Annotated in this window: 40 protein-coding genes (1 of these 40 running past the window's edge); 16 read left to right on the top strand and 24 right to left on the bottom strand. The window is 53.3% G+C overall.

Annotated elements, in window-relative coordinates:
- Positions 1 to 350 carry the 3' portion of an efflux RND transporter permease subunit gene (locus KOR42_RS14210; protein WP_197441190.1) on the top strand. 2,389 nt of this gene lie to the left of the window's left edge, so only the last 350 of its 2,739 coding nucleotides appear in the window; the start codon falls outside the window, past its left edge; it ends in the stop codon at positions 348 to 350.
- 140 nt (positions 351 to 490) lie between these two features.
- Here KOR42_RS14210 and KOR42_RS14205 read toward each other — a convergent pair whose 3' ends face one another.
- A complete protein-coding gene (locus KOR42_RS14205; protein WP_197441189.1) occupies positions 491 to 916 on the bottom strand; it encodes a secondary thiamine-phosphate synthase enzyme YjbQ in 426 nt (141 codons plus the stop codon).
- Positions 917 to 1,142: 226 nt separating this feature from the next.
- Between KOR42_RS14205 and KOR42_RS14200 the strand changes: the two genes are divergently transcribed.
- A complete protein-coding gene (locus KOR42_RS14200) occupies positions 1,143 to 3,569 on the top strand; it encodes a VIT domain-containing protein (RefSeq protein WP_146510495.1) in 2,427 nt (808 codons plus the stop codon).
- Between the two features lie 181 nt (positions 3,570 to 3,750).
- Here KOR42_RS14200 and KOR42_RS14195 read toward each other — a convergent pair whose 3' ends face one another.
- Both KOR42_RS14195 and KOR42_RS14190 read right to left on the bottom strand, forming a co-directional pair.
- Complete coding sequence (locus tag KOR42_RS14195; protein WP_146510494.1) at positions 3,751 to 4,482, bottom strand: hypothetical protein; 732 nt, start codon at positions 4,480 to 4,482, stop codon at positions 3,751 to 3,753.
- 197 nt (positions 4,483 to 4,679) lie between these two features.
- Complete coding sequence (locus KOR42_RS14190) at positions 4,680 to 5,225, bottom strand: type 1 glutamine amidotransferase domain-containing protein (RefSeq protein ID WP_197441188.1); 546 nt, start codon at positions 5,223 to 5,225, stop codon at positions 4,680 to 4,682.
- A 188-nt stretch (positions 5,226 to 5,413) separates the two neighbouring features.
- Between KOR42_RS14190 and thiS the strand changes: the two genes are divergently transcribed.
- Entirely contained in the window at positions 5,414 to 5,614 is a 201-nt protein-coding gene (gene thiS, locus KOR42_RS14185) for a sulfur carrier protein ThiS (protein WP_146510492.1), read from the top strand.
- 141 nt (positions 5,615 to 5,755) lie between these two features.
- On the opposite strand, the gene KOR42_RS14180 is transcribed toward thiS, so the two are convergent.
- The gene (locus KOR42_RS14180; RefSeq protein ID WP_146510533.1) at positions 5,756 to 6,088 is read right to left on the bottom strand and encodes an FmdB family zinc ribbon protein; all 333 of its coding nucleotides are present in this window, start codon (positions 6,086 to 6,088) and stop codon (positions 5,756 to 5,758) included.
- Positions 6,089 to 6,780: 692 nt separating this feature from the next.
- Here KOR42_RS14180 and KOR42_RS14175 point away from each other — a divergent pair.
- A complete protein-coding gene (locus tag KOR42_RS14175; RefSeq protein ID WP_146510491.1) occupies positions 6,781 to 9,003 on the top strand; it encodes an NfeD family protein in 2,223 nt (740 codons plus the stop codon).
- A 54-nt stretch (positions 9,004 to 9,057) separates the two neighbouring features.
- On the opposite strand, the gene queA is transcribed toward KOR42_RS14175, so the two are convergent.
- Positions 9,058 to 10,116 carry a tRNA preQ1(34) S-adenosylmethionine ribosyltransferase-isomerase QueA gene (gene queA / locus KOR42_RS14170; RefSeq protein WP_146510490.1) on the bottom strand — a complete coding sequence of 353 codons (1,059 nt, stop codon included), beginning with the start codon at positions 10,114 to 10,116 and terminating at the stop codon, positions 9,058 to 9,060.
- A gap of 221 nt (positions 10,117 to 10,337) precedes the next feature.
- On the opposite strand from queA, the gene KOR42_RS14165 reads away from it, so the two are divergent.
- The 7 genes from KOR42_RS14165 to coaD all read left to right on the top strand — a co-directional run bounded on the left by KOR42_RS14165 (position 10,338) and on the right by coaD (position 17,943).
- Positions 10,338 to 11,183 carry a leucine-rich repeat domain-containing protein gene (locus tag KOR42_RS14165; protein WP_146510489.1) on the top strand — a complete coding sequence of 282 codons (846 nt, stop codon included), beginning with the start codon at positions 10,338 to 10,340 and terminating at the stop codon, positions 11,181 to 11,183.
- Positions 11,184 to 11,298: 115 nt separating this feature from the next.
- On the top strand, positions 11,299 to 12,342 hold the full coding sequence (locus tag KOR42_RS14160; protein ID WP_197441187.1) for an endonuclease V: 1,044 nt from the start codon (positions 11,299 to 11,301) through the stop codon (positions 12,340 to 12,342).
- Positions 12,339 to 12,722 (top strand): YraN family protein, encoded by a 384-nt coding sequence (locus KOR42_RS14155; protein WP_146510487.1) that lies wholly within the window; start codon positions 12,339 to 12,341, stop codon positions 12,720 to 12,722. Before KOR42_RS14160 ends, KOR42_RS14155 begins: the two co-directional genes overlap by 4 nt.
- A gap of 524 nt (positions 12,723 to 13,246) precedes the next feature.
- A complete protein-coding gene (locus KOR42_RS14150; protein ID WP_146510486.1) occupies positions 13,247 to 14,830 on the top strand; it encodes a Gfo/Idh/MocA family protein in 1,584 nt (527 codons plus the stop codon).
- Positions 14,831 to 15,214: 384 nt separating this feature from the next.
- On the top strand, positions 15,215 to 16,261 hold the full coding sequence (locus KOR42_RS14145; RefSeq protein WP_146510485.1) for a M42 family metallopeptidase: 1,047 nt from the start codon (positions 15,215 to 15,217) through the stop codon (positions 16,259 to 16,261).
- A gap of 183 nt (positions 16,262 to 16,444) precedes the next feature.
- Positions 16,445 to 17,335 (top strand): ThuA domain-containing protein, encoded by an 891-nt coding sequence (locus tag KOR42_RS14140; protein ID WP_197441186.1) that lies wholly within the window; start codon positions 16,445 to 16,447, stop codon positions 17,333 to 17,335.
- A 95-nt stretch (positions 17,336 to 17,430) separates the two neighbouring features.
- The gene (gene coaD / locus KOR42_RS14135; protein WP_146510483.1) at positions 17,431 to 17,943 is read left to right on the top strand and encodes a pantetheine-phosphate adenylyltransferase; all 513 of its coding nucleotides are present in this window, start codon (positions 17,431 to 17,433) and stop codon (positions 17,941 to 17,943) included.
- Positions 17,944 to 18,054: 111 nt separating this feature from the next.
- On the opposite strand, the gene KOR42_RS14130 is transcribed toward coaD, so the two are convergent.
- Entirely contained in the window at positions 18,055 to 18,489 is a 435-nt protein-coding gene (locus tag KOR42_RS14130) for a hypothetical protein (RefSeq protein WP_231740929.1), read from the bottom strand.
- A gap of 55 nt (positions 18,490 to 18,544) precedes the next feature.
- Between KOR42_RS14130 and KOR42_RS14125 the strand changes: the two genes are divergently transcribed.
- Positions 18,545 to 19,039 (top strand): DUF420 domain-containing protein, encoded by a 495-nt coding sequence (locus KOR42_RS14125; RefSeq protein ID WP_146510481.1) that lies wholly within the window; start codon positions 18,545 to 18,547, stop codon positions 19,037 to 19,039.
- 67 nt (positions 19,040 to 19,106) lie between these two features.
- Here KOR42_RS14125 and KOR42_RS14120 read toward each other — a convergent pair whose 3' ends face one another.
- From KOR42_RS14120 to xylB, 6 genes are all read right to left on the bottom strand, one after another.
- Positions 19,107 to 19,766: an RNA polymerase sigma factor gene (locus KOR42_RS14120; protein ID WP_146510480.1), complete on the bottom strand. Its 660-nt coding sequence runs from the start codon at positions 19,764 to 19,766 to the stop codon at positions 19,107 to 19,109.
- A gap of 146 nt (positions 19,767 to 19,912) precedes the next feature.
- Positions 19,913 to 20,989, bottom strand: a complete 1,077-nt coding sequence (locus tag KOR42_RS14115) for an AAA family ATPase (protein ID WP_390620883.1) — start codon at positions 20,987 to 20,989, stop codon at positions 19,913 to 19,915.
- An 88-nt stretch (positions 20,990 to 21,077) separates the two neighbouring features.
- Positions 21,078 to 22,463: a phytoene desaturase family protein gene (locus KOR42_RS14110; protein ID WP_146510479.1), complete on the bottom strand. Its 1,386-nt coding sequence runs from the start codon at positions 22,461 to 22,463 to the stop codon at positions 21,078 to 21,080.
- A gap of 82 nt (positions 22,464 to 22,545) precedes the next feature.
- Positions 22,546 to 23,982 (bottom strand): beta-ketoacyl-[acyl-carrier-protein] synthase family protein, encoded by a 1,437-nt coding sequence (locus KOR42_RS14105; protein WP_146510478.1) that lies wholly within the window; start codon positions 23,980 to 23,982, stop codon positions 22,546 to 22,548.
- A 463-nt stretch (positions 23,983 to 24,445) separates the two neighbouring features.
- Positions 24,446 to 24,943 (bottom strand): HYExAFE family protein, encoded by a 498-nt coding sequence (locus tag KOR42_RS14095; RefSeq protein WP_146510476.1) that lies wholly within the window; start codon positions 24,941 to 24,943, stop codon positions 24,446 to 24,448.
- Positions 24,927 to 26,486 (bottom strand): xylulokinase, encoded by a 1,560-nt coding sequence (gene xylB / locus KOR42_RS14090; protein WP_146510475.1) that lies wholly within the window; start codon positions 26,484 to 26,486, stop codon positions 24,927 to 24,929. The genes KOR42_RS14095 and xylB overlap by 17 nt, the downstream gene beginning before the upstream one ends.
- 159 nt (positions 26,487 to 26,645) lie before the next feature.
- Between xylB and KOR42_RS14085 the strand changes: the two genes are divergently transcribed.
- Entirely contained in the window at positions 26,646 to 27,692 is a 1,047-nt protein-coding gene (locus KOR42_RS14085; RefSeq protein WP_197441185.1) for a S1C family serine protease, read from the top strand.
- Between the two features lie 38 nt (positions 27,693 to 27,730).
- Here the strand turns inward: KOR42_RS14085 and lpxB are convergent, their stop codons facing one another.
- The 6 genes from lpxB to mfd form a co-directional block, all read right to left on the bottom strand.
- Complete coding sequence (gene lpxB / locus KOR42_RS14080) at positions 27,731 to 28,906, bottom strand: lipid-A-disaccharide synthase (protein ID WP_146510473.1); 1,176 nt, start codon at positions 28,904 to 28,906, stop codon at positions 27,731 to 27,733.
- 335 nt (positions 28,907 to 29,241) lie between these two features.
- On the bottom strand, positions 29,242 to 30,273 hold the full coding sequence (locus tag KOR42_RS14075; protein WP_146510472.1) for a sugar phosphate isomerase/epimerase family protein: 1,032 nt from the start codon (positions 30,271 to 30,273) through the stop codon (positions 29,242 to 29,244).
- 249 nt (positions 30,274 to 30,522) lie between these two features.
- A complete protein-coding gene (locus tag KOR42_RS14070) occupies positions 30,523 to 32,805 on the bottom strand; it encodes a glutamine amidotransferase (RefSeq protein WP_146510471.1) in 2,283 nt (760 codons plus the stop codon).
- Positions 32,806 to 33,640: 835 nt separating this feature from the next.
- Positions 33,641 to 38,173 carry a hypothetical protein gene (locus KOR42_RS26675; RefSeq protein ID WP_197441184.1) on the bottom strand — a complete coding sequence of 1,511 codons (4,533 nt, stop codon included), beginning with the start codon at positions 38,171 to 38,173 and terminating at the stop codon, positions 33,641 to 33,643.
- Positions 38,174 to 38,539: 366 nt separating this feature from the next.
- Positions 38,540 to 39,682, bottom strand: a complete 1,143-nt coding sequence (locus tag KOR42_RS14055; protein WP_197441183.1) for a peptidylprolyl isomerase — start codon at positions 39,680 to 39,682, stop codon at positions 38,540 to 38,542.
- Between the two features lie 204 nt (positions 39,683 to 39,886).
- Positions 39,887 to 43,141 carry a transcription-repair coupling factor gene (mfd, locus tag KOR42_RS14050; RefSeq protein ID WP_146510469.1) on the bottom strand — a complete coding sequence of 1,085 codons (3,255 nt, stop codon included), beginning with the start codon at positions 43,139 to 43,141 and terminating at the stop codon, positions 39,887 to 39,889.
- A 396-nt stretch (positions 43,142 to 43,537) separates the two neighbouring features.
- On the opposite strand from mfd, the gene KOR42_RS14045 reads away from it, so the two are divergent.
- Positions 43,538 to 44,443: an NAD-dependent epimerase/dehydratase family protein gene (locus tag KOR42_RS14045; protein WP_146510468.1), complete on the top strand. Its 906-nt coding sequence runs from the start codon at positions 43,538 to 43,540 to the stop codon at positions 44,441 to 44,443.
- Positions 44,444 to 44,477: 34 nt separating this feature from the next.
- Here KOR42_RS14045 and KOR42_RS14040 read toward each other — a convergent pair whose 3' ends face one another.
- Both KOR42_RS14040 and murJ read right to left on the bottom strand, forming a co-directional pair.
- On the bottom strand, positions 44,478 to 45,533 hold the full coding sequence (locus KOR42_RS14040; protein ID WP_197441182.1) for a beta/alpha barrel domain-containing protein: 1,056 nt from the start codon (positions 45,531 to 45,533) through the stop codon (positions 44,478 to 44,480).
- Positions 45,520 to 47,178, bottom strand: coding sequence for a murein biosynthesis integral membrane protein MurJ (gene murJ / locus KOR42_RS14035; protein ID WP_146510466.1), 1,659 nt, complete (start codon positions 47,176 to 47,178; stop codon positions 45,520 to 45,522). The genes KOR42_RS14040 and murJ overlap by 14 nt, the downstream gene beginning before the upstream one ends.
- A gap of 209 nt (positions 47,179 to 47,387) precedes the next feature.
- Here murJ and KOR42_RS14030 point away from each other — a divergent pair, with 209 nt between their 5' ends.
- Positions 47,388 to 48,068 carry a TIGR04282 family arsenosugar biosynthesis glycosyltransferase gene (locus KOR42_RS14030; protein ID WP_146510465.1) on the top strand — a complete coding sequence of 227 codons (681 nt, stop codon included), beginning with the start codon at positions 47,388 to 47,390 and terminating at the stop codon, positions 48,066 to 48,068.
- A 62-nt stretch (positions 48,069 to 48,130) separates the two neighbouring features.
- On the opposite strand, the gene KOR42_RS14025 is transcribed toward KOR42_RS14030, so the two are convergent.
- The gene (locus tag KOR42_RS14025) at positions 48,131 to 48,832 is read right to left on the bottom strand and encodes a CatB-related O-acetyltransferase (RefSeq protein ID WP_146510464.1); all 702 of its coding nucleotides are present in this window, start codon (positions 48,830 to 48,832) and stop codon (positions 48,131 to 48,133) included.
- 269 nt (positions 48,833 to 49,101) lie between these two features.
- On the opposite strand from KOR42_RS14025, the gene KOR42_RS14020 reads away from it, so the two are divergent.
- Complete coding sequence (locus KOR42_RS14020) at positions 49,102 to 51,207, top strand: FAD-dependent oxidoreductase (protein ID WP_231740928.1); 2,106 nt, start codon at positions 49,102 to 49,104, stop codon at positions 51,205 to 51,207.
- Between the two features lie 217 nt (positions 51,208 to 51,424).
- On the opposite strand, the gene KOR42_RS14015 is transcribed toward KOR42_RS14020, so the two are convergent.
- The 3 genes from KOR42_RS14015 to KOR42_RS26665 form a co-directional block, all read right to left on the bottom strand.
- Complete coding sequence (locus tag KOR42_RS14015) at positions 51,425 to 53,464, bottom strand: acyltransferase family protein (protein ID WP_146510463.1); 2,040 nt, start codon at positions 53,462 to 53,464, stop codon at positions 51,425 to 51,427.
- A gap of 580 nt (positions 53,465 to 54,044) precedes the next feature.
- On the bottom strand, positions 54,045 to 54,818 hold the full coding sequence (locus KOR42_RS26670; protein ID WP_197441181.1) for an ATP-binding protein: 774 nt from the start codon (positions 54,816 to 54,818) through the stop codon (positions 54,045 to 54,047).
- Positions 54,788 to 57,565 carry a PAS domain-containing protein gene (locus KOR42_RS26665; protein ID WP_390620884.1) on the bottom strand — a complete coding sequence of 926 codons (2,778 nt, stop codon included), beginning with the start codon at positions 57,563 to 57,565 and terminating at the stop codon, positions 54,788 to 54,790. Before KOR42_RS26665 ends, KOR42_RS26670 begins: the two co-directional genes overlap by 31 nt.
- Positions 57,566 to 57,671: the final 106 nt, after the last annotated feature.

The raw sequence follows: 57,671 nt of genomic DNA, 5'->3' as shown, positions 1-57,671 counted from the left end.
GTCAAGGGTGTTCGCGCGAGGATTCGATTGTGTTGGCACTGCAACATTCCGGGCCAGCGATGTGGCAAACCAGCGCGTCAATCGCATTGGGAATCGTGATGCTCTCCGGTGCGGAATTGCTGCTGATTTCACGTTTCGGACTGCTCATGGCAGGACTTGTCGGGATGGCTTTGATTGCCGATGTCATCCTTCTCCCTGCTCTGCTCGGAGGAATGATGGGCAAGATCATCGAGAAACACACCAAACCGGTCGACAAGAAATCGACCGACAGTCCTGCCACTATCGAATTTCCGACCGGAGCGAATTCAAAGACAACAAGCCCCACCGAGCATCGTCACGCCTCACTCTAAGAACAAGTTGCTTTCCTGTGCACTCGCTTGAACTTCTTCATCAGTTCAAAGGCTCAGTTCCCTCGTGTGAGTGAGTGCAAACCAAAGCGGAAAATGCTTTCAGAGTGACCACCTTCAAAAAGTCGCTGGGCCTTGAAACGCTATTCCTGTTCGCCTTGAAGCGTGATGACAAGTCGCCGCGATGATGCACGGTCGCGATGCTCACACAGATAAATCCCTTGCCAGGTTCCGAGTGCCAGACGACCGGAAGAAATCGGAATCGTCAAGCTGCTCCCCATCAACGACGCTTTGACATGTGCCGGCATGTCGTCCGGTCCTTCACAAGTGTGCCGATACGGAAAGTCTTCCGGAGCGATCGCGTTGAGTGACGATTCCATATCGAGCGGAACGTCCGGGTCAGCATTCTCGTTGATCGTCAACGAAGCAGATGTGTGTTTCAGAAACAGATTCAGCAGACCAATTTTCGTCTCGCGAATTGCGGGGACAGCCTCAAGAACATGTCGCGTAATCAAGTGAAACCCGCGCGACGCACGAGGCAATTGAATCTCTGTTTGAAACCAGGCCATCAGAACTCTCTCATTAAAAACGGGCTGAAAATCCGTTCTATCGTAACACCTCGAAGCGGTCAATTGGCTGAGTCCCGTACCTCAACTTGACCTAAGCTTACAAATGTACGAAACTGAAATTGGAAACTCAGTGGAACTATTGATCGAGGCAACCGTCCAATAGTTTCAGTCGTCAAAAACGTCGGCCACTCTCTTCTGTTCACTGGCCTGTCAGGGAGTTCATCCTATGAGAACGCTCGCTTTCTTCGTGGCTGTTGCGGTCATCGCTCCGGTTTCAGCATTCGCCCAGGGGATTCTTGTCATCAACAACGATGGAATCCGGCTCCCGCGTGTCACTGTCCCACCGACGGCAATGCGTTACGAGATTCAACAGATTCTGATCGAAGGACAAATCGACAATCAGCTGGCAGACATTCAGGTGTCGCAGAAGTTTCACAACTCAGGGTCCGGCACCATTGAAGCTCAGTTCATTTTCCCGCTTCCTTACGACGGGGCCATCGACTCCTTGACCCTCATGGTCAACGGAGAGGAACTGACTGCCAAGCTTCTGCCCGCCGATGAAGCAAGAACCCGCTATCAAGACATTGTTCGATCGAAGAAAGACCCCGCACTGTTGGAATGGATCGGGACGGGAATGTTTCAAACAAGCGTCTTCCCCATTCCGGCCGGGGAAACTCGAACCGTGACGATTACTTATCAGCAGTTGCTGCGAAATCAGGATCAGCTCACCGAATTCATGTTCCCGTTGAGCACAGCCCAATTTACATCGCAGCCAGTCCAGCAAGTGCGTTTTCGATTAAACATCAACAGCGATTCCCCACTCCAGAACATTTACAGCCCCACGCATTCACTGAAGATTGACCGACCGACTGAGAAACGGGCGACCGTCAGCTTCGAGAAGAACAATGTCGTTCCAAGCGAAGACTTCCGACTCTTCTTCAACTCGAGCGACGACTCCATCAGTGCGACTCTCTTAACGCACCGCCCGACAGGTGACGAGGACGGCTACTTCCTGCTTCTCGCCTCTCCAAAAATCCCCACAGACGGCGAGAAACACCAGGCAAAAACAGTGGTCTTTGTCGTCGACAAGTCAGGCAGCATGTCGGGACAAAAGATCGAGCAAGCCAAAGAAGCAGCGAAGTTCATCCTCAACAACCTTCGCAAAGGAGACCAGTTCAACATCATCAGCTACGACAGCAAAGTGGAATCGTTTTCTCGTCAACTTCAGGAATTCAATTCGAAGACACGAGCCGAAGCGCTCGCGTATGTTGACGGGCTGTTTGCTGGCGGAGGAACGAACATTCACGACTCACTGACTTCCGCACTCAGCGGACTCAGTGATTCAAAGCTCCCGAACTACATCCTGTTCATGACGGACGGTCGTCCCACATCCGGGGAACAGAACGAAGGCAAAATCGCCGCAGCTGTCAAAGCGGCCAACTCAGTGAATGCTCGCCTGCTGACGTTTGGGGTTGGGTACGATGTCAACAGCCGTCTTCTCGATCGACTCTCGCGAGACAATCACGGGTTGGGAGAATACGTCCGCCCCGATGAAGATATCGAAGAGTATGTTTCGAAAGTCTTTCAACGGATCAGTTCCCCTGTTCTCACCAACGCGGAACTCACCTTCGATTTCGATGACAGTTCTCCCGGACAAGGAGTGAATCGAGTCACTCCATCAGGGTCTCTCGACCTCTTTTCCGGAGAACAACTGGTCGTTGTCGGACGGTTCAAAAAGTTTGGGGCTGCGAAAATCAGACTCACGGGATCGATTCGCGGTGAAAAACAGGAATTCACGTTCTCAGGAAAGTTTCGAAAGAAAATCCGGAGCGACTCCAATCCCTTTATCGCGAAGCTGTGGGCAACGCGGCGGATTGGCGAATTAATCGACGAACTGGACCTCAACGGAAAGAACGAAGAGCTCATCAATGAACTCGTCATGTTGTCGACGAAGTTCGGAATCTTGACTCCCTACACTTCGTTTCTCGCCGACGAAACAGTGCGTCCAGAACTTGCATCGGACAGTAATCGCCGACTGTCGACTCTCAGTCTTTCGACTCTGGAAGAAGCAGAAGGCCGTCGTGGATTCGCTCAGCGAGGTTTGAAACAGAGATTCAAAGTTGCTGACGGAGCACGGGTCGCCGAAGACAGCTACGTTGAACTTCTCGCCGAATCCGGTTCTGACAGTTTTGGACTCGGTGCCCCAAGCGACTCCCTGTCCATTCAACCGGCCGCGGAACGCCCGAAACCCTCCCCCAGTTCATTCCGATCACGACTCAGCCGCAGTTCTGGCTACGGGGGATTACCTGGTCCTTCGGACAACGCTCGTCCTGCATACGGAGGAGGTCTTGACCTCAATCAGAGTCAGGTTGTCGAGTCCAAAGAAGCAGCCGTTCAGAAGCTGAGAACACTGATTCGCAGAACCGGATCACAGACGCTTTACCAGCGGGGAAATCTTCTCGTGACACCGGAAACGGCGAACATCGACCCAGACAATTCAGAAGCGAAGATCGTCAAGATCAAGAGGTTCTCCGACGAGTACTTCAAATTGTCGCAACAAAACACCGATGACGAGAATGAACTCCTCGCCCTTCAGAAGGATGACGAACGGTTACTGATTCGGCTGCGAGGCAAGGTTTATTTGATCGAGTAGAAAGAACGCACAGGATCGATCAGCAAACATGAACAGGCAGCCGGGAGCGCTCACGAACGGATGTGAATGAACTCGACAGACGCCCTGTTCTCAGTTTCAGATCAATCAAGACAAAAAGGACGACGAATCGCCTGATGTGATTCGTCGTCCTTTTGAGTTATTACAGACTTCGACGAAACACTTACGACTGCTGCTCTGGTTCCGGTTCCGGCCCGTCGCCTTCGGCATCACTGTCATCCGGTTCGGCGGCAGCAACTTTTTCCTCGTCGTTGTTCAATCCGTTTCCGGTCGAGTATGCGGTCAAACCAGCCAGCCCGAACCAGAGCAGATCGTACGGAGTGAAGCTCTGCTTGAAGATTTCCTGTTTCAGCTCATCCTGAAACTCAGCGAGGAACAGTTTCTCTTCTTCCTGTTTCTTTTCGATGAACTCCGCTTGCGCTGCTTCGTCGAGTGCTTCCCATCGCTCTTGAGCGGCTGTCCAGATTTCTTCCGAGTAATCGTTCGAAACGATGTCGTCTTCGTAGACTGAGTCGTCTTCCGGCCACACGACTTCTTCTTCGCGAGCGACCGCTTCTGCAACGACATCGTCCGCCATATATGCGATCCCCTGATCCGCCCCGCCTGGCACGGAGAAATCGAATTCGTCACCGCCGAATGCTTGAGCGATCACGATCGAGACGAGCACATATTTGGCGATCAGCATTGCAAAGGCTGCAGCCCCGACAGCTGCGATCCCCGGTCCGATGCCGACTTCGTCCCCGGCAACCGTGCGGACTCCAATACCCGCAAGGAATCCAACAAGAAGTGCGATATAGCCGACTTCATAGTTCGCGAAGTGAACGACAGCGATCCAGACTGCTGCTCCAATTGCTGCGCCGATCAGCCCACCGATGAGCCATTTGAAGAAATCCATCGTTTGTTCCCATCTTGGGCAAAACCGCTGCCGATAAAATGAACGGGTTCTTTACGCTCGATCCTTGCCGACTCTCAGCAAGCTCGGGCCAAAACATGCGAGCACCAACCGATCTCTACGATTTCGGTGCTCATCGTGCTCTCTCACTTCAACTTTAAGATTGTCTTGGGGCAGCCACTTGAAACAAGACGGATCAATCAAAGCGTCTTGGCCTGCAGCTCAAGAAACTGAATCATTGCGCGACAAAATTCTGGAAGATCATCGGGCTTGCGGCTGCTAATGAAGTGTTCGTCAACAACGACGGCAGCATCTTCCCAAACCGCCCCGGCGTTCACGAGATCATCTTTGATTCCGGGAGACCCTGTCACTCGTACGCCATCGTAGATGCCTGCGGAAATCGGCATCCATCCACCATGACAAATCGCAGCGACGAGTTTTTCCTGTGCGTCAAACTGCTGAAGCAGTTCGAGAACTTTCGGGTCCCGCCGCAGCTTGTCCGGCATGAATCCTCCCGGGCAAATCACGCCATGAAAGTCCTCAGCTTCCATATCTGCTATCGCAGCATCGGACTTTCCGGGGTATCCATGTTTCCCGCTATAGACCACTCCCGCCTCAGGCCCGGCGACAGTGACATGCGCTCCTTCTTCCTGGAGCCGAAGTTTCGGATACCAGAGTTCCAGATCTTCGTAAATCTCTCCAGTAAAACAGAGAACGCGGATGCCATCCAAACGATCACCGTTCATTTGTCGCATTCCCTCTAAGAGTGGAGGTGTTTGATCCGTTGCAGGGTGACTATAATCAATCTTTTCTCAGAGAAACAAACCACTCGACAACTTTCTCGCCATCCAGTTCACTCATTCAATTCATCGTGGGGAGTGTGACTCGGTGCCAGAAAGCACTGGCTGTCGATATGGAACGATAAGGACCTGCTGTGCGGATTTCAGTCAACGGGGAAACTCACGACGTCAAAGAACAGACGACGATCGCGCAACTTCTTTCGGAGCTTGGAAAGAATCCGAAGTTTCTCGCGGTGGAACGAAATCGTGAACTCATTCCGCGAGCGAAGCACTCGGACTGCGCACTGGAAGAAGGAGACGAACTCGAAATCGTCACCCTCGTCGGAGGCGGTTAAAACAGACTTCTCGCGTCAGTCAATCGCACGCTTCAACTGGCGCCCACGCGTATCGGAACGGGACGTCGTCCCGCTCTCGCTGAGTGATTGAACACGGGACAGCGAGATTTCCCGGAATGCGAAGTCTACTCGACCGAAGATCTACTCAAGGTGCTTGAAGTCGGTCGACTTGGCCGGAGAATCGCCGGAAATCGTGCGAGGTCCTTTTCCGGCGGTCTTCTCGTAGACTCCATCACCGGCTTTGACGTACTTCGTAAAACCGAGCTTTTCGAGCTTTTTATTGTCGTTCGTGCTCTTGTGCATCGCCGATTCCGACCACTGACCGCCGATAAACGGGGGCTGGATGACCCGGCGCACCGGAAGACCTGATTCGGGGTGTGTTTCCAACGGTGCCGCACTGATCGGTTGAATCAGCTCGAAAGTTTCACCTCCCGAACCATCCGGATTCACTACTTCGTAGACATAAGTCGGCATACTCCGCAATCTCCCGGAAACCTTCTGCCACAAACAATATTGCATGATGCACGCAGCCAACCCCAATTGATCCCTCGACACAGTGGCCGCGATGGGAATTGGTGGAAGTACAACTCCTCTATTCTTCCAAAGACTATGTGATCGTCAAGAGATTGACGCCCGCCACTGTCAGGAAACCGCACGATCTCAATACCTGACTGATACAAGCAACAAAACTCCGGGACCTATCGCGGCTGTGCTGATCGCCTGCCCGGATGTGCTGTTCGCCTGATTATGACGATCGCCCGATCTCTGATGAACGATTCGACGATTTTCGCTTCTTTGGCAAGTCTTCTGATCCACTCCCCTGCTCTTCGCGTTGTGGCTAGAGTTTGACCCTCGTTTTCAGAACGGAGTATAATTGTCGCACATAGAAAGAGTGGCTTCACCGAACTTTTCTCGAAGCTCAAGAATCTCACAGAACAAAATCAACGAAACGCGATCGGGACCCCAAGCTGGAATGATGTATTGTCCCGATGGACCGAACACGCGACGGCATCGCTTTGTCTGAAGTCACAGTTTCCGGAGATCTCACTGCCGGACATTGCAGAGTTTAACATTGCCGACTCCACGCACTGCAGATTCAAAACATTGTCCACTCCTTTGACCGAGAAAAATCAAAGAGGCTGACCAGAAAGACCAAGTGACAGACCATGTCTCAAACGAAGCCACTTTCTTCGACCTGCTGCCGAGGCTGGACCGCTGCGATCGTTTTGATGGGCATCGTTTCGGCGAGTTGTTCCCTTGCTCAGGCACAGGATCGACCAGCGAAACCGATCGGTCGACTTGTGACCATCGAGAGTCCTCTCACCGATGAAACTTTGGGGCTGGTTCGACGAACCGGCCTCGAACTTCAGGATCTGGCCATTGAAGAACAGCGTCCAGCTTCTCTGATTCTGGAAATCAAGCCGGGAATTTCGCAGTTCCACCACGCTTACGCACTTGCCGAATTCCTGACCAGTCCGGCCATTTCGGGAGTGTCGACAATTGCATGGGTTCCAGAAACCATTTCCGGAAATAACGTGCTCGTCGCACTTTCGTGTAACGATATCGTTCTTCACCCCGAAGCTTCCATCGGGGACATGGGCCGCGGAAAGTCGTTGCCCGACGATCAACAGACGATTGTCAAAACCATTGTGGCCAAACGCAGGAATATCAACGTCAACGAGCCGTTGGCCATTGCCCTGATGGACCCCTCAGCCTCGCTCGTCCAATTGACGATCGACACCGGCAACGGAGAGCGGGAAACTCGACTGGTCAGTGAAGCGACCGCATCGCAACTGCTTGACGACGGCGTCATTATCACAGAACGAAAAACGCTCAAAGAACCGGGAGTTCCATACTCCATTTCGGGCCGCGACGCTCAGCGACAAAAGATTCTCGCGTCGCGGACTGCAGACGATCGACGGGAACTCATCGACAACTACGGTCTTCCCATCGAATCACTTCGTGAACTGGCTCCGGCTGAGGAAGTGGAAAACGTCGCGTATATCGAATTGCACGATATGATCGATGACGTGTTTTTCGCATTCGCCATGCGGCAGATCAATCAGGCTGTCAGCAGTGGCGCGAAGCTCATCATTTTCGAGATCGATTCCCCCGGCGGCTATTTATGGGCCTCGCAAGACCTCTCGAAAGCGATTGCGGATTTGTCCAAACGAGACATACGAACCATCGCTTACATCCCGGAAGAAGCTTTCAGCGGGGGAGCGATGCTTGCGGTCGGTTGCGATGAAATCTACATGAAACCTGACGCAACGATCGGGAACGCGATTCCCGTTTTGATGATGCCGGGTGTTCTGGTCGAAGCAGAAGCGAAGCTCCTCAGCGGAGAAGTGAAGCATTTGCGAGAACTCGCAGAGATGAAAAATCGTCCCGCAGCGGTCATCGAAGCATTCGCAGACCAGAATCTCGAAGTCTTCGAAGTCACGCACAAGGAAACGGGACGGAAATGGTACATGTCCGATGACGAAATCCACAAAGCCAACGGCGAATGGATTAAAGGCCCCCGAATCACGGAATCTCGCCCGGGAATCGCTGTCATCGTCAATGGAAATCGAGCCCACGAACTGAAGATCGCGGAGACTCCGATTTCTGGTCCCGACGAACTCAAAGAACGACTCGGAATTCCGTTGGACACCAAATTTCGCGTGGTCGAACGCTCCTGGGTCGACACTCTGGTGTTTTACCTGAACAGTTCCTGGGTCACCGGGATGCTCTTCTTCCTCGCGATCGTTTGCATTTACATCGAAATGGCAACGATGACCGGGTTCTTTGGAATCATCGCCGCTGCCGCGTTTGGTGTTTTCTTCTGGAGCCGCATGCTGGGAGGCACCGCCACCGGGCTTGAGATCGGAACGTTTGTTCTGGGCTTGTGTTGCCTGGGACTTGAGGTCTTTGTCATCCCGGGATTCGGCGTGTTTGGCGTTTCCGGAATTTTGATGGTCGTCGGTTCACTGGTGATGGCGAGCAACACATTGACCGGAATGGGCATCGAATACGACGTCGAACGAGCAGTGATTTCATTCGCTCCGTTCGCTGCGTCTCTTGTCGGTGTGATCATATTTGCGATGCTGATAAGCCGCTATTTACCGTCAATTCCATTCCTCAAAGAGATGGTTCTCGCTCCCCCGGCCGCAGAAGTCTTTGACCCTCACGAACCCCGCCTCCGCCCGGAGCATTCCCGCCCTCACGCAGAGTTAGTCGGAGAAGTCGGCAAAGCGGTTTCGGTACTTCGCCCTGCCGGGAAAGCACAAATCGCCGGCCGACTCTACGATGTCGTCAGCGATGGCCCGTTCATCGAAGATGGCTCGCAAGTCTCAGTCGTCGAAGTCCACGGAAACCGAATCGTCGTCCGCCTGACAAATGACGCATAGACTTTTTTGCGAAATGATTCGAGAAACAACGCCTGACGCGATGGGTGTTTCACCTCACAGAATGAGCATCGCGTCGCCATAGCTGAAGAAGCGATAGCGTTCCCGGATCGCTTCTTCGTAGGCTCGCTGAATCAGTTCTCGACCGGCGAACGTTGAGACGAGTACAAGCAGCGTCGACTTCGGAAGATGGAAGTTCGTGAGGAGAGCGTCGACGACCTGAAACTCGTATGGAGGACGGATGAAGAGGTTTGTCTCTCCCACAAATGGCTGCAGCTCTTGTTCTTTTGCAGCTGATTCCAGTGTTCTGACGCTTGTCGTTCCGATCGCGACGACACGCTTCTGGGCTGCTTTGGTTTGCTCGATGCGACCGATCGTTTCCGCTCCGATTTCACACCACTCCGCGTGCATCTCGTGTTCGGACAGCTGATCGACTTTAACAGGGCGGAACGTGCCAAGGCCGACGTGCAGCGTCACGTGTGCTTTCGAAACTCCCAGCTTCGTGAGTGACTCCATCACCTCTTGAGTGAAATGCAGACCGGCAGTCGGGGCAGCGACTGCTCCGGGAATCTCTGCGTAGAGAGTCTGATAGCGTTCGTAGTCGGTTTCTTCTGCCTCACGTTGCATGTAGTGGGGAAGCGGAATCGTTCCAAACCGGGAGAGAAGATCAATCGTCGACTCATCGCTTTGTGGTGCGGCGATCCATTCTCCCCCGTCGCATTTGCTCACAAGCTGAAGAACCAGTTCTCCCGATTCGGATGGGTTCAGCGGCGAGAGCGTCAGCGTTTCTCCCGGTTTAAGATGCCCGCGCGTCTGCCCAATCAATCGCCAATGCCCCTCTGCCGTTTCGCGGAGAAACAAACCTTCCCACTTCCCGCCGGTCGACGTTCTGACCCCGGCAATTCGAGCGGGGACAACACGCGTGTTGTTGAGAACCAACAAGTCGCCGGGATCAAGAAGCTTAGGGAGATCAACAAACTCTCGATGAGAAATCGACTGCGTCGCCCGGTCAACGACGAGCAGACGCGACGCATCGCGGCGATCGGCAGGGACGCTTGCAATCAGCTCTTCGGGAAGTTGATAGTCGTAAGCATGGATGGAATTGAGGTCGGTCATTGTGCGAACAGAATGTCGAGTTCCCATCCGAGGAGCAAGTGAGTTCCTCAACCAAAAATCAGGATTCAAGAACGGGTCTCATTTCGGAGAGTTCCATGTCTTGAGAAGACAACGCCCGACAGAATATCCTCTGTGTGATTGTTGTGCGATCGCGTGGCATCTCCCCCCTGTGCCCCATCGCAGTCTCGAGTCCGATTTCCACCCGAAAAGATTCAACAACAATGAAGACTTATTTTCTGACTGCACTCCTCCTTGGTTTCCTCACCAGCTTTCCCCAGTCTGCCCTCGCCGAAGATGTTTCAATCAGCGATCCGAACCTCGAGCGAGTGATTCGCGAATTGCTCAAGAAAAAACAGATTGAAAAGGAAAAGATCGACAGTGCCGACTTGAAGACGATCTACATCATGGATGCTCGCGGAGAAGGAATCGAGTCGCTTCAAGGGCTCGAGTTCTGCACGAATCTTTCGGAACTGATGCTTTCAGAAAATCGAATCTCTGATTTGTCGCCAATCGCAAACTTGATCAACATCCAGTCTCTTTCGTTGTCGAAGAATCAGATCAAGAGCGTGAAGCCACTTTCTCAACTCGTCAAACTGCAGTACATCGAAATCGAAGACAATCAGCTCGAATCCCTCGAATCCCTCGAAGGTCTTGAACCGCTGACGAACTTGCGAGCCTTCTACGCAAAAGGAAATCACATCTCTGATCTGTCACCACTCGCAGCCGCTGAGAAGCTGGTTTCGTTGAACCTCAATGACAACAATGTTCAGGACCTCAGCCCGATCGCAGGTCTCAAGCGAATTTCCACACTCGGGTTGAACAACAATCAGGTCTCGGACTTCTCGCCTATTGCCGACTGGAAGAACCTTCATCTCACGATGATCGAAGGTAACCCGATCGAGGACTTGTCGGTGTTTGTGAAGATGGCACGAAAGGACGTCAAAGGCGAGCGGCGATTCGCTCCGTACTGGAATCTGTATCTCGACGTCGACTCACTCTCCGAACCGGCGAAAAAACAGCTCGAGAGACTGAAGAAGCTGGGCGTCCGAATCAAAACTCCTTCTTGATCACGGCAATCGGTAGGCAGCCGACGTTGGTCTGAGCACTTCTGCCAGACGTTGAAAGTAGCTCGCTGCTTCCTGCGACGGCAAGTTTGTGAAGCACATTGGGAAGACAGCTTTCGTGACGTACACTCAGCGACTTCCGACACTTCCAAACTTGCACCGGACCGTTCTGCAACTCGTTCGACAAATTCCCTCCGGCCGAACCACAACATATGGAGACATCTCGCGTGCACTCGGCGACCAGCAAACCCGAAGTGCTCGATGGATTGGAGAACTCCTCAAAAACCATCCTCACAGCAGCGATTGTCCATGCCATCGCGTGGTTCGGGCCAATGGGGAATTGGGTCACTATGTCACTGGAAGCCCCGAAGAGAAACGGAACCGCCTGCAAAGTGAAGGCGTCGAAGTTTCGGAAAGCGGAGTTGTGGACCTCGACTTCCGATTCCAGGAGTTCGAATCGAAATCGCCCCTGCGTGAACTTCAGAAGCTTCAGCTTGAGTTCGCAGATTCGGCACGGCTGTCGATGTCGCCAGAGATGGCAAAGACAATCCCTGCGGATGCCATTGTCGCTGGCGTCGACGTTGCCTACCCCGAACCCGGTTGGGGAGTTGGTGCCTATGTCGAAGTCGATCCGATCGATCAGTCCGTTCTGTATCGGAAGACGATCCGTGTTCCTGTGTCGTTTCCATATCTGCCGGGCTATCTCACCTTCCGCGAGCTTCCCGTTCTCTTGCCGCTTCTGGATGAAGTGAGCGCGAGTCGGCCATTGGCGAAAATCATCTTCGTCGACGGCAACGGAATATTGCATCCTCTCTCAGCAGGGATCGCGACGGCACTTGGCTCGCTCACGGATCTTCCAACGATTGGTGTGGCGAAGAGCCTCCTTTGCGGAGGTTTTCAACGTGAAGAGATGCGAAAGGGTGAAACGCGACCGGTGCTCGTGGGAGATGAGACGCGTGGTTTCGCCTTCCAGTCGACAGACCGCAGCCCGCCGATTTTCATCTCTCCGGGTTACGGGATCAGTTCTCAAGACGCAATTGCCTGGACGCGCAAACTGATGGGAAAAACACGGCTTCCGGTGCCGATCCATCTCGCAGATCGCTTGACCAAAAATCCCGCTGTTGCTGACCCTATTCTTCAGCAAACAAGAGAAACACGATGAAAAGAGGTTGGCTCAACCGTCTGTTCGGAAATCACGGGGAGCGCATCGCTGCGCGCTTTCTGAAGCAAAAGGGCTACCGCATCCTGCGCCGTCAGGCACGCGGTCCATTCGGGGAAATCGACCTGATCGCCAAAGATGCAGATACGATCATCTTTGTTGAAGTGAAGACACGAAAGTCGTCCGTGCGTGGGCATCCCAGCGAAGCGGTCACCTATCAAAAACAGCGTCAGATTTCCCGGGCAGCTCTTGCATGGTTGAAGAAAAACAATCTGCTCGAGCACCGTTGTCGATTTGACGTCATCGCAATCCTGCACGCGCCGGGAGAGCAACCACAGATCAAACACATCATTCATGCGTTCGAAGGAACCGAACGAGGGTAGACCACTTCCCAAAGGAATTTTGCCCAATTCTCATGAGGCACTCGGTCGAATCCAGTCCCAATCTGCTCGATCAAAGTCCCCGAAAAGTGCAACTTCCTCTTATCTGTCAACAAATTCCCCCCCGGAGGACGGTTTTGGCGCAGGAACTTGGCGTTCAACTCTTCAAATTTCCCTGATCTGTGTAACAATAGATGGGTGAAAAGTGAGCGGATCACGGAAAACATCCAAAGTCATCCACAAAATTTTCTGGATGAAGCGTGTGAGCGGCAACTGTAGTTTACGGTTCTTGTTTCGCGTTCACAGAGAGCAATGAAAGAGCTGTTGAGCTGTGACATTCAGTTCAAACGATTTCAACCCGCCAGACCTCACGCCTCAGTCCAACCTCACGTACGTCGTCAGAGATTTCATCTGAATTCGATCCTGCTCCTCGCAGCAAGATTGAGATTCTGATTTGACAACACAAAATTCCACATCAACCTGAACAAGTGGCTGATGTTTCGTTCAGCCCCCATGAGGACAAATCGATGCCAGTGCTGACCCCCGAACAGGAACAGATCGGTAAGGATAACTTTTCCGGAGCTGTCCATGCGATGAACTCGGCGAATGTCAATCGTCGAGAAATGATCAAAGCGGCCGCAGCTGGCGGTCTTGGACTGGGAGCTGCATTCGCCGGATATCGGGAACTGAAAGGCGAACCGGTCCGCGTCGGTTTTATCGGAACTGGTGACGAAGGAAACATTCTCCTTTCGGAACACCCGCCAGAATACATGGATGTCGTCGCGATTGCGGACTTGCGTCCTTCGAATCGCGAACGTGCCATGATCGGTGATGGCAATGAGCATCGCGTCGGGCTGATCAACAAGCTTGGAGCGGACAAAGCCGGTAAAATTGAGGTATTCGACAGCCACAAGGCCATGTTGGACAAAGCTCAGGATCTGAAGCTCGAAGCCGTTGTCATTGCGACACCGTTGATGACACACGCTCCGATTGCACTCGACTGCATGAGTGCCGGCCTTCACGTTCTGACCGAAAAACTGATGGCCCGCACCATTCCTCAGTGTAAGGAAATGATCCGCACCGCCCGCGACAATAATCTGCTTCTCGCAGTCGGGCACCAACGTCACTACAGCGTGCTCTATGACAACGCCAACAACCTTGTCCAGAACGGACTCCTTGGCGATCTGAAGCACATCCGCGCTCAATGGCACCGAAACAACAGCTTCCCAGCTGGGGACTCCTGGCGAAAAGGAACTCCCGGAGCAGACCGCGGACTCAAGGCGGACAACCTCAAAAACTTCGGATTCGAAGACGTCAACCAGCTCGTCAACTGGAGACTCTACAACAAGACCGGTGGCGGTTTGATGGCCGAACTCGGTTCCCATCAAATGGACGCCTGCAGCATCTTCCTCGGAAAAGTTCATCCGGTGGCAGTGTCTGGATTCGGCGGCAAGAACTTCTACGGAATCCCGGGAGTTGGCCCGAAAGACAAATGGGACGATGATCGTGAAATCGACGATCAGATCTTCGTCACGTTCGAGTTTCCCGGAGCCCACTACGAGGAAAACAATCGCGACAAGTGCATTGTGACGTACTCCTCGATCAACACGAACAAGTTCGAACCTTACGGCGAAGTTGTTTACGGGACTCGTGGAACGCTGTTCATGAAGACCGAGAAAGAAGCGATGCTCTGGAAGGAAGACGGACGCGGAAGCGTCGGCGGTGGTCCTGATCAGAGACTCTGGGTCATCAGTGGTTCAGCAGCTGGTGGCGGCCCCGTGATGGAAGCTTACGAAACGACTTCCGGACCAAAGGTCGAAACCGGTGGAACCGACTGGGCATCCAATGTCAGTCGCGGATACAAAGAAGAGATGGAGCACTTCTGCTTCGCGATCCGATATCAGGGACCAGATTACTGGCCCGGCGGTCAGCCGATCAGCTCGAAAGAAGGCGGACTCCGCTGCAACGGAATCGTGGCGATGGCAGATGCGATTATGGCACTGACAGCCAATATCGCGATGGACAAGCAACAACGAATCGAATTCGACGCGGCCTGGTTTGATCCAGACAGCGACGCCAGCCCGGAAGAAGCCTTCGGAGTGGAGGTCTAACTTCTCCGGAGAACGCTTCCTGAGATAAACGATGAAACGAGAGCGAGGCTGCCTGTTCGCAGCCTCGCTCTTTTTTATGCTGACACTCTCTCGCACACACGATCATCGCTGACATTTCGATCACTGTGGACTGATGAGATCACGTGCGATTTGATTGTTGATCGAACCCTCAGCTTTCTTCTCCAAGAGTTAGAATGACCGGAAAGAAACGTCAGACGGACCCGAAAAATGCTGCGACAAAGTGATGCCTGCCGGTGGTCTGGTACACAATGCGTCGACGGTACAGTACATTTCGAAAATGAATTCATGCTGACGAATCGACGACGAATCTCATTCAGAGCTTGAACTGGACTGACTTCGACAATTCACTGGAAAGATTTCGCAATGGAACTGTTGCAAAAACTGACTCAAACACCTTCTGTTCCTGGCCGGGAAGATCGAATCCGTGAGGTGATTCGCGAGGTAATTACGGAGAAAAACCTGTTTGACGAGATTCGCACAGACGCGATGGGTTCCCTCATCGCAGTCCGTCGTCCCCGCCCAAAAAGCGGATCTCCTGCCGAAAAGCCAGTGAAAGTCATGCTTGCAGCCCACATGGATCAGATTGGCTTTCTGGTTTCACACGTCAGTTCCGAAGGTTACCTGCGAGTCAATCCTGTCGGGGGATTCGACACCCGTAACCTCTTCGCACGTCGGGTGCGTGTTTGCACTTCGAACGGCGACTTGCCGGGCGTGATGAATCCCGCTGGGAAGCCTGTTCACATCGCCAGTGCGGAAGAGAAGAAGAACGTTCCCGAGATCACGGAGTTCTTCATCGACTTGTCTCTTGATGGCGAGCAAGTGAAAAAGCAGGTCAAAATCGGAGACATGGTTGTCCTCGACGGGCCTTTCTCGGATGTCGGCGAAAGTGTTGTTTCTCAATGCCTGGACAATCGCGTTGGATGCTGGGCCGTGATCCGGGCGATCGAAGCCCTTGAGCATCACGATTGTGAAATCCATGCTGCCTGGACCGTTCAGGAAGAAGTGGGACTTCGAGGCGCGATGCCAGCTGCCTATGGCATTCAGCCCGATATCGGCCTCTCGTGCGACACCACTCTAAGTTGCAAACTTCCCGGTGTTCCCGAAGAACAACACATCACGATTCCGGGCGATGGTGTCTGCCTGAAGATTATGGACTCCTCGACAATTGCCGACTTGAAACTTCTTGAAGAACTCGAAGCGATCGCCGAAGCGAACAACATCCCGTGCCAACGAGGAATCCTCCCGCGCGGGGGACAAGATGGAGCCATGATTCAGAAGTCGCGTTCCGGTGTGCGAACAGCTGTTTTCGCGTGCCCCGTGAAGTACATCCATACGGTCACAGAAATGTCTCACAAGACAGACCTTGAATCTTACCCTCAACTGTTGACAGCCTATTTGACTCAACTTTGATTAGTTCAATCAGAAGTTGTCAGAGGCAAGGTTGAAGGGAGGTCTTTCCCGCTGGTCGGAGGAGATGATGCTCGCGGGAATCGCCACCAACTCGAAATGAAGATGCTTCAGCCTGACAACACCGTTCATCCTCCAGTCGCTCGTCCAGCGGTAACTCATTCATCACCGAAAGGTTCCTGCCAAATGCCGTCCCGAATCGTTCGCTTCATTCTGTTTCTGCTGCTGGCTGCATTGCCAGGTGCATTGATGGCCGAGCAGAATTCCCCACCTGTTCGAGTGCTGTTCGTAACTCAGAGCAAAGGGTTCGTTCATGGATCCGTGCGCAGAGTTGAAGAACTTGCGCCGGCGGAAATCGCGATGACTCAACTTGCTCAGCAGTCGAAGGAATTCCGGATTGACTGTACTCAGGACTGTGAAGCGGACTTCACTCCCGAGAACCTCAAGAACTACGACATCGTCGCGTTCTACACATCCGGAGACCTGCCGATCAGCGAAGAGGCCATGAATTATTTCTTCACGGAATGGCTTCCCGAAGAAGGTCACGGCGTGCTCGGTTTCCATTCGGCCACAGATACGTTTCGCGAAGAAGAGCGATACTGGGACATGATTGGCGGGACGTTTATTCATCACCCCTGGACAGCGGGAACGCAGGTTACACTGACCAATCATGAGCCCGAGAATCCACTCGTGGCTCCCTTTGGCCCGGAACACACTCAGCAGGAAGAAATCTATATGTACCGGCACTGGCAGCCGGAAAAGGTGCGTGTCCTGATGAGTCTCGACTACTCCAAGAGTCCGACGAAATCTGCGGTGAACACGCAGTACGGCTACCATGTTCCGGTCTGCTGGATCAAGAACTACGGAGACGGAAAAGTTTACGTCAACAATCTCGGGCACCGCGAAGACACCTGGACACGGCAGGAGTATCTCGATTCCATCCTCTCAGCAATTCGTTGGATCAAAGGTGATATCGAAGTTGACGCCACTCCCAACCCGGAACTGTCTCAGGCACAAGAAGCCAAAGCCAAACGCGACTTCGAAGCGGGTCAATTCCGGAAGCAGAAGCAGAAATAGACCAACTTCAAGGTGTCTCTGCACTCGCCTGCACGTGTGCCGATCCGGAATTCCTGCAGTGTCTGTTCAATGATCTTCGTCTCCTGAGGTAAGTCATGTCCGCGAAGCGACAACGGACAGCGATCTATGCTGGAACATTCGATCCCGTCACGCTGGGGCATGAAGACATTGTCCTCCGGAGCGCGAAGCTCTTTGACGAGGTCATTGTGGGAATCGGTATCAATCCCGATAAACACCCGCTCTTCTCAGCGGAGGAACGTAAGCAGTTCATGGAAGAGATTTTTGCCCACGTTCCGAACGTCCGGGTGGAATGTTTCACGGGGCTGACTGTCGATTTTGCTCACGAATGCGGAGCATCAGTCATGGTCCGGGGTGTGCGGACCGTCTCCGATACAGAGTTGGAGTTCACAATGGCCCTAGCCAACCACACTATTGCCCCTGAGCTCGAAACGGTGTTTCTGATGGCGGCGGAAGCTTATTCACATATCTCCAGCACGCTCATCAAGCAAATCGCGACGATGGGACAGAACACCAGTTCAGAGCAGTTGCGGAAATTCGTGCCGGTTCCGGTCATTCAACCGCTCCTCGAACGTGTCCGCCAGCAATGATCGGGAGTCGAATAGAGTGATGGTTCGACCCTCCGACGGAATTTGCCAACCTGTCGACGATTGAGAATCCGTCGAGCGAGCCGCATTACACATCAAACGACGCTGATCAATTCAGGCAGCCAGTTCGCTCTCGGATTCGTTGCTCAGTTTTTCAACGGCGAGCAGAGCACGGCGTCCTTCGCGGGTAATCCGGTACATCAGCCCATCGTCTTTGTCTTCAAGCTGGAAAGTCAGCAGGTCCATGGCGATCAATTGACCGTGAATTTCCGTGAGAACCTCGGGGGCGATATTCTCGATTTGAGGAATCCGCCGAGCCCATCGCGGTCCGGACTCTTCCGAATCGCGTTCGATTTTGACTTCATCGAGAAGGTCGAAATAGAGCTTTAGGACTGCTTGCCAGTCGGGACGCTCTGCCAGGAGATGCTGGGTGTTGAGTTGCATGTTTCCGATATCGGAATTGAACCGGATCAACTCGACTTTCAGATATCGAGCAGGCGCAATCGTTACAGTTTCAACAAGTTGATGACCTGAATTCCCACATTCCACAAAACAGGTTCATGTTCCAAGCGTTTTCATGAATCGACTCTATACTGCGTGCATCATGAAAAACGGTTTCCTTGGACACGATGCTTCGTTCATGCTGGACTTCGTTGTGACGGCACTAGTCGCAATCGTACCTGTCCTGCTGTACAGTCTTTACGTCGTTAAGTATCAGAAAAAATTTCGGCTTCATCGAAATTTGCAGATCGCCCTGGGGCTGACGCTTCTGGTCGCGGTCACCGCATTCGAAGTTGACACTCAAATCATCCATGGTGGATGGGAAAACATCGTCAACAAAGATCCTGACTCTCCTCGCTTGTCAGGAGAGGCCTACCAGTACGCTCGCAGCGTTCTGCATTTTCATTTGATCTTCGCCATCAGCACTCCATTTCTCTGGGCAACAACATTGTTTCTGGCCTTGAAGAAATTTCCCGGAGATCCCAAGCCTGGCTCTCACAGCCGCCTGCACAAGGTTCTGGGATGGGCATCGGTGATTGATATTGTGATGACTTCGGTCACCGGGCTCTGGTTTTACTATGTGGCCTTCGTCGCGTAACCGAAACTCTTGAGACGAGTTTCACTCCGACGAATTTCGCACAGATGAGCTTCTCAGAGGGGACTTCTTAAGACGGTTCTTCCGAATCCGACGGGTTCTTCAATTCGTCGAGATCGAAACCATCCCGGCTGTACTGAAGGCCGGCATCTTTCAATTTTGAGAGGATGAAATACTTGTGGTTGGCGACGGCCTGCTCTGTGATATTGAGTTGAGCAGCGACATCCTTGTTGGACAGCCCCCGCACAAACAGGAGTTCAATGCACTTGAGTCGTTCGAACTCGCCGGATGACTGCCACTTGTCGATCCACTCTCCGAGGCATTCTGCGATGGCGTTTTCTTCTCCCGATTTGCGCTCGACACTCCGCGCAATACTCGAAGCGACTCGCGCGTTCCCCTGAACTTCGTAGTCGCCGCCGGAACTACTTCCTGAATGAAGCGGAAGCGTTGGTCGCCGCCCTTTCTTGCGAAGCACGTCAGTCAACTTGTGAGCAGCGATCGCAAATAGAAACGATTCCATTCGCTTGGTTTCATCGAAGTTTGGAAGTGCTGTCAGAAATCCGACAAACGTTTCCTGCACGACATCTTCTGCAAGGGCTCGATCGCCGATCCGACTGTTCACGAAAGCCAGAAGCCGCCCCTCATAGAGCGAAATACACTCTTGCCACGCGGACTCATCGCCCGCGCGAATTCGCTGAACGAGTGCTCGTTCTTTTGAAGTGACTGACATCGACAATCCAATCAATTGGATTTGATCTTTTTATGAACACGTCGCAATCGAATCGCACGAACGTGCACACTCACGAAGGAACTCCGCCAAAACAGCATCTCATGTTCCGACGCATCGACAGAAAGAATCGATTGGCTTCGAACATGTCACTTTTTGAGCTGACTTGCGCGCTCCTGAATGGCAACGGGAACGGATTCCAACAGCTTCTGGATCACATCATCTGGTGAAATTCCCTCGCTGTCCGCCTGAAACGTCGTCAGAATTCGGTGTCGCAACACGGGAATCGCCACGGTTTTCACATCTTCAGTTGTCACGTGAAAACGTCCTTCGAGGATGGCTCTCGCCTTCGCTCCGAGGATCAGGTACTGCCCTGCTCTCGGACCGGCTCCCCACGAAAGGAACTTTTTCACAAAATCCGGAGCGGAGTCTTCATTCGGTCGCGAAGCCCGGACAAGATCTCGGGCATAGATGAAGACATGCTCGGCAACCGGCACTTTTCGAACAACTTCCTGTAGTGCCAGAATCTGGGCACCGGTCAACGCGGGTTTCAATTCCGGTTCGTGGCCTCCTGTCGTCTGCTTGAGAATTCGCAATTCCTCGGCAGCTGTCGGGTATTCCACTCTCACGTTGAACATAAATCGATCGAGTTGTGCTTCCGGAAGTGGATAGGTTCCTTCCTGCTCGATCGGGTTTTGTGTCGCCAGGACGAAGAAGGGAGACGGAAGCCGATACGTGTTCGAGCCAACTGTGACATGCCGTTCCTGCATTGCTTCCAGAAGGGCCGCCTGTGTTTTCGGAGGTGTCCGATTGATTTCGTCCGCCAGAAGCACGTGCGTGAAAATCGGCCCCTGCATAAATTGAAAAGCACGGTGACCGGTTTCAGGATCATCCTGAAGCACATCGGTGCCTGTAATGTCGGACGGCATAAGGTCCGGCGTGAACTGAATTCTTCGAAACGAAAGCTGGAGAATTTGTGCGACCGTACTGACGAGCAATGTTTTCGCCAGTCCCGGAACACCGACGAGAAGACAGTGCCCCCGACTGAATAAGGCAATGAGAAGTTGGTCAATCACATCATCCTGACCGATGATGACTTTTCCAATCTCCTCACGGAGTCGCGAATATGCAGACGCCAATCCGCGGATGGCCCGTTCTTCCATCGCTGTCGTCTCGGTTGACTGCGGTTGTTCAGTCGAGGAGGAATTGGGAGGAGTCGAATTCATTCGCGAACTCAATTGGGGTGGGATCGTAAGAGAAATTTCGTGGTCGAGTGTATCGAATCGATTCCGTCGCTCAAAGGAGGGAGTCTTATCACCGCATCAAGAGATGATTGTTCGCCATCGTGATTCCCGACAACATGGATCCGATGATCCCCAGGAATCCTTGATCAGTTCCGCAAAGATACAGATTTTCGACGGGTGTCACTCCATCGAGAACTTTCACCGGTGCTCCGTAAACCGCCCCGCGAGCATGACCCGTAAATCGCTTGATTGTGCGAGGTGTGAATATGTCGACATCGACAACGTGGTCGCGAAAATCCGGAATGTGTGTCAGCGCTGACTCCACCATTCGATCAGCCCACTCTTTCTTCGCAGTCACATATTCTTCTTCCTCCACAGAGCACCAGTAGTCTGGATTCGCGAGAGCGGTCATCCGAATGAATCCGTCTTTAAGTTGCTCGCCGTCCTCGTACACAAAGTTGTTAGGAGAACAGATAATTCCGCTTCGGAGATCGCACGGTTCGACTGGGGGTTCGTAATGAAATTCGTCTTCGTTGTTGTAGAAGACAATGGTTTCATCGTGTCCCAAATCGCGAGGCTGACAGTCGAGCACGTAGATCGCTTCGTTGAATGAAACTTCGCCCGCGTCCGCGGTCAGTTCGGGATGTGTCTTCCCGCACAGTTCGTAAGTCTCCGCCACACCGGCCGAAGAAAGAATCGTGTCCGCTTCGTATTCTGTTCCGTCATCGGTGATGACTCCGACCGCGCGGTCTCCATCGATGACGACTTCCTTCACACCCTGGCGAAGCTTGAGTTCACCGCCCAGCGATTTGAAGTGACGTGTGAGCGTCTTCAAGATCCTCCGAACCCCATCATACGGGCGTCCGAACCCTTCTCGAAAGATGCTCTTGAACATGATCACGAACTGATTGAAATCCATATCATGCGGCAGTGCGGAGCCGTAAAACATGAGCGGACAGAACAGCATGTCAATCAACAGCGGATCAGTGAGATGCTCATTCAGGACCTTCCGGGCGGAAATTGGTTTCTGACTGAGGTTCAACTCATCGAATTCCTCGATCCGCTGCACAAGTTCTCGAAACTGTGCTGCCTGTTTCGGAAACTCATCACAGACCGCATTCAGAAACTGATCGTAATCGTTGTCGAACCACAACTTGTGTCCGGGAAAGACGACCGAGGATCCGTTCTGCGGGGACAGGTCGAAATCGTCCCATCGAAGACGCAGCTGCTTGAGCAACTTCGCCAGTGGACCGGTTCGGGTTCCGGGCGCAGCATAGTTGGTGACAGCATGCAGCCCGACATCGTAATTCCGTCCTCTCAGCCGGTAGAAGGAATTCAGACCGCCAATCGTCGTGTGCCTCTCGAGGATGCAGACGGACTTGTCGTAATATGCAAGCCGAATTCCGGCAGCCAGACCGGACATTCCGGCACCAATAATGAGAGTGTCGTACTTCACAAGTTTGTCTTCAAAAGTTGTGTGATTCAGTCAATCAGCCCGGCGTTCGCACGAATCGCTTCAAATTCGCCACGAGAATTCTCTAAATGCGTTTTAGCAACCCTGCGCCCAAATGTCCGCCAAATCCGAGAGAAGTTTTGAGGAGTAGTCCGGGAGGCAGCGCCATTGCTGTCGACATCGTCAATGGAATACCACATTCTGGATCAATAGATTCGAGATTCGCTGTCGGGGGCAAGCGACCGTCTCGCAGCGACAAAAGACTGAGTGCAGTCTCAACCGCTCCCGCTGCTCCCATCAGATGGCCGATACTCCCTTTAACTCCAAAGCCAACCGGCAATTGAGCTTGGCCGCCGAAAACTTTGCGAACCGCACGTGACTCACAGAGATCGTTGAACCGTGTGGCTGTCCCGTGATAACAGATCGAACCGACTTCCTCGGCGCGGACGGAGTGTTCTTTGAGAAGTCTGCGGATGACGCTGCCCAGTTCTTCCCCGGATGTGTCGACGTTGGTGATGCCCCAGGGATCCGAGCCAGTCTGTCCCCCAATCCACTCGGCGAGAGGCTTCGCTCCCCGCTTTTCCGCTGATTCCCACTCCTCAAGAACGACCACAGCCGCCCCTTCTCCAACCATAAATCCGCAACGTTGACTGTCGAAAGGGCGACACGCTCCGGCCGGATCATCCTCGGCACGAGCCATGACTCCCAGCCGTCGATACGACCCCAGCAGACCGGGGTGAAGCGACGCGTCTGTGCTCCCGGCGAGGACACACGAAAACTCACCGCGTTGAATCCATTGTGCCGCTTGAATGATCGACAAGAGCCCCGTTGCACAGGCAGCAACAGGACAGACGACTCCTCCGTTGATTCCGAACTCCTGCGCAACGGCCATGGCGGGTGAACTGGGAAACAGATCTGTGATCGAAATGGAAGGACGAGTCCGCTCCTCGTTCTGGAATTGCGAAGCGCCTTCGACATCAGTGCCGTCGCCGACATTATTTGGAAATGAGTTCCCGTCACCTTCGCAACAAGATAGGGAATTCAATCGCTGGTGGAGCAGAAACTGGTCGAAAGCCCGGAGATCCGGTTTGCTTGTCCCGATCACACAGCCGCTCTTCTCCACAATTTCTCTCGACAATCCCGCGTGTCGCAATGCTTCTTCCGCCGCCTGAATCGCGAATCGAGTCGCTCGCACCGGGGAAGAAGCAGCCCCGCAATCGGCTGTCACAGGAGCCCCGAATCCTGCGAACCTCTTCGTTGTCGACGTTGCGCGATCCTGTTCGCACGCATGGACAACTTGCGTTTCTGTTCGGCCCGTTCGTGCATGCGAATTCGCGGAATCAATCTCCGAAAACACAGGCGACGCAGCGGTCCCTCCGGAAACGCTGTCTTTCAGAAAATCTTGCTCCAACCACCGGCCAGCACGTCCCCCCTCCAAGATCGCCTGCCAGGTCGACTCCCGATTGGCCCCGAGCGGAGTCACCAGGCCAATGCCAGTGACAGCAACATGGACGTTTTTCACAACAGACACCCCGATCGAGACTGGAGCGCCAACATGAGAGAAGCATTACGAATCACTGTCTGTTGCTCTTTCGACAGACGGCGAAAAGCACGAAACCGACCATGATGACCGTGATCAGAATCTCTGTCCACAACGGGCGAATGAGCGTCCCGTCGGCGCCAGCGGGTGCCGCAGGGAGAGGCACCGGAGCTGGCCCCTGCCCCAGGCAGAGCGGCGCCCACATCAGAAGAGTGCCGCAGACACTCAATATTCGTTTGCCAATTCTCACAATACACCTGTTCAATCTGTGACTTCGCAACGTTCTCGCCCATTCCCTTCGCTGCTGCATTCATCGGGTTTCCCCTCGCTCTTCACCCAGTCTCGTCCGTCAATGCGTGGGGAGAAAACGAGCAGGCGTCGCAACAGTTTTTTGAACGAAAGAGGCTCTCGCAAAAACTCCATTCTGTGAGACTTGGGAATGCTGCTAAAGCATCTCAAGGATGGGTTGGCGTAACTCATGGAAGTGATTTGCTCCGAGGAAAACCGTTTTCCACGAAGGAGACCGAAGTTTCATCTTCCGGGCGTACTCCTGCGTCCAGACACCGTAAAAGGCGTACCGACGCCGCTGGAACTCCCATGTGACAGGATGGTAGTCCATTTCCTTCGGTTCGAGAACTTCGTAGGCGAAAACCAGCACGCTTCGAAACCCGTCTCCGAAGACGTCTTCCCACTTGAGAAGGCTGTCGATGTCGTCTTGCATGGCCCAGTTCTGCCAGCTTGGCCGTCCGCCAAACGAGCGTCGGCCTTTGACGTCGATCAACAGATTACTTGTCGTCTGGGAATAGACCACAAAATCCATGGATTTTAACGACTCGTTTCCATGCAGAGCACGGCGAGTTTCGTTGACGGAAACATACGGACGCCTCACCAGTCGCAGCAGTTTTTCGAAGGCGACGTCATAGTGGTTACATCGTTTTGCCATCGTTCGTTTCCGCTTCGACAAACTCGGCGATCGACTTGTAGTCAGACTTCAACGACTGATAGAGCTTTTGGTAAATCGGGTACGCTCGATTGTAACTCGCCTTCGCCGGTGCGTCTGTCTCAGTTTCGGTTTCCACGCGAATGGTCGCTTCACACGCTTCGACGACGTCGGAATAAGCTCCGGTTCCGGCTGCAGCCAACAGGGCCACTCCGAACGCAGGCCCTTCTTCCGCATTGATGGTCACGACGTTCTGACCGTACACGTCCGCCTGCAATTGGCGCCAGAACTTGCTGCGAGCACCACCTCCCGAAACTCGAATCTGTTCGATCGGGATGTTCATCTCCCGGATCAGTTCGAGACAGTCTCGCATCGCAAAGGTGGCCCCTTCCATCACCGAACGGACGAAGTGCGCTTTTTGATGCCGGAGGCTCATTCCCACCCAGGTTCCGCGAGCATGAGGATCAGCATGAGGTGTTCGTTCTCCCGTCAAATATGGCAGAAAGAAGAGCCCTTCCGATCCGGCTGGGGCCTGACCGGCTTCGGCTGTGAGCAATTCATAAGGGTCGACACCCATTCCTTTGGCGGCAGCGACTTCCGCCAGAGCGAACTGATTTCGGTACCATTGAAGACTTCCCCCCGCGGAAAGGACACATCCCATGACATGCCATTTGTCATGCACTGCATGGCAGAACGTATGAATTCTCCCCGCAGCATCAATTTGAACTTCGTCGCTGTGAGCGAAGACAACACCGCTTGTTCCCATCGTTGCCGAAATCACCCCTCGACTGACGATTCCGTTTCCGATCGCACTGGCCGCCTGATCGCCACCGCCACCGACGACAGGAACCCCTTCCGGCAACCCGAGAGCCGCCGAAGCTGCCGCATGCAGCTTGCCGCTCACTTCTTCCGATTCATAAACTTCCGGCAGGAATGCAGGGTCAATTTCGAGTCGGGTCAGCAATTCCTGACTCCACTGGCGACGCCTGACATCGAGCAACAACGTTCCCGATGCATCGCTCACTTCCGAAGCAAACTCTCCGGTGAGGCGATACCGAACATAATCTTTCGGCAAGAGCACCTTGCGAAGCTTCTCATAGTGATGAGGTTCGTGATTGCGAAGCCAGAGGATCTTGGGAGCTGTGAATCCCGTCAGGGCCGGGTTCGCGACCATCTCAATGAGTGCCGTTCGCCCGCCTGCACGCGATTCGATTTCTTCGCACTCTGCCACTGTCCGCTGGTCGTTCCAGAGTAATGCCGGCCGAATCACCTTTCCGTCGGCATCCAGAAACACGGAGCCGTGCATCTGACCGCTCAGGCCGATTCCTTTGACATCCGCAGGAGAGATGTTGCCAGCTGCCAGCACGTTTCGAACGGTTTCCGCCGAAGCAGTCCACCAGTCTTCAGGATCCTGTTCCGACCAGCCCGGATGCGGACTTGAAAGGGGATATTCCGCGGTTGCTGACGCGAGAATCGTTCCATCTTCTTTAATGGCAAGTGTTTTGGTACCACTTGTGCCGATGTCGATTCCTAAAAACACACCCATGCCAGCGATTCCTTTTTCTATGTGAATCAGCGAAGTCGATTGAACCCGCGAAAACGTCGAGAGTAGAATTCTATCAACGATCCAGAATAGGAAATCGACTCGTGGCTGTGTAGCAACAGACATGACCAACTCTTCGTTCCACCCTCCAGTGAGGCACCCGTGACCCAACGATTCCTTGCCACACTTATTTTGATCAGCAGTCTGCCGTTGTCCGCTCCTGCTGAGGAACGACTTCCGGAGAGATTGAGAGAGCGGTTCTGGACGCAGGGCGAGCAGGTTCGCAATGCCTTCGTTCCGGTCATTCGGAACGCACGTCGCGGGACCGTCGAATTTCTGAAAGAGACCGAACCGGTCGCGTTGGGGGCCGTGATTGATGGTGACGGATGGATTTTGACGAAAGCCAGCCAGATTGGCGAAGCTGATTTGGTCACGCTTCAAGATGGCCGACGGGTTCCGTTCGAGTACATCGGGCACGATGTTAAACTCGACCTCGCCCTCGTTCGAGTCAATGCCTCCCGCCTGACTGCAGTGGAATGGGAAACAGAGGAACCGAAGCTGGGAGCGTGGGTCGTCACGACCGGGCAGAAACCGGAACCACTTGGGATCGGAGTGGTCAGCGTCCCCCGCCGGTCGATTGAAAAATCGAGTTCTTACGGTGTCCTGGGAATCGCACTCGTCGATGTCTCTCCCGACGTGGCTGCGATTATCGAATCCGTCTTTCCGAACAGCGGAGCTTCTCGCGCAGGACTCGAAGCCAACGACGAAGTTCTCTCGATCAACTCAAGCCAGATCGCCGGGCGACGGGACTTGATTCGCACAATCCATCAGTATCGCCCGGGAGATACTGTCATCGTCGAAGTCGATCGAGACGGCGAAAAGAAATCATTCAGTGTCACGCTGACTCATCCCTTCGGAGATTTTCTGTCACGAATCGCCTTTCAGCAACAACTGGGCGGTCCACTCAGTTTTCGAAGAGACGACTTCGAGGCGGTCCTCCAACATGACACTGTCCTTCGTCCAGAACAATGTGGCGGACCAGCTGTCAACATCGATGGAAAAGCGATTGGAATCAACATCGCCCGTGCCGGACGGACAGCGAGCTATCTGCTGCCGGCCGATCTCATTCTTCCCAAAATTGAAGCCCTCAAGTCCGGGGAATTCCCTCCCCCGATCGCGCCGCAGTCTGACGCAGACACAGGCGAATGAGCGGCACTCTGGTTGAACATTCGCTCTGTTGATCGACTCTATGCGGCTCGTTTCTGGGCATCCGACGACTTCGCAGCTCGCAGGCGATTGTGCAGCACTTCGGCTGCCCGAGCCAGACCGCCAACTTCCACTATTTCATCAGCCAGATCCGTAATCGCGGACTTCATCGCATTCAGTTCGTCAGGATTGGAAATCAACTGATCGAGATCTTTCGTCATGTCCCGGATATGTCGACTGCGACTCCGGACGACCGGATATTCCGGCATCAATTCCCGACCGGCAATCAGATTCGGAAGCGACATAAACTCGACGGTCAACAGAGCGGTCGCGAGGATGTAAGTCATTAACGACCCACGATACATCACCACAGCTGGTGTCTTGCGTGCCAGCAGTTCCAGACTCACCGACCCCGAAACCATCAGACAGCAATCACTCGATTCAATGACGGCGGAAGTTCGGTCCACATAGAGGTCGATCGGCAATGACGTTCTGTGATTGTCCATCAGTTCTTGACACTTCTCGTAATGCCACTCCTTGTAACACGCCACCATGCACCGCAGATTGGGGTGCTTACCTGCGAGTTCCTCGATGACATTCAGCATCACGGGAAAGTTGCGAAGGACTTCCTGCTTTCGTGAGCCCGGGAGAATTCCGAGATGAATCTTTCCATCCCGGCGTAGGCTTTGAACTTCGTCCGGAGAAATGGGGGGATCCGCAACCTCATCGAAGAAGGGATGACCGACGTATTCGACGTCGACTCCGCGTGACTCGTACCACTCTGCTTCGAATGGAAGAACCGACAAGACGCAATCAATGAGGCGACGCGCTTTGCGAATCCGCCATGGAGCCCATGCCCACAGTTGGGGCGGACAATAATAATAGACCGGGACATTCGCTCGCTTCGCTGCTCGCGCAACCCACCAGTTGAACCCGGGAAAATCAACGAGAACAACGGCATCGGGACGTTCGCGATGAAAGAATTCTTCAGCCTTCTGAACAAGTGACCGAAACTTCTGAATGAGCGGCAGAATCTGATCGATTCCCATCACCGCCAGATCGGTGAGTTGAAACAGGCAGTCCAGACCCTGTGACTGCATTTCCGGTCCACCGAAGCCACTGAAGCGAACTCCCGGTTCGCGCGCCCGAAAGTATCGCATGAGGGCAGCGGCGTGTTCGTCACCGCTTGGTTCACCAACAGAGAGAAAGACGTGCATGAGTGCATCCTTGCGTTCATCAGTCCGAATGGCCGGAATCGTATCAAAATGCCAGCCCGCCGGAAGCGCGAATTTCGTCTCTCCTCCTGAGAGAAAAACCGCGAAAAATGGAACAGGCCCCACCCGAAATCGGAGCGAGGCCTGTTTTGAACGAAGTCATGGACTCTACGAATCGCGTTGAGTCCAAAATGACTGATCGGAAACGACGCAATTCGGAGATGCTGCGGTACTCTCAGAGCGTTTTCTGATTTGGAGTGCACTCACTCGCACGAGCAAACTCAGCCTTTTGCCGAATGAAAGAGTTCAAGCGAGTGCACAGGAAAGAGCAACTTGCTCTATGAGTCCCAGCCGTGAGCATCTCGAACTTCGATCATTTTGCCGAGAATCGTGTTCCAGGTCGATTCGGTTTCGAGCATCGAGTTCGGGAACATACATCCATCCCAGCAGATGTGTTCGATTCCTCGATCGGCTGCTCCCTCGAGCCAGTAGCCAGCACATTTCACAATGTCGAGTTTCCCGTTGGGATCATCGGCCGGACAGTGCTTTCCGGTCTTGTCGTGGCTTCCTGTTCCATGCACGGTTCCGTCGTTCTGGGCGACATGGAAGTCGATCGTCCAGGGACGCAGTGCATCGGTCATCTTTTTGTACGCATCCCAGAAGGCTTCCTCGGAATCACCTTCTTTCAACAAGGCATGCTCCGGAGCGTTGTAGCCCATGAGATACAGGTAGGTGTGCGCCAAATCCGCCTGAAAACCAAGCGATTGAGGCATTCCGACTTCTTCCAGCAGGTTGAGCATATCTCTCCATGAGTGCATCCCAGCCCAGCAGATTTCTCCCTCAGCTGCGAGACGTTCGCCGTTGTCTTCTGCGATCTTCGCAGCTTCACGAAACGTTGCCGCGATTTTCTTGGTGTTCGCCTGAGCGTCTTCGCGCCACTTTTCGACACCGAATTCCGCGGAATCGATGCGGATCACTCCGTATTTGCGAACTCCGTGCTCATTGAAGATTCGGGCAATGCGACAGGCTTTTTCGACAGCTGTCAGAAACTTCTTGCGAGATTCCTCATCCCCCATCGCGGAATCACCCACGGTTCCGGGCCAGACTGGGGCAACGAGAGACCCGACAGCGAATCCATGACTCGCGATTTTGTCGGCGATTTGCCGCAACTCATCGTCACTCGCGTCCGGATCGGTGTGTGGCAGGAACAGAAAGTAATCGATGCCATCAAAACGGGTTCCGTTGACATTCGCCTGTGCTGTCAATTCCAGCATTCGGTCGAGTGAAATCGGAGGATTCTCCGTGCCTTCCTCTTTTCCAACCAGTCCCGGCCACATGGCGTTGTGAAGTTTTGGAAGCGAATGGGCCATGAAACTCTCCTCGAGAAGTCTACGAATTGTGATATGAAAACTCGCATCAGCAAATACGGACTCTCACCGCATCAAACTGCTCAGGCGAGTGCGCAAAATCGAGCAAGCAGTCTCACTCAATCCGACACATGAAGATCTATTGATTGAATCGCTCACAGCATGGCGGATTTCCAGAGATTTGTCGACCGATGGGCGGACGATCCTCAGCACACTTCGGCAACCAGCGAAAATCGTCACAGACGAGCAGTTTCAGACCAGCCCCTGCTTCTTCCGCAGTACCCATTCGGTGGACATTAGCACCACGAAGAGGATCAACGGCGGCCAGCCATCCCAGAGATTGATCGTTCGATACCGCTTGAGTTCCGGCGGAATTCCTTCGTCCAGCAAGCGTGTCAGGAACTCTCCGAAATTCTCCGGGGGAACCACGCTCCCGCCACTCACGCTGGCGATTTCTGACATTAAACCGGGATCCGCGGCCGGGTTGTCCATCTCGATATCACGAGAATCGACGACAAAACGAGTCGACGCCAGCAACCCCAACGAGGCTCCATTGTGTTTCGCGGAGACGCGGACCCAGTAGTCACCCGGTGCTCCTGTTTCCAAAAACTCGCCGATCCCGTGATCGCCGAACCGTTGAGGAGTCACTTTGAGAGTCTCCCCCGAAGGCATCAGAACTTCGACTTCATACTCTGCGTCGGGTATGGCTTCGCCCGATTCGTTCTGAGCCCCGAATTCAATAACCACAGGCATGTGAGGTGCGTAGCTTCGCGGTTCAACGCGAACCCAGACAGGCTGATCGGAGTCGAATTCCTTGTGGGCCAACCAGAGGATGAGCTGCTGCCAGAATCGTTGATGCTCCGCCTGAAATCCTCGGAGATGCCATTTCCAAGTCTCGTCCACTCCCAAAGCGAGCACTCGAGCCCGACCGGTATCTGTGGCGAGAAGAAGGGGGTCTCCGGTTTCGGTCTCTGCCAGCACTTCAACAGCTCCCGACTTCCGTTCGAGTCGGTTGGCCCCTCCCAACAAAGGCAGTCGACGCCAGGCTGAATCGTTTTGAGAACCGGAAAGGCGCATCAGATAGTGATCTTCCCCCGCTTCGGTCGGAAGAAATTTGACTTCTCTCTGCAAATGTCCGTCGGGATTCTCCTGATCGATACGGATTTTTTCGTCCGGCGACATCTTCACTGGCAACAGTGTGGCGAGCGGCGTGTCGGCGTACCCCCCGGCTCCAAAGTTGTGGAGTCCGCCGATCATGATGAGCCCTGCCCCTTCATTGACGCGGAGTGCCAGTTCCCTCAAGAGTTTGTTCCCATCCTTCTGAAAGACCGAAGCTGGGACATCGCCGATGATGAATACGTCGTATTTTCCAGGGGAGAAAAGATCGGGGTCGATATTGGTCTCCTGAGCAAATCGCCCGGAGAGAACGACTTGAGTATCGACTTGAATCTTTGCCGTGTCATTGAGTCTGCGCAGAAACTTCTGTTCGGGACGAGGAACGTCAAAATAGGCAACTTTGAGACCGCCCTTCCTGACGGTGATCAATGTCTCGCGCCGGTTATTGTTGACTTTGACCTCACCCGGGTCGGGAACCACTTCGGCTGCGATTTTGTATTCGCCTGCGCGTTCCGCCACGAAGGACAATTCGACAGGGATCGTCAGCGAATTCTTGTCAGTCTTGAGATCGCGAAACGGTGTGGCATCGACGGACAGCGGAATCTCACGAAACTCACCCGATTCGCCATCGGCCACTCCCGTTCGATCTTCAATCAACAACCGGACCCGAACTTCTTTCCCCGAGGCGCCGTTGAGTTTGACTTGCAGGTGCACAGGCACGGTTTTGCGTTCAAAGGTGACACTTTGATCAAGCTGCATATCTTCGATGGCCAGATCGATGCCGCTTCCCGAAACATCCGAAGTCCCGACAGTCACCGTATGAATGGGAACTCCCAGCTGTTCAGCAAATCGCCGGGCGGCAGCAAGTGGATCGACATCCGCTTCCCCGCCAGCACGCTGAGCCCCGTCGCTCATCAAAATTGCACCGATCAATCGGTCCTGGGAGGAATTTTCCCGAAGCCCGTCGATCGTCTGACCGATGGCGGTGTATTCCCCATCAGCTGTTGGGCTGAGGCTGCTCGACGGGAGTAATTCTGTCGCGAAATCGAGGAACTGAACATCGACCTCATCGCGAAACGCTTCGAGAGTCTCGCCATTTTCTTCGACCAGCTGAACGAGAACTTCGCGTCGCGTGAGATCGCCGGCTCCGTCGGGGGTCGACATGCTTCGAGATTGATCGAGAAGCACAGTCAGCCTCGACGATTGATGGTCCATCTCGCTGATTTGAATCGATGGCCTGAGCATTGCGACGATCAGAATCAGTGCAGAAACCAGTCGAAGGCCGATGAGAATTCTCCGCCATCCGGGAGAAAGGTGCCGGACCCGACGCGGATAGGTCCACAGCAGGACCCCGAGCATCACGATGATCGTCACGACGACCAAGGGCCAGTTCCAAACTGGTTGGATTACAAATCGCATTCGTCTCAATCGAGTGACAGGGAAAACAAACCGTTGGAGAGTTGAATCAGTCTAAATCATCTTCGTCTGAGGTTGGCAGCCATTTGTACGCGTAAACGCTGCATTCATCAAAAGATACGAACCGGGTGAGTACAAAGAAACTGCCGCAAACGTTTATGCAGTGAATGGAAGTTCCCACGAATTGAACGGGAACGCGCTTGTCATGAATTCGGACCACAAACCGTACGTTGCCTTTCGTGAATACGTTTCCTTTCGTGAAAATGATGAATGCCAATGGCACGGAAGGAGACGAACTCACTGCCCCCAACTCTCTGGAAACTGCTTCCTCGCTGGGGAAAATGCACGTTGCCTGAGGCTCTCCGCTTCAATGACTCAGCATCTTTAGCAACACAACATTGTCAGCGAAGACCTCGTGACGAACAACCGAACGACTGAGCGAAATTGAACAATTCGACAGTGTTCACACAGCGGCTGATGCAATTCGATGAACGAGAAGAACTTCGAGAGAGATGCTCCGTGGAATCAGTGGTCACAAATTCGGTGCAGTGACGCTCTAAAGTCAGCCCATCGATCACGCAGCACGGAATGAGAACGTCGATTTCAAAAGCAATCGACGATGCGCGAAAGCGTTCAGCGCAAAAAGAAGGGCTGCTCGACCAAGGGATCGAGCAGCCACTGCCTGAGACGTCTATCCTCTCACCTAGGGGGGGGGCGGTTTGAGGACAAATCAAGAGGTCTAGCACTTCTTGAAGTAAGAGTCCGCGGTCTCTGTTCCGCACGCCAGATCAGATCTGACGTGCGTCTGCGGACAGAAATCAAACACCGTTGAGAAAACCTAGTTAGGAATTCCGAGGAGTTCTTCCTCTTCTTCCTGAATGATGATCCGAGGAGTGACCATCAGCATCAGGCTTTCCGTTTCTCGTCCCACACCAGTGTTCTTGAACAACCGGCTGATGTAAGGGACTTTGTTGAGGATTGGAACACCGGCCATGTTTCGACCTTCGCGGAGAGTTTTCACACCCCCGAGAAGAATCGTTCCACCGTCGGGAACACTCACTGTCGTGGTTAGAAGGACGAGGTCCTGAACCGGCTGTTGGATGGTCACGGTTCCGGCAGCACCTTGCTGGTTGTTGTTACCACCAGCTCCGCCGAGTCCACCGCCACCGCCAACTCCGCCGCCACCGCCGCCGCCGACTCCACCGCCGCCACCGACACCACCGCCGACGCCGCCACCAGCTCCACCGCCAACACCACCAGCACCACCGCCGATGTTAATGTTTCCACCCTGACCAGTTCCGGTCGTGAAGGTGAACACGTCGGTGATTGTTGAGAAGAACGGAGAAACTGTGAGTCGAACATATCGACGATCTGCGGAAACCACAGCGTTCACACTCAGGCTGATTCCATCCAGGAAGGTTTGAACCGTCGGTTGGAATCCAATCTGGAAGTTACTCACCACTGGCTGGACAGATGTCACGAATGGGACCTGCAAACCACTGACGATGTTACCACCACGACCGTTGAAGAGTGTAATCTTCGGAGCGAACATGATGTTCGAACGTCGGTCACCTTGAGCAGCACGGACAAACATGAAGGCTTCGATGTCGCTCAGAATCGCCATTCCGAACTCGATCCCTGCTGTTGGTTCAAATCCACCAAACTGAGGAGCTGAGAGTTCGAACGATCCCTGTCGGAACGGAATGTCCAGTTCTGGGGAGAACTGCTCTGTTCCGTTGACCAGACCAACGACTGTGTTGGAAGGCCAGTTGTCGCGACCGATCAGGTTGAGAGTTGGGCCAGCACCGAATGGAGCGAGTCCACCTCCGCCGTTCGCACCGGCACCGCCAGCATTTCCGCCACCACCTGCGTTTCCACCACCTCCACCAGTCGCGTTTCCTCCGAAGGTTGGATCTGTCCCACCGAAGCGGCGAATTGGAGTGAAGTCGTCGTTCACAACAGGGCCACCAACTGTGTCCTGAATGTTGAAGTCGAAGTCGATTCCGATCTGTTCGAAGAACTGATCGCTCACGGTGATGAAGCGAACTTCAATGGTCACCTGCAAGTCTTGCAGTCTTCGCAGTTGCTCCAGAAGATCTTCGATTTCCTGGTGAGCTTTCTGAGTCTGACGAATCACGAGGCTCAAAGTACTTTCGTGATTGGTGATGGCACCCTCTCCACCAACTTCATCCCAGGTATCAGGGGAAATGGTGGTCGTGATCAGATCAGAGAGAACATCAAAGTCAAACTCGGAAGATTCTGGTCCGTTCAGTCCCTGGCTTCCACCGGGAGTTCCACCGATTCCGTTCATTCCGTTTGGAGCACCAAATGGGTTGGCAGGAACCTGTGAGAATCCGTTCCCCATGGAAGGAACTGTTGGATGGCTTTGGAATCCACCGTTGTTGAACTGATTGAAGTTCGATCCGGGTTGTGCCTTCACAGTCGTTGGACCGGAAGAGATTGGAACGACAAGGTCTGCCACCTGGTAAACCAGTGTCTTCATCTCACCCTGCTGACGCAGCTGGCTGGTCACCATCAGGATTTCGTTGTCGATCACATAGTCGAGACCAAGCGGACGCAACAGGAGGTTCAATGCACTTCGCAGTTGAATTCCGTCCACGTTGATGCTGACAGGGGTGCTGCCAGTCAGGCCTTCTTCACTCAGTCCCGCTTCATCAGCAGAGATGTTGATTCCCTGTGTGTCTCCGATGAATCGAAGAACTTCGACCAACGGTGCACCGTCAAAGTGCAATGAGACAGGCTTTCGCAGGCTGTTGTAGACCTGCATTTCGCTTTCGGTGTGTTCGCGAGCGTCTGCACGTCCTGGTTGACGTCGAGCTTTGATGTCTGCGAAGTTCTTGGCGTAAGCCAGAGGACGATCGTCTCCGACCGGGCTGACAGAAGCCTGTTCAACATCCATCAGAGTTTCGAAGAAGCTTTCTTCCTTGTTGCTTCGCAGTTCCTGATTTCGCTGATCTCGCCATGCAAAGGTCGTTTGCAGTTTGGCTGCGATGACAGCTGGGTTTTCAGGATCAAGTTCTTCAGCCTGTTTCGCTTTCGCGAGTGCTTCCGCGTAGCGTCGTTGATCGTAGAGTTTGTTGTACTCGTCGATCAGTTCTGCGATTTCCTGTTCGACGCGAACTCGTTCTTCGATTTCACGACGAATGAGGTCTTTGGTCTCTGCGTTCTTACGTTCAAGTTCCAGGATTGGAGCTTTCTGGTCCATGTAAGAGACAATGCTTTCACGAGCACTGCTGACTGAAGAAACCAGTGCGGAAGACTGCTGTTCGCTCAAGCTGGATGTCTTGATGGCTGCCAAAGTCTGATCGAGCACTTCCAACGCTTTGGCTGGCTGTGAGTCTCGAAGCTTCTCAGCACGGTAGATCGCGTTGAGGCTGTCAGTTCGAAGCTGATCGAAGACGATCTGCTGCTCTCCCACAACTCGGTCAAGCTGACCAGCGGCAGGATTGTACTGCTCGTTGCTGGCTTGAACGATTGGTGAGTTTCGGCGAGGTGCCAGTTCACGAAGTTTGTCCTGAAGCTGCTGTTGACGATAAGCGTCGAGCTGTTCGCCAGAGTTGTAAGCTTGCAGGAACATTTCGTAAGCGGTGTTGCGGTCACCTTGCTTCAACGCCTGGACACCATGATCGTAGAGTTCGGTTGCTGATCCGCCAGCAGTCACAACTCGCTGAGTTGATGTCGTTGATCGAGCTTCTGGTGCGGGTGAAGTCATGTTCAATCCGCTGGCTGCCAGAGCTGGAGCTGCACTGAATGGGCTGGCTCCGCTGGCTGCTGCCTGATCAATTTCCGTCAACAATCGTTCTGGGCTGTCTTCGAAGAGATCGTAAGTCACTTCGAGGTCACTCGCTTGAGCAACTTTCGCTCGTGCATCGTCGAAACGACCTGCTTCGAGATCTGCTCGGGCTGCCTGCAAGAGCTCAGTTGCCTGGCTCTTCATTGTTTCCCGTCCCATTGGAGCAGGAACTTGAGCGTTGCTGGCCAGACCAGCTGCTGAGCCCTGTTCGCGAGCGGCGACCAGACGATCGAGATCTTCACGAGCAACGTCTGGGGTGTCATCGAACAATCCAAACGCCACATCGATCTGCTCTGCTTTTGCGATGTGATCCTGTGCGGCTTCCAGCTGTCCCTGACGCATTGCTTCGCGAGCTTCTGCGAGGTGAGCTGCTGCCTGTTCTTTCTTGTCAGTCTGATCAGCACTTGCCACAGGGAATGCTGCAGCAGCACCTTGTGGAGTCTGGGAACCAGCTGATTGAGCTTCGTGGGATCGAACATCCTGCAACACGAGTGCGGGACGATCGTCGAAGAGTTGATAAGACACCTGCAATTGGTCAGCTTCGCTGGCTTTGCTTTTTGCAGTTTCAAGATCGCCTGCGCTGAGCGCGGTTCGAGCTTCCTGTAGCAAACTCAGCGCACGGGTCCGATCCTCATCAGAACCAGTCGACTGTTCAGCACGGTCAGGAGTCGCGGCAAAGATCTCCCTTCCCGACTGCTGAGCAATCTTCGTCAACAGATACTCTGGGGACTCTTCAGTCACGTCCCAGGAAACGTCGAGCTTCTTGGCATCAAGCACGAGGAGTTGAGCTTCTCCGTAGTACCCTTGTGCGATTTTCTCTTTCGCTGCCTGAAGCAGTGCCACTGCTTCGGCTTTTGGATCCTGTGAAGTCGTGGCGGGTGCGACGACTTCAGCATTGACCTGCTGAATTCCACCTTCGGAAGGGGTCTGTTCTGAATTCAGAGACGCCATCTCAGCGGATGGGCCTTCTGGGTTGGCAGGTTGAAAACGAGCAATCTCGTAAAGAACCTGTTCCGGTTTCAGATCGAAGACTCCGTATTGGACTTCGAGCTGTTTGACTTGCTCGACTTTTTGACGGGCAAGGTCAAAACGTCGATTTGCAATGTCTTCCCGAGCTGAACTCAGCATCGTTTGAGACAATTGCAACCGCTCTTCTGGCGATTTAGGAATCGTCAGCGGCGGAAGTTTTGGGGCTGGCGTTCCCTGAATCTGGGCAATCACCGACTGTGGTGAGAGTGTTCCGGGAGCGTATGTCAGATGAGATTCCTGCGACAAACGAGTCGCAACGGCAGCAAGACGCAATGCTTCCTGCTTTTCTCCGGCCTGCAGCTTGGCCTGAGCCTGCCGCAGATAGTCATTCACCCGTCGACGGTTGGCTTCCAGACCGGTCGTTGAACCGGCTGGAGTCGCCGCAGGTGTTGAAGCGGTCTGACGTTGATACCGTTCAAACGGATTCTCAACCGCAGCCGCGGGATCCTGAGCGTGGCTGCTAGAGCCAAGCCATGCACCGGCGGTTAATACACCGCCACAAATTAGTAGTCCCATAAACTTGTACAATGTCGGTCCCTCCTTGGAGCCCTGACGGGGTTCGTACTGTCTCTTGCGATGTCGCACCATGACTCGTTTTGCCGCTGCTATGAGGATTGGAAGCTGACCTCAAGCCAGGCGAGTCATCGCACCACAGATTTCTCCATGACGTTGACGAGTCGATCCCTGACTCTCGGACGTTGAGACGAAATGTCGTTGAGAAGTGAAGTAAGTAGTTCAGTGAGTTGAAAACGCTAATAACTCAGTCCGTTTTGATGGGTCAATACGGGAGTTGGTGGAATTCCAAATTCCGCCGTTTCGATGACTTGTTTCGGCAGCACTCGCCGAATCTGGAGTTCTTCAGAAATTGTAACCAGACATCTTGTCAGGCTGTGACTACTGAAGAGTGACTCCGCCACCGAAAAATCCCTCATCGAACATCGTTTCGATCACCGCCTGGTCTTTGAGTTCGGCGATGATTGTTTCCACTTGTTCTTCCTGGCGTCTATTAATGAGCGACTTCCGGATCTCTTCCTGCACTTCCTCAAACGGGGTGTAAGACGCAGGACGATGCCCGGTGAGCTTGACCACCAGGAATGCTTTGTCTGTTTCAATTGTCTGGCTCAAGTTCCCCACGGGGAGTTCCGCCAGAGATTTTCGGACCTCAACATTTGCGATACTCTGAGGCTGGGTCCAGTCCCAGTGTCCCCCGGAATCTTTCAGAGGACCATCGGAATACTTCTTGACAAGATCAGTGAATTCAGATCCGGCTTTCAGCTCAGCAATCGCTTTGTTGTAAACCTCGCCTGCCCGACTGCGAGAGCCATGCGAGGCAAACGTCACCTGAAGCTGTTGCCATTTGACTTGCTCCGGCTGAGCATATTCTTCACGTCGCCGATTGTATTCTTCGAGCAGTTCCGCTCGTGTGACAGGTGCATCCTGTGTCACCCGTCCTTTGATGTATTCACCGGCCAGCTGTCGGTCACCGAACATTTCTCGCAGAGTCACCAGCGACATCCCCTGTTGCTGGAGAGCACCTTCGAGTTCTGCAAGGTTGCTGACCTGAGCCTTCGCCTTCATTTTTTCGATTTCAATATCGAAGAACTTATCGAGCTGTTCGTCGATCGCAGAAAGTTGCTCTTCGGTGAGCTTGGACTTCACCTCATTGACCATGATGGTCTGTTCAATCTGAGGAGGCAGTTCCCGCTTGATGATTCCTTCCTGAGCTTTGCGAATTTCGCTGGCAGGAAGTTGCTTGCTCGCCTGAGCGAGTTTTGCTGCGTATGGTTCGAGGACCTGACCAGCGAGAATGGGAGTTCCATTGACGCGAGCAATGACAGTGGTCATCGACAATGGGGCCTCGGTATCGAAGCTTGCCTGCTGGATCACTCCCTGAGCATCCGCAGCTCGAGCAATTTGCTCGGCATTGTCATATCGGGGAGGTGGCGGGCCAACGACGGGATTCGCCACATCGTAGCTACGATTGCCGGAGCAACCAAATACTGAAACAACCGCCAGGATGATGAGGATTCGGGACATGGGCCAAACTTGTCGTACATCTGATTCACAGAATCGCATGTGACCGAGCGTGAGGACACAACGAACGGTGAAACCAGACTCTGCTTGGCTTCGGAATTTTGCGGGCTGTGTAGGGGGAGCCAGAAAAATCCGAAACCGTGAATTCACTGGGGAAAAACCCGGTTGGCGGAGGAGAGGGACTGGCTTATATCCCGGCTTCGAGAATTAACGCAACACGGATTTTAGAAACTCGACTAAATCTGCCCCCAGAAGGGCCTTTTTCGGCAAGACAAGGTACGCATTCTGCCGGTCGACGATCCTCAGCTTCTTTTTCAGCCGTCCCGCAAGAGTGTGGATTCGTTGTGGATCGGAATAACTCAAGACTGCAAACCGATCCTCTTCAAGACGAATCTGATCGACGCCCCATTGATACGCGTATAACTCAAGTTCTTTCATACTAATGAATTGCGCACCTTCGTCGGGAATTGGCCCGAATCGGTCGCGAATTTCATCTGTCACTTCCTGCAGCTCTTTGAGCGTCGCCACTGACGAAAGTTTCCGATACACGTCAATCTTGTGGCGCCCCGGGGGAATATAGGGACTGGGTAAGTATGCAGTGACCGGAAGGTCGAGATTGACATGCGGACTTTCTCGCTCCGGAAGATCTTTAAGCCGACGCACGGAGTTTTCAAGAAGTTGACAATACAACTCGTAGCCGACTGTTGAGATGTGCCCGCTTTGCTCGGTTCCCAGAATATTCCCTGCCCCGCGGATTTCGAGATCCCGCATCGAAATCTTGAACCCAGCTCCCAGCTCACTGAATTCTTCGATCGCCTTGAGTCGACGAGCCGCAACCGTCGAAAGCGTTTTCCCTTCGCCGACTAGGAGATAGCAATACGCCCGATGTTTGTCTCGTCCGACGCGTCCCCGCAACTGATGCAAATCTGCAAGCCCATAATTCTCTGCCTGATGGATGAACATCGTATTGGCAGTCGGAATGTCGAGCCCGCTCTCGATGATCGTCGTCGCGACCAGAATATCTGCTTTGCCGTTCACGAACTTGACCATGTTCTCTTCAAGTTCTTCCGGCCCCATCTGACCGTGAGCGATCACAATTTCGGCTTCGGGAACGATCTGCTGCAATCTGTCCGCGATTTTGCGGATGTCGTACACGCGATTGTGCACAAAATAGACTTGTCCCCCCCGGTTGAACTCACGCATCACCGCTGAACGGATCAGATCGCCATCCCAACGGCAGATTCGTGTTTCAATCGGCAGACGTTCTTGCGGAGGAGTGGTCAGGTTTGAGATGTCCCGAATTCCCAATAGCGAAAGATGCAACGTCCGCGGAATTGGTGTCGCACTTAACGTCAACACATCCACATTCAACCGGAGTTGCTTCAACATCTCCTTCGCCGCCACTCCGAAACGCTGTTCTTCATCGACGATCAGAAGTCCCAAGTTGCGAAACTGGACATCCTGTTGAACGATTCGGTGCGTCCCGATCACGATATCGACACTACCTTCCTGGAGTTTTTTCAGGAGTTTCCGTTGTTGACCTCTGGTTTTGAAACGGGACAAAACATCGATCTGAATCGGAAAATCGGCCATTCGAGAAACGAACGATCGATAGTGTTGCTGCGCCAGAACGGTCGTCGGAACAAGCACTGCCACTTGCCGTCCGGCATCAACCATTTTAAAGGCCGCCCGCATTGCGACTTCCGTTTTTCCGAAACCGACATCCCCACAAATCAGCCGATCCATCGGCTTCAAATCCATCAAGTCGCGCTTGATGTCATCAATTGCCAGCGATTGATCGTTGGTTTCAACGAACGGAAACGACGTATCAAACTCCTGCTGCCAGCGAGAATCGGGAGGGCACGCCATTCCCGTTTGCATGGCCCGTTGAGCTTGCAGCTTCAACATGTCCGAAGCCATGTCGGAGACGGCATCAGCGACCTTCTTTTTGTTCTTCGCCCAAGTCGAACCTCCAACTTTCGAAAGTCGCGGCGCGCCTTTGGACGCACCGATGTACTTCTGCACGAGGTGAATCAACGTGACCGGCACAAAAATTCGAACGCCATCCCGGAATTCGATAATCAGATGCTCTTCCTGTTCTCCTTCCTGATCGAGAAGTTTCATCCCGAGATAGCGACCGATTCCATGCGTTAGGTGGACAACCAGATCACCTTCGTTGAGATCGAGAAAGCTGTCGATGGCGCGACTGGCGATCCGCTTGTTCTTCGACTTCGCCGGTGCCCGCACATGCACACGGTTAAACAGTTCGTTGTCGCTGAGAACGACCGTATTCGCGAAGACAAGTCGGTAACCCTGAGTGACCGCTCCGATGCAGAGTCGCACACGCTTGAAGAGTTCCGCATGCTCTTCCTGAATCAGCTCCGAAAGACGTTCCCGCTCACCTTCGTTGTGGCATGCAATGAGGACTTGTTCTTCCGCCCCGACAACCGTCGCGAGTTCTTGAATCACCTCATTCTTCGGACCGGAAAATCGCTCGGTCGATTCAATCTGTAAATGGCTTGTGATCTCAAAGCTGGCTTCAGCCAGTGCCGCGACAGACACCGTCGGCTTTTCCGTACACTTCGCCAACGTCGCATCGACACTGTACAGCCCCCGCGGATTCTCAAGCCGCTGAAGATACTTCTTTCCCTCGTCGACAAGATCCGTGAGTTCTGAAATCATGATCCAGCTGTTTTCTGGCAATGAATCCAGAAAACTCGCCGTTCCCAATGGTTCAGATGTTGTCTCATCAGCGGGAGCGACCGCAATGAGCCTCGACTCTTTCAGATCCTCAACCTTGCGCTGTGTTTCAACGTCAAACGATCGCAGTGAATCAATCTCGTCGCCGAACAGTTCCATTCGGATCGGGTCGATGGCATCGGGCGGAAAGAGATCAATAATTCCCCCATGGACCGCGAATTCACCCGGTTTTTCGATTGCAGGAACTCGCTCGAAACCGCGATCGACAAGCCATTTGAGGAGTTCTTCCGAGTCAATGACTTCGCCGATTTTCAGCAATCGGGTCGATGACTCCCGTTCCGACCGAGCTGGGACAGGCTGCAACAAAGCCGGAAGTGTCGTGACGATGATCTTCGGACAGGCTCCGGATTCCATCGACTGCAGAACTCGCAGCCTCGCTCCAAAAACCGAATCCGAAACAGAGTGCTCCTTCGGAAGTGCCTCCCAAGCTGGAAAGATCACTGGCGAATCATCGAGAAACGAAGCCAGATCGAGGGCAAAATCTTCGACTTCGCTGATTCGCGGGAGCACGATCAGAAGCGGTCCCGGTGCAGATTCGGCAATTGTCGTTGCCACCAGCGCGCATGATGATCCCCACGCGCCATCAATCGTTCCACTTGAACCGCGTCGCAGTGCAGCGACGACAGACTGAAACGATTCAACGTCACTCAGCGTTTGAACAAGATCCGGCAACTCCCGGATTTCATGCTGTTGGCCGGGCATTTTTCGTAAAGAACTGTAGCAATGGCGTCAAATTTATTCCAATCTTGCTGTTTGAGAAACATGCGGAAAACCGAACAGCCCAGTGCGTGTCTCTATTTTCCTTTGACCGAATGCACTTCGAACAGAAGAGGGCAGAAACCCTCAAAATCGGGAGCCGCTTCGAATCCGACTCCATTCGCGCCCCAAAGTTTTGACCACGAACGGCGTTCTCAATCCACACTCGAGAACATCTTTCACGATGGTGTGAACAAGAGTTGCCCTGCTGTAACCTGCGCGAACGAGGTGTTGAATTTGAGTTGACAGTTCGTCATCACAGACCATGCTGGAAGAAGACTGACCGACCGGTTTCAGAGCGGCAATTTGATCGGATCGGCAATTTGAATCGCGGAGGAACGAATGCGAGTCGGCGTCACTGGAGCGACAGGATTTATCGGGCGGTATCTCGTTTACGAACTGGTTCAGGCTGGGCACACCTGTCTTTGCCTGTCTCGTCCTTCGAGCGATCGCGGAGGATTCGAAGAAATCGCCGATTCAATCACCTGGATCGAGGGATCACTCGGTGACGGACAAGAGCGCGAGTTTGTTTCCGAATGCGACGCCATCGCGCACACAGCCCTCTTTCACCCGAGCGGAAAATTCATGGGCGGCGAAGGGGATTTGATTCCGTACCTCGACGTCAATCTGATGGGAACCCTCAAGCTGATCGACGCAGCGTTTCAGGCATCCGTCGAACGATTCGTCTTCGTGTCAACATGCGCAGTCCACGACGTGATTCTCGACGACCGACCTCTCGACGAAACACATCCGCTTTGGATGAAGAGTCATTACGGCGCTCACAAAGCAGCGATCGAAATGTTCGTTCACAGCTACGGTCTTGGTCAGGGAATGCCCATCAGTGCCGTCCGCCCGACCGGTGTGTACGGCGTCAACCGGCCTGTCGAAAACAGCAAGTGGGCTCCTATGGTCCAAGCGATTATCAACGGCGAGCCGGTCAACTGCTCTCGCGGAGGAAAAGAAGTGCACGCGGCGGATGTCGCGAAAGCGATTCACCTCTGCCTGAAAGCAGACGCAGAAGAGATCAAAGGACGCGCGTTCAACTGTTATGACCGATACATCTCACAGTTCGATGTCGCCACTCTCGCCAAGTCACTGACCGGGAGTTCCAGCGAGATCACGGGAGGACAAACCTCTCCTAAAAATCAAATCGAGACGAACCGGCTTCGCGAACTCGGAATGAAATTCGGCGGGACAGCACTCTTCGAACGAACAATTGAAGAACTGATCGCCGGGTTAAAGTCTTAGCTGGCAGCAGAAATTTCAGGTGTCAAACAGGCTCTCAACTCCAGTCAGAGCGGATTTGCAGACCGACTTCAGGGTTCACCATTGCGGCAGTTGCGAGTTGAACGGAGTTCGCCCCCGCGTCGAGATACTGGCGGACATCGGCAGCTGTTTCGATCCCTCCGACACCGACAAGTTCGACCGGCAGTCCATGCGTCTCGACAACCGTTCGGCATCGCCGAATTTGATCGACAGAAGCATCGCGAATCGCTCGACCGCAAATTCCCCGCGATGCCCCCGAGAATAAAAGGTCACCTTCTTCTCGGCTCACTTGAGTCGGAAGGCTGTTCGTCGAAACGAACGCATTTACGAACTCCCCGACTTTCAAGAGAAGTTCCGCGAGCAACTCATTGTCAGGGAGAAATCCGATCTTCACAAGCAGCGGAACGTCAGCACCGATCCGTTTTCGAACAGCCTCCGCGACCGTCGCTGCCTCGGTCGGATTTTGAAACAGTTGCCCATCTTCACTGCAAACATTCGGACAGGAAAAGTTCATCTCAACGCAGTCGGCTCCGCTCTCAACCGCCCAGAAAGCACACTGCGCGTAGTCCGCTCCCAACTCGTCAATTCCCCATCCATCCTGCATTGTTCCAACGACAGACACCGATAACAGTTGTCCAGAGCCGAGAGACTGCTTCGTCTCCCGAATATCATTCTTCCAAAACTCCGGTTCTTTGGAAGGCATCCCAAATGAAACCGCCCATGTTCCGTCCATCTCCGAAGCTGTGGGAGTGACCTGTTCTGTTCCATTCATCATTTCAGATGAGACGGGAACAAGATTCGGCAACGGATAGCACTCTCTCACCCCACTTCGAACGGTTTTGTAGGTCAGCACATCGAACCCCAACGATGCGTAGTACCGCACCCAGTTCCCGTTGAGCAACGGACCGGCCGCAATCCCCAACGGTGAATTCACGGCCTTTCCGCAGAATGTCCAATCGCCTGGAAGTTTCGCAACAGGGGAAGACTCCGCAGTCTGTGGAGCATGAGCAAAGTTCCAATCGTAAGACTGGTCAATCTGAAATTTTCTTTGCGGTGATTCAGACGGATTCACGATCACGCTCCGCAGCTTTGAGAAACTCATCAATCTCACTGAGACCCACAATACGCCCAGCGACCACATACGTCAGAATGCCAGCCAGCAGAGGCACGATCAAGCGGACAGCATAAGTCGCCATCCCCTCTCCTGCAGGAAGAAGACTCGTTGAGAGCAGGCAAACCCCGACCATCATCGTGGTCGCCAACAGAGTCCGGATGGTCGTCTTTCCGATTTCTCCCCAGGGCAAACCGCTCGTTCGACGATTGAGAAGCCAGACCGTCATGAAGACCTGAATTGCTGTTGCGACAACGCTTCCCAATGCCAGCCCTGCACCTCGAAACAAAACAACGAACACGACATTCAAAAGAAAATTCAACACCAGAGTCGCGATCCCAAACCACATCGGCGAAATCCGATCCCCGAGCGCATAAAACGCCCGGTTCAGAATCGTCAAACTGATGTAAGCCCACACCCCTGCTCCGTAAATCGAAATCATTCGGGCTGTCATTCGAACATCTTCTTCGGTGAATTCTCCGTGTCGGAACATCAAGTTCGTCAAAGGTGTCGCCAGAAGAAAGAGCCCGGCACTGGCAGGAACCGCGATCGTGGCAGTCAGTCGCAATCCTCTTCCCAGAGTTTTCCGGAGTGCTGTCAGATCCCCGGATTGTGCATGCTGCGCCATCAACGGATATAAGACCGTTCCGAGAGCCACTCCGAACACCCCCAGCGGAAACTGATACATTCGCTGACCGATATACAATTCGCTCGCTGTCCCCGCTGGCAGGAGTGCCGGAAGACCGAACGATTCAAGCGGAGCGGGTCCGCCGTTGTCGGGTCGAGACAAGCCCCATGCCATCAAGCTGTCCAGCACAGCATTGCACTGAATGACAGTCGTTCCGGCAACGACGGGCAACATCGTCCACATGACCTCCCGTACACGATGCCACTGTCGACGCCAGCTTCGAGTCGGTCCCATTCCAATCCAGAAGAACGCGGTCAGCGGGAGCGTCAACTGAACGGCGCCTGCAATCAGAATGGCGAGCGAGACAATTTTCACTCGAGTTTCCGGGACGCTCGTCGTCTGAACCGAAATAAAAGCTCCTGTGAGCCAGAAGACATTCAAAACGACAGGCACAAGAGCCGGCCAGAGAAAGACTTGAAGGGCATGCAGTCCGGCGGAAAAGAGCGCAGCCGTGCAAATCAGCACCAGATAGGGCAGCAGAATCGCCAACAGCTGAAGCAGCAGAGTCGTTGATTCCGAAAGTTCCGCCGTCGCCAGAAACCAGATCAACACACCTTCCGCGAGAAGGACAAAGAGCGAAAGAAACGAAAAGAGCGCGATTGCCACCGCTGTCATGGTGTCCCGGGCAACTCTGTCTCCATGCTCTCTACGGTCTCGCAAGAAGACCGGAAGAAAGGCTGCGGTCAATGCCCCTTCGCCGAACAACTGGCGAGTGAGATTCGGTAATCGAAACGCAACGACAAACAAATCGAGAATGGTCCCCGCACCGAACAGAGAAGCCATCACAATATCACGAGCCAATCCGAGCACACGGCTGAGCAGTGTACACAGGCTGATCATTCGCAGATTGCGGACGACACCTGAATCCGAATGTGACGTCGGGAGGCGAGGCTCGGTTGCAGGCTCCTCTGGGGACATCAATACTCCACACGTCGTATTGGGATAACAGAAGTCACAGTCTCTTCAGAAAGTGTGTTCAAAATGGTCACGCAAGTTACTGGATCGTCCCTGCCCACGAAACTGTCGCGGCATCACTCTTCGATCCGGATGGAATCGGTGAACGCACTGTTTTTCACAGCACGATCCATTCGTTTCCGTCGACAAGATTCCTTCAAAGGGTGACCGATATGAACATTCTTGCCATCTTCATGAAGCATCCAGAACCCGGAAAAGTCAAAACGCGACTCGGCCGGGAGATTGGATTCGACGAAGCTGCTGAACTTTATCAGGCCTTTCAACTGGATCTTCTGGAGTCCACTCAGCGGACGAGCGATCAACGAGTGATCGCGTTTTCACCGGTCGCTGAGGCATCCCGCAAGTACTTCGTGGAGCACGCAAACGAAGACGATCTTCTGTGGGAACAACCTGAAGCCACGCTCGGAGAGCGATTAATTCAAGTCTTCGATGACTTCCTCAATCAGGACAACCGGGTCGTCGTGATTGGATCGGACAGCCCGTCGCTCCCAAATCGCCTGATCGAAGAAGCGTTTCGACAACTGGAAACGTCAGACATTGTCTTAGGCCCAGCTTGTGACGGCGGATATTACCTTGTTGGCCAGCGGACCCGATGTCCGGAAATGTTCAATGACATTTCCTGGAGCGAGCCGTCCGTTCTCTCTCAAACGGTGGAGAGAATTCGAAACGCCCAGCAATCTCTTTGTCTGCTCGAGCCATGGTACGATGTTGATTCGCTCGACGACCTTCAGATGCTGCGCGAACACCTCGACGCAATGCGAACGTCAAACTCCACCGAGAACTTTCCCATGCGCACCTTCGAACTGACGCACAAGTTGCTGGCCGAACTTTGATCGGTTGACTGAGCGAAGAACTCAGCAGTTGGAAGGTTCAACGGCTTCAAGATTCATCAGCGTCAAGATTCAACGGAGGTCGCTTCCCGAAGGACAGCTTCCCGTTGAGATTGTCCCATAAACGGATGCGTGGAGAGATCCTCCGCTTCGACCGGTTGAAGAATGCGGGGCATTTCTGCAGCGACTTCATCGCAGCTTTTCTCCCACCACTTACCAGCCAATAGCGATTGAATGGTCTCTTCGGAAAACCGATAGCGGATCACCTTCGCGGGATTTCCCCCGACAACGGCGAAATCCGGAACATCTTTCGTCACGACAGCTCCTGCCGCCAGAATGGAACCAATTCCGACTCGATTACAGTTCCCGACAATTGTGACTCCTGAGCCAATCCACGAGTCATGTCCGATCCATAGATTTCCGGATGGAATCGTGTCTTCTTCGAGGAATCCCAACTTCGAGTTGTAATAGAACGGGTGCATCGGAACCCGATCGACAGGGTGATTTCTCTTGAAGATCTTCACACCCGCCGCGATGGAAACATATCGCCCGATGACAGTTCCCGGAGGGAATTGATTTGTGACGAAACAGTCCCCGTAGGAATAGTCCCCAATCTCAACACCATAGACGTCACGCATTATTTCTCGCGCGGTGATCGAAAAATACGGACCACCTTCGAGCTTCGTGGCCTTCTCGACGCTCCAGCGACGGAGGCCAGGAACCCGACACAGCTTCTTCAAGAGACCAGAGAAAACTGATCGTTGCATCGAATGTTTTTGTGAGGGTTCAACCATCGTCATTTACGCAGACGTTTAGAGACTGGAGTGTTTTCGAAACGGGAAACCCGTTCCTTGTCACACGATCAGAAGCGATCTCTGTGACCCTTTCGACTCAACCAAGGAACTTCTAGGATATTGTCGCGATACAGATCGACAACACTTACGTAACTCCGAAAAACCTACCACTTTCATCACGATTTGCATCAACTTTAGAGATTGTGCCGATCGAATCGATGAGTTCTTAGAGAGATCATGGAATGACTGACCGGATTGTATCCAGTTCCCTGATGTTGACCGCCTCTTTTTTTCTGGCGAATCTTCTGACTGCCTCTCATGTCTATTCAGACGACTACGACGTCGTAGTGTATGGCGGAACGTCTGCTGCGATCACTTCGGCCGTACAGGTCAAGAAAATGGGCGGGTCCGTTGTCGTCGTTTCCCCTGATATCCACCTGGGAGGATTGAGTTCGGGAGGGCTCGGCTGGACAGATACCGGCAACAAAGCTGTCATCGGAGGACTCGCTCGAGAATTTTACCATCGCGTCTGGAAGAAGTATCAGGAACCGGACAACTGGAAGTGGCAGCCTCGCGAATCCTACGGGAATCAAGGACAGGGAACTGCTGCGATTGACGGTGCGCAGCGGACGATGTGGATTTTCGAACCGCACATCGCGGAAGAAGTCTTCGACGATTTCGTGAATGACTATGACATCCCGGTCATCCGAGATGAATGGCTTGACCGGGAAGATGGCGTGACGGTCGTTGACGGAAAGATTCAGTCGATCCGCACGCTCAGCGGAAAAACATACTCCGGCCGCATGTTTATTGACGCAACATACGAAGGCGATTTGCTCGCAGCTGCGGGTGTCGATTACCACGTTGGTCGTGAATCGAACGACACCTACGGAGAACAGTGGAACGGAATTCAAGTCGGCGTCTTCCATCACGGTCACTGGTTCCGCGATCCGGTCGACCCGTACGTCGTTCCTGGCGATCCAGGCAGCGGCCTGCTCCCTCGCATCAGCTCCGAACCGCCCGAAAAAAAAGGCGAAGGTGACCATCGCGTGCAAGCGTACTGTTACCGAATGTGCCTCACGAACCACGATGAAAACCGAGTCCCGTTTCCGAAACCTGATGGATACGACCCAGCCCAGTACGAGCTTCTCTTGCGAGTCTTCGAAACCGGCTGGAGAGAAGGATTCAACAAGTTCGACCCCATCCCGAACTACAAAACTGACACGAACAATCACGGTCCCTTCAGCACCGACAACATCGGATACAACTACGATTACCCCGAAGCGACCTACGAACGCCGGAAAGAAATTCTTCGCGAACACGAACAGTATCAGAAGGGGCTGATGTACTTCGTCGCCAACGATCCGCGCGTCCCCGAAGACGTTCGAACGAAGATGTCGAAATGGGGTCTCGCCAAGGATGAGTTCACTGACAACGGAAACTGGCCGCATCAGATTTATGTTCGCGAAGCACGTCGACTGATCGGCGAATACGTGATGACCGAACACAACTGTTTCGGAACGAAAGAAACGATCGACCCGGTCGGAATGGGCTCATACACCCTCGACTCCCACAACGTGCAACGATACGTCACCGACGAAGGCTTCGTTCAAAACGAAGGTGACCTTGGAGTCAGAACGCCGCCGTATCAGATTTCCTACAGATCGCTGGTTCCGAAAAAGGCACAGTGCACGAATCTTCTCGTTCCGGTTTGTGTGAGTAGTTCGCACATCGCATTCGGTTCGATTCGAATGGAACCGGTCTTCATGATCCTTGGCCAATCCGCAGCCACAGCGGGGATGCTGGCCATTCAAGACGACCTTGCCGTTCAGGATGTTCCGTACTCGACACTCTCTCGGAGACTCCTCGATGACGGGCAGGTTCTTGAATACGACAGCCCCAGGACCGGCAACTTCAAACGATTCAACAAGAAAGACTTCGCGGGAATTGTTGTCGACATTGAAGAAGCTGGCATTCCCAATGGATGGGTGATCAGCGCGTCAACAACCGGCTTCCTCGGGAACAATTACCTGCACGATGGAAACCAAAAGGATCGCGACAGAGAGATCACCTTTGATGTCCCGATTAAGGATTCAGGAAAATACGCCGTCGCTGTCAGCTACACACCCCATTCCAACCGGGCGACCAATGTCCCGGTCACAATCAAGACGACGGATGGACAAGAAACCGTGCTTGTCAATCAACGAAAACAACCAGCAAAAGATTCGATCTTTCACACGCTGGGGACATATCAGTTCGACGCACCCACGGCCACAATCCAAATTGGGACGAAAAACACCGATGGTCACGTGATCGTTGACGCTGTCCAACTCATTCCTGTTGAGTGAGAAACAACGTTCCCGCGTTCGAACTCCAGCATCCCGATCTTCATCTCGAAGGTTGAAATCGACGCGAGTGATACGTGATCAATGTTCGCTCATTTCCGGAGCCGCGTGTCGCTGCCGCTAATTGAAATCGGCTTCGCGAGTTTGCGGACGCAAACGCCGCATTGAACGAAAGAACAGTGTTCAGACGGGTTCAGAGAGACGAGAAAATTGGTCTCGTTCAATTGGTTGTCGAATCGGACGGCTGCAGAGCTGTCTGAACGGCAGGGTGAGTTGAGCGAACGGAGTTGGTCGACTTTGTGATCTCTTCGAACACCGGTTCAAGCACTTTCGAAACCAACTTCTCTGCCCCCAACGGTGTGATGTGATGGCTATCGCGATAGAACAAACCATCTTCATCACAGATCAAACTTCGCCCGTCCTCGTCGAATGCATAAGGCGTCGGGTCGAGAATCGTGACGAAATCGTCATCAATTTCATCAAAGATCTGATTGATTTCGAACTGCCGCTGATGGTGTTTCTTCATGGAAACACCCGTTGGAAATGGCTCATCAAAGAGTACTGACGAAAAGACTTTCTTTTCCGGATCGAGCCCTTCCTGATCAGGAACCTGAGCCACGATCCAGACTTTGGCTCCCGTTTCTTCCAGCCTTGCGATGGTTCTTTTGAGTCCCCGCTCGACAACATCTTCGTATTTGTCGGGGGTCTCGAAATCGCAGAGATCGTCGAACATCAACGACTCAAGTTCCTCAGTCGCATCGCGAGATCCATCTGCCCAGCGTGCAGCGAGGATCACATGCTCAACATCATGATCGTCGATGAATTCAAGAACGCGATCGTTCCACTCTCGTGATTCGATTCCCTTGTACGGTCGCCATGTCCCCAGAAGTGGCTTCCAGCCGCCATGAGTGGCAACCACACAATTGAGACCATGCTTCGTCGCAAGCCGGTCACAGAGTTCGACAATTGCTCCCGCGTGGCTGTCACCCCAGAGGACACAATCAATTTTGTCATTCGGCCCATCCGTAACTCCCACGGTGGGCAGCGATTCATTCAGGACGGCATCGAGGCTTCGGGAGTACTTCAACCCGGCTCTCTTTCTCGTCTGGCAGAACTTCAGAGCTTCTTCTGTAAATCGAAACCTCATGCCTTCTGTCGAAATGATCCACACGGAGAAGACTGAAAGACACACACAGACCGCCACGCCCGCCTGAAGTGGACGCCAGGAAAACGAAGTTCGCTTCCCGGAACGAAATGGCGTCTCGATAAATTTCCACGAGAGGTAAGCAAGCAGGAAACTCCCCGCCAGAATGGCCAGTCGAATCGCGACAGAGAGATCTTCTCCGAGCCAGTATTTCGGAAAAACAATCAGTGGCCAGTGCCATAAATACAGCGAATAGGACATCAGCCCGATCGTCGTCAGGAAGCGGTGCGACAGAATTCGTCCCACTCCTGTATTTTCCAGGCTGTTGGAATAAATCACGAGGCATGCCCCGATGCAGGGAATCAGAGCAGCGATTCCGGGAAACGGAGTCGCGCTGTCATAGAAAACCCCAGCGGCAAAAATTGCCAGCAATCCAAGCCAGCTGATTCCGGACAGGTGCCAGCGTTTGAGAGCGGTCGGCGAAGGTGCATAGGTCAGCAATCCCCCGAGCAACATCTCCCAGGCACGGGCCGGCAAGAGAAAGAAAGCGGACGAGGGGTACACTTTGACTGACCAGCTACTGATCGCCAGTGAGACAAACGTGATTCCTCCAAGAAGTTTCACCACCCGTTTCGCTGGCCAGCGCCGAGTCATGAACAAGATCAGTGGGAAGAACAAGTAGAACTGCTCTTCAACCGCTAGTGACCAGGTGTGCAGCAGCGGCATCAAATCGGAGGGACCGTCGAAGTATCCGGTTTTCGTCCAGAAGTAGAAATTCGAAACCATCAGTTGCTGGCAGATGGCGGAGTCCGCGAGATATTTCAGGTCATTCGGCAACAAGAGAATTGTGCCCAGCACCAAAGTGACAACAACCATCACAGTTGAGGCCGGAGCGATTCTTCGAATCCGCCGCATCCAGAAGTCCGCGAGACTGAACCTCTCAGCAGCTTGCTGTTTGCGGATGATGCCCGTGATCAGAAAACCGGAGATGACAAAAAAGACGTCAACGCCGACAAACCCACCTGTGAACCCGAATCCGCAGTGGAAAAGAACAACAAGCCCCACCGCAAGAGCACGAAGCCCGTCAATATCCGGCCGATATTTCAGTTCACCCATCGCAATACAATCGAGTCAGATTGTCAAATTCGTGGAATTCCATCAAAACTCAGATTCTGAAATACTATCCATCGACCATTTTCATGGTTTCTCTGCACATGCTCTCAACAGAATTCTGCTTTCGCTCGTGCGTTTGACTGCAAACCAAAAATGAAGATGCTCGAGATGTGCTTTCGAAGTCCCTCATCAATCTGCGTCTCGAGTGGCTTCTCGTCACACCCATCGACATTTAAGTGCACTTGCACTCTTTGTCTTATGGAACCGCTGAGTTTCGACTGCACGGTTGTGAAATCGTGAGAGGAGACCCGAAATTCTGTTCATGAGGGAAATTCGACCAAACTCGGCGCGAAAAGCTATATCAAGAAACAGAGAATCGAGACAAGACCAATCTCTGGCCCCAAAGCCCTATCCAGAAGCCTGCTCAGAAGTCTCCTTAATTCCCCGGTGCGAAGAGTTCTCAACTCTCAAGCGAACGTCGATTGGACATATACCGATCAACCATTTCGATCAGCGACCGAGAGTGAATCGGTTTGCTCAAATAGGCATTGCATCCGGATTCAATGCACCGATTCATATCTCCCTACATGGCATCTGCAGTGAGCGCGATAATCGGCCCTTCGTATCCAATTTTTCTTAACTGTCGGGCTGTCTCGTATCCATCAAGATTCGGCATCTGCATATCGAGAAGGATCAAGTTGGGAACTTCACCGACGTTCACTCGTTCCGTCATGTAATCAACGGCCTGTTGCCCGTCTTCCAACTCATCAACGGCCGCTTTGGCTTTCGTCAGAATGTGTTTTGTCAGAAAGCGAACGTCTCGGCGATCATCAACAACAAGCACACGACCATCGAGTTGAATCTCTTCGACAGGAATCGCGGCCGGAGAATCTTTCTCGAATCCCTGTGGACTTCCCGGTTCGACGAACTCGACGTCACCGATGTCGCCAACCGGAATTCGAAGCGTGAACACACTCCCTTCTCCGAGTTCACTCTCAACACTCACCGTTCCCGCGAGCATTTCGGTCAGTCGCAGACTGATCGCCAATCCGAGACCAGTCCCTCCAAAGTGTCGCGTGACCGAAGCATCTCCTTGAGAGAACGGTTTGAAGAGACGCTGTTGTTGCTCAGCCCCGATTCCAATTCCCGTGTCAGCGATTGCGAATTCGAGAGAGGTCGCCTCCACAGACCGGACGGTCAGTGTGACTTGCCCCTCATGCGTAAACTTAATCGCATTCCCAACAAGGTTCACAAGAATCTGTTTGAGCCGTTTGGGATCACTGAAGATTCTCGCCGGGATGGGCGTTTCGTAGACAACTTCCAGTGTCAGATCTTTCTCCGAAGCACGCACTTCCATGATGCTCCGCACGTCTTCCACGATCCGGGAGGGATCGAATTTCTCTGAATCGACTTGAGTTTTCCTGCCTCAATTTTCGAAAGATCGAGGATGTCGTTGATGATTTCGAGGAGATAGTCACCGTTCCGGCGAATTGTTTGCAGATACTCACGAGCTTCGGGATCGGTGATTCGACTTTGAATCAGTTCGGCGTATCCGAGAATGGACGTCATCGGAGTGCGAATTTCGTGGCTCATGTTGGCAACAAAAGCACTCTTGGATTCATTGGCCACTTCCGCCTGTTGCCGCGCAAGTTCGAGCTTACGTTCATTGTCTCGCTGACGAGTAATGTCCAGCATGGTGCCAATGACTTGCTCAACCTTTGGCCCGTCAACGGATTCGTTCCACATGCTGAGCCAGTTCGTTCGGACATATCGAACGTCACCGTCCGGACGAATCACACGATGTTCAAGATCCCCGCGCGGATGCCGGGAATCAGTCAGCGCCTGATGAATGGCGGCAGCGTAAGCCTCTCGATCTTCCGGATGAATAAACTGCGGAACATCATCGAACGAATCGCTCAGAATTTCCGTATCTCCGTAACCGAGGATGCGGCGAACTTCCGACGACCAATGAGTTTCCCGTTTGAGAACATCAAGGTGAAACGATCCAAATCCCGAAGCTTCTCCCGCGAGACGCAATCGTTCTTCGTTCAGTTTCAAAATCAACTCGGAGTTTTTTCTCTCCGTGATATCAACTTCCACTCCGACCATCTGAAGCGGTGACATTTCGTCTTCAAGACTGAGATGGGCGAGCGAGAGCACCCAGCGAAATTCCCCGTCGCTGTAAACTCGGTACTCAGATCGAAACGGTTCTGAATTCTCCAGAGCGCTGCGAATCGATGCTTCCACTTCTGCTCGATCATCCGCGTGAATGCGCTCCAGAAAGTCTGCGAGACTTCCAAGTGGAACTGATGTCGCTAACTCATCATCTTCAAAGCGATCGTCGAACCAGAACCACAAGTCGGTATCGACATCCCATTGCCAGAGACTGAGTTCTGCCGCGCTCAAGGCAAGACGCAATCGCTCTTCACTGGCTTCGAGCCGAATTTCGTACTCTTTCTGGTCGGTAATATCCCAGTTGAGTCCATGAATTGCCGTCACTTTTCCATCATCATCCCGAGTGATGATTCCGACAGCAGAAATCCACCGCACGAGCCCATTCGGCCGGACGATTCGAAACTGAATTTCGTAGTCGCGCGTCCCTTCGATGGCTTCCAACCAATGTTGTTGAAGCAACGGAAGGTCTTCAGGATGGACGACTGAAAAGAATAATTCCGGCGACGGAGTAGAATCGGGGGAAAGACCGAGCAGTTCGAATAACTTTGGCTCCCAGAAGCTCTTTTCCGGAGTCCATTCCCAGGCAGCCATCTCCCCAGCTTGCAGTGCCATCGAGACTCTGCGTTCGTTTTCGACAAGCCGCTGTTCTGCTCGGTATCTGTCGCGAATATCGACACCGGAGGGAATGAGATATTCCACTTCCCCCGCGGAATTCATGATGGGAGCAATCATGAAATCGATCATCACCCCTTCATCGCCATGAGCGAATAACGAGACATCAAACCGGACGACCTCTCCGTCGAACGCTCTCTGCATCGCTTCTCGCATCTGGCGAGCGACGTTCGGATCGTAACTCCACCATGGAGCATCTGCGAAATGTTTCCCGATCACTTCTTTACGCGTCGTTCGCGCAATTTCGAGCGAACGATCATCAACTTCGACGAGATTCCCGTTGCAGTCGATCACTCCCACCAAGCCAAGTTGATTGTTGATAACCCGTCGGAGATGTGCTTCTCGATCGACGAGGTCCTGCTCTCGTTCCCGACGTTCGGTGATGTCCGAGACCACTCCGAAGAATCCCTCAACTTCTCCTTCGGAGTTCTTCTGAGTCTGCCCACGAGCACGCATCCATCGCCGCTGACCGTCGACTCGGTTGACGGCGTACTCTTCTTCGAAAACGTCGCCCCCTTCGACCGAGCGTTCCACCGAAGCAAGGACACGTTCTCGGTCCGCTTCATCAATACGTTCGAAAAACTCTTTTGTCGTGATGGACTGCGTGGGCGCGAAGCCGAACAACCTGTTGAGGTTTTCATTCGAAACAACTTCGCCGGTGGGGATGTCCCAACTCCACGGAGCCATCTCGCTTGCCTCGAATGACAAATCGAGTCGAATCTTCGCCTTCTCTAATTCCTTCTCGGCTCGTTTGCGATCATCGATATCGATGTTCATTCCAACCCAACGGTGAACCGAACCATCGACACATCGTTGAGCGACTGCCCGCACCTGCGTCCAACGATATCCCCCCTGATGATGTCTGAGACGATATTCGTGATGCATCTGTTCGCCGGTCGAGACAGCGGCCTGCCAATGTTCGAGCAAACCGGGGAGATCGTGGGGATGAATCGCAGCTTGCCATCCATCGCCAATCCATTCTTCATACGTCTGCCCGGTGAAGGCTCGCCAACTCGGAGAATCTTCCGTCACGATTCCACTTGCATCGGTGACCCACACAATCTGTGCGGAAGCATCCACCAGCAGTTGGAAGAGTTCCTGACTCTCACGAAGCTGCGTCACATCGATAAAGGTGACAACAATCCCCTCGCACTCTCCGGAATAAGCCCGATAAGGAAGCACGCGTCTCAAATACGCTTTCCCGGACTGAGAGGCTATCCGGAAACTGAGGTTTTGTGAAAGTCTGGTTTTGTTCACACTTTGCGGTTCATCAACGCAAAGGAGTGCACGGTGTCCGAGGCGATTCGAAAAGCGTACCCAAGTGACCTGACTGACCTTCAGTGGGAGATGATCGAAATGATTC

It is taken from the genome of Thalassoglobus neptunius, from assembly GCF_007859735.1.
In the GTDB taxonomy this organism is placed as follows: domain Bacteria; phylum Planctomycetota; class Planctomycetia; order Planctomycetales; family Planctomycetaceae; genus Thalassoglobus; species Thalassoglobus neptunius.
This window is presented reverse-complemented; position numbering and strand designations above follow the sequence as displayed.

Excerpts from the sequence above, each read along its gene's own strand:
- KOR42_RS14165 (WP_146510489.1), top strand. The coding sequence starts at position 10,338 with ATGAAGACTTATTTTCTGACTGCACTCCTCCTTGGTTTCCTCACCAGC.
- KOR42_RS26670 (WP_197441181.1), bottom strand. The coding sequence starts at position 54,818 with ATGGAAGTGCGTGCTTCGGAGAAAGATCTGACACTGGAAGTTGTCTAC.
- lpxB (WP_146510473.1), bottom strand. The coding sequence starts at position 28,906 with ATGCACGTCTTTCTCTCTGTTGGTGAACCAAGCGGTGACGAACACGCC.
- KOR42_RS14195 (WP_146510494.1), bottom strand. The coding sequence starts at position 4,482 with ATGGATTTCTTCAAATGGCTCATCGGTGGGCTGATCGGCGCAGCAATT.
- KOR42_RS14150 (WP_146510486.1), top strand. The coding sequence starts at position 13,247 with ATGCCAGTGCTGACCCCCGAACAGGAACAGATCGGTAAGGATAACTTT.
- KOR42_RS14190 (WP_197441188.1), bottom strand. The coding sequence starts at position 5,225 with ATGAACGGTGATCGTTTGGATGGCATCCGCGTTCTCTGTTTTACTGGA.
- mfd (WP_146510469.1), bottom strand. The coding sequence starts at position 43,141 with ATGCCCGGCCAACAGCATGAAATCCGGGAGTTGCCGGATCTTGTTCAA.
- KOR42_RS14070 (WP_146510471.1), bottom strand. The coding sequence starts at position 32,805 with ATGCGATTTGTAATCCAACCAGTTTGGAACTGGCCCTTGGTCGTCGTG.
- KOR42_RS14125 (WP_146510481.1), top strand. The coding sequence starts at position 18,545 with ATGAAAAACGGTTTCCTTGGACACGATGCTTCGTTCATGCTGGACTTC.
- KOR42_RS14015 (WP_146510463.1), bottom strand. The coding sequence starts at position 53,464 with ATGGGTGAACTGAAATATCGGCCGGATATTGACGGGCTTCGTGCTCTT.
- KOR42_RS14115 (WP_390620883.1), bottom strand. The coding sequence starts at position 20,989 with ATGAATTCGACTCCTCCCAATTCCTCCTCGACTGAACAACCGCAGTCA.
- KOR42_RS14175 (WP_146510491.1), top strand. The coding sequence starts at position 6,781 with ATGTCTCAAACGAAGCCACTTTCTTCGACCTGCTGCCGAGGCTGGACC.
- coaD (WP_146510483.1), top strand. The coding sequence starts at position 17,431 with ATGTCCGCGAAGCGACAACGGACAGCGATCTATGCTGGAACATTCGAT.
- KOR42_RS14200 (WP_146510495.1), top strand. The coding sequence starts at position 1,143 with ATGAGAACGCTCGCTTTCTTCGTGGCTGTTGCGGTCATCGCTCCGGTT.
- KOR42_RS14180 (WP_146510533.1), bottom strand. The coding sequence starts at position 6,088 with ATGCCGACTTATGTCTACGAAGTAGTGAATCCGGATGGTTCGGGAGGT.
- xylB (WP_146510475.1), bottom strand. The coding sequence starts at position 26,486 with ATGGGTGTGTTTTTAGGAATCGACATCGGCACAAGTGGTACCAAAACA.
- murJ (WP_146510466.1), bottom strand. The coding sequence starts at position 47,178 with ATGTCCCCAGAGGAGCCTGCAACCGAGCCTCGCCTCCCGACGTCACAT.
- KOR42_RS14075 (WP_146510472.1), bottom strand. The coding sequence starts at position 30,273 with ATGGCCCATTCGCTTCCAAAACTTCACAACGCCATGTGGCCGGGACTG.
- KOR42_RS14030 (WP_146510465.1), top strand. The coding sequence starts at position 47,388 with ATGAACATTCTTGCCATCTTCATGAAGCATCCAGAACCCGGAAAAGTC.
- queA (WP_146510490.1), bottom strand. The coding sequence starts at position 10,116 with ATGACCGACCTCAATTCCATCCATGCTTACGACTATCAACTTCCCGAA.
- KOR42_RS14095 (WP_146510476.1), bottom strand. The coding sequence starts at position 24,943 with ATGGCAAAACGATGTAACCACTATGACGTCGCCTTCGAAAAACTGCTG.
- KOR42_RS14045 (WP_146510468.1), top strand. The coding sequence starts at position 43,538 with ATGCGAGTCGGCGTCACTGGAGCGACAGGATTTATCGGGCGGTATCTC.
- KOR42_RS14055 (WP_197441183.1), bottom strand. The coding sequence starts at position 39,682 with ATGTCCCGAATCCTCATCATCCTGGCGGTTGTTTCAGTATTTGGTTGC.
- KOR42_RS14155 (WP_146510487.1), top strand. The coding sequence starts at position 12,339 with ATGAAAAGAGGTTGGCTCAACCGTCTGTTCGGAAATCACGGGGAGCGC.
- KOR42_RS14140 (WP_197441186.1), top strand. The coding sequence starts at position 16,445 with ATGCCGTCCCGAATCGTTCGCTTCATTCTGTTTCTGCTGCTGGCTGCA.
- KOR42_RS14205 (WP_197441189.1), bottom strand. The coding sequence starts at position 916 with ATGGCCTGGTTTCAAACAGAGATTCAATTGCCTCGTGCGTCGCGCGGG.
- KOR42_RS14025 (WP_146510464.1), bottom strand. The coding sequence starts at position 48,832 with ATGCAACGATCAGTTTTCTCTGGTCTCTTGAAGAAGCTGTGTCGGGTT.
- KOR42_RS14120 (WP_146510480.1), bottom strand. The coding sequence starts at position 19,766 with ATGTCAGTCACTTCAAAAGAACGAGCACTCGTTCAGCGAATTCGCGCG.
- KOR42_RS14145 (WP_146510485.1), top strand. The coding sequence starts at position 15,215 with ATGGAACTGTTGCAAAAACTGACTCAAACACCTTCTGTTCCTGGCCGG.
- KOR42_RS14020 (WP_231740928.1), top strand. The coding sequence starts at position 49,102 with ATGACTGACCGGATTGTATCCAGTTCCCTGATGTTGACCGCCTCTTTT.